Source organism: Enterobacter cloacae complex sp. 2022EL-00981, from assembly GCF_028737495.1.
GTDB lineage: Bacteria > Pseudomonadota > Gammaproteobacteria > Enterobacterales > Enterobacteriaceae > Enterobacter > Enterobacter cloacae.
On record NZ_JAQZRK010000036.1, the window covers coordinates 1 to 49,343 of the forward strand.

Annotated in this window: 49 protein-coding genes, 3 tRNA genes and 1 pseudogene; 22 read left to right on the forward strand and 31 right to left on the reverse strand. The window is 55.7% G+C overall.

Annotation, left to right across the window (positions count from 1 at the left end; translation table 11 throughout):
• Window positions 1-101: 101 nt before the first annotated feature.
• The 8 genes from hpaA to hpaG form a co-directional block, all read right to left on the reverse strand.
• Complete coding sequence (gene hpaA / locus PUZ33_RS21845; protein WP_058681492.1) at window positions 102-1,046, reverse strand: 4-hydroxyphenylacetate catabolism regulatory protein HpaA; 945 nt, start codon at window positions 1,044-1,046, stop codon at window positions 102-104.
• A 9-nt stretch (window positions 1,047-1,055) separates the two neighbouring features.
• Window positions 1,056-2,402 carry a 4-hydroxyphenylacetate permease gene (gene hpaX / locus PUZ33_RS21850; RefSeq protein ID WP_058681493.1) on the reverse strand — a complete coding sequence of 449 codons (1,347 nt, stop codon included), beginning with the start codon at window positions 2,400-2,402 and terminating at the stop codon, window positions 1,056-1,058.
• A gap of 21 nt (window positions 2,403-2,423) precedes the next feature.
• Window positions 2,424-3,221, reverse strand: a complete 798-nt coding sequence (hpaI, locus tag PUZ33_RS21855; protein WP_058681494.1) for a 4-hydroxy-2-oxoheptanedioate aldolase — start codon at window positions 3,219-3,221, stop codon at window positions 2,424-2,426.
• 9 nt (window positions 3,222-3,230) lie between these two features.
• The gene (hpaH, locus tag PUZ33_RS21860; RefSeq protein WP_038981112.1) at window positions 3,231-4,034 is read right to left on the reverse strand and encodes a 2-oxo-hept-4-ene-1,7-dioate hydratase; all 804 of its coding nucleotides are present in this window, start codon (window positions 4,032-4,034) and stop codon (window positions 3,231-3,233) included.
• 122 nt (window positions 4,035-4,156) lie between these two features.
• Complete coding sequence (locus tag PUZ33_RS21865) at window positions 4,157-4,537, reverse strand: 5-carboxymethyl-2-hydroxymuconate Delta-isomerase (protein ID WP_058681496.1); 381 nt, start codon at window positions 4,535-4,537, stop codon at window positions 4,157-4,159.
• Window positions 4,538-4,546: 9 nt separating this feature from the next.
• Window positions 4,547-5,398, reverse strand: a complete 852-nt coding sequence (hpaD, locus tag PUZ33_RS21870) for a 3,4-dihydroxyphenylacetate 2,3-dioxygenase (protein ID WP_013095453.1) — start codon at window positions 5,396-5,398, stop codon at window positions 4,547-4,549.
• Between the two features lies 1 nt (window position 5,399).
• The gene (gene hpaE / locus PUZ33_RS21875) at window positions 5,400-6,866 is read right to left on the reverse strand and encodes a 5-carboxymethyl-2-hydroxymuconate semialdehyde dehydrogenase (RefSeq protein WP_013095454.1); all 1,467 of its coding nucleotides are present in this window, start codon (window positions 6,864-6,866) and stop codon (window positions 5,400-5,402) included.
• Window positions 6,863-8,140 carry a 4-hydroxyphenylacetate degradation bifunctional isomerase/decarboxylase gene (gene hpaG, locus PUZ33_RS21880; RefSeq protein ID WP_058681497.1) on the reverse strand — a complete coding sequence of 426 codons (1,278 nt, stop codon included), beginning with the start codon at window positions 8,138-8,140 and terminating at the stop codon, window positions 6,863-6,865. Before hpaG ends, hpaE begins: the two co-directional genes overlap by 4 nt.
• A 268-nt stretch (window positions 8,141-8,408) precedes the next feature.
• Between hpaG and hpaR the strand changes: the two genes are divergently transcribed.
• Together hpaR and tsr are read left to right on the forward strand one after the other, a co-directional pair.
• Window positions 8,409-8,849 carry a homoprotocatechuate degradation operon regulator HpaR gene (hpaR, locus tag PUZ33_RS21885; RefSeq protein WP_013095456.1) on the forward strand — a complete coding sequence of 147 codons (441 nt, stop codon included), beginning with the start codon at window positions 8,409-8,411 and terminating at the stop codon, window positions 8,847-8,849.
• A gap of 83 nt (window positions 8,850-8,932) precedes the next feature.
• Window positions 8,933-10,597 (forward strand): methyl-accepting chemotaxis protein, encoded by a 1,665-nt coding sequence (tsr, locus tag PUZ33_RS21890; RefSeq protein ID WP_029882181.1) that lies wholly within the window; start codon window positions 8,933-8,935, stop codon window positions 10,595-10,597.
• 72 nt (window positions 10,598-10,669) lie between these two features.
• Here the strand turns inward: tsr and PUZ33_RS21895 are convergent, their stop codons facing one another.
• From PUZ33_RS21895 to PUZ33_RS21940, 10 genes are all read right to left on the reverse strand, one after another.
• Window positions 10,670-11,188 (reverse strand): GNAT family N-acetyltransferase, encoded by a 519-nt coding sequence (locus PUZ33_RS21895; protein WP_062676864.1) that lies wholly within the window; start codon window positions 11,186-11,188, stop codon window positions 10,670-10,672.
• Window positions 11,188-13,479, reverse strand: a complete 2,292-nt coding sequence (gene opgB / locus PUZ33_RS21900) for a phosphatidylglycerol--membrane-oligosaccharide glycerophosphotransferase (RefSeq protein ID WP_058681552.1) — start codon at window positions 13,477-13,479, stop codon at window positions 11,188-11,190. The genes PUZ33_RS21895 and opgB overlap by 1 nt, the downstream gene beginning before the upstream one ends.
• 270 nt (window positions 13,480-13,749) lie before the next feature.
• Entirely contained in the window at window positions 13,750-14,232 is a 483-nt protein-coding gene (locus PUZ33_RS21905) for a DUF2501 domain-containing protein (protein WP_013095460.1), read from the reverse strand.
• Between the two features lie 83 nt (window positions 14,233-14,315).
• Window positions 14,316-15,053, reverse strand: coding sequence for a DNA replication protein DnaC (gene dnaC, locus PUZ33_RS21910; protein WP_013095461.1), 738 nt, complete (start codon window positions 15,051-15,053; stop codon window positions 14,316-14,318).
• On the reverse strand, window positions 15,050-15,595 hold the full coding sequence (gene dnaT / locus PUZ33_RS21915) for a primosomal protein DnaT (RefSeq protein ID WP_045902511.1): 546 nt from the start codon (window positions 15,593-15,595) through the stop codon (window positions 15,050-15,052). The genes dnaC and dnaT overlap by 4 nt, the downstream gene beginning before the upstream one ends.
• Before the next feature lie 148 nt (window positions 15,596-15,743).
• Complete coding sequence (locus PUZ33_RS21920) at window positions 15,744-16,172, reverse strand: organic hydroperoxide resistance protein (RefSeq protein WP_013095463.1); 429 nt, start codon at window positions 16,170-16,172, stop codon at window positions 15,744-15,746.
• An 84-nt stretch (window positions 16,173-16,256) separates the two neighbouring features.
• The gene (locus PUZ33_RS21925; RefSeq protein ID WP_013095464.1) at window positions 16,257-16,709 is read right to left on the reverse strand and encodes a MarR family winged helix-turn-helix transcriptional regulator; all 453 of its coding nucleotides are present in this window, start codon (window positions 16,707-16,709) and stop codon (window positions 16,257-16,259) included.
• Between the two features lie 41 nt (window positions 16,710-16,750).
• Window positions 16,751-17,392: a TetR family transcriptional regulator gene (locus tag PUZ33_RS21930; RefSeq protein WP_013095465.1), complete on the reverse strand. Its 642-nt coding sequence runs from the start codon at window positions 17,390-17,392 to the stop codon at window positions 16,751-16,753.
• Between the two features lie 67 nt (window positions 17,393-17,459).
• On the reverse strand, window positions 17,460-17,933 hold the full coding sequence (locus tag PUZ33_RS21935) for a threonine/serine exporter (protein WP_013095466.1): 474 nt from the start codon (window positions 17,931-17,933) through the stop codon (window positions 17,460-17,462).
• Window positions 17,924-18,700, reverse strand: coding sequence for a threonine/serine ThrE exporter family protein (locus PUZ33_RS21940; RefSeq protein WP_029882175.1), 777 nt, complete (start codon window positions 18,698-18,700; stop codon window positions 17,924-17,926). The genes PUZ33_RS21935 and PUZ33_RS21940 overlap by 10 nt, the downstream gene beginning before the upstream one ends.
• Before the next feature lie 412 nt (window positions 18,701-19,112).
• Between PUZ33_RS21940 and PUZ33_RS21945 the strand changes: the two genes are divergently transcribed.
• Complete coding sequence (locus PUZ33_RS21945) at window positions 19,113-19,850, forward strand: helix-turn-helix transcriptional regulator (protein ID WP_020688833.1); 738 nt, start codon at window positions 19,113-19,115, stop codon at window positions 19,848-19,850.
• Window positions 19,847-20,482: a DNA-binding transcriptional activator BglJ gene (bglJ, locus tag PUZ33_RS21950; RefSeq protein ID WP_058681499.1), complete on the forward strand. Its 636-nt coding sequence runs from the start codon at window positions 19,847-19,849 to the stop codon at window positions 20,480-20,482. The genes PUZ33_RS21945 and bglJ overlap by 4 nt, the downstream gene beginning before the upstream one ends.
• Before the next feature lie 42 nt (window positions 20,483-20,524).
• Here the strand turns inward: bglJ and PUZ33_RS21955 are convergent, their stop codons facing one another.
• Window positions 20,525-20,983, reverse strand: coding sequence for a YbaK/EbsC family protein (locus PUZ33_RS21955; RefSeq protein WP_013095474.1), 459 nt, complete (start codon window positions 20,981-20,983; stop codon window positions 20,525-20,527).
• A 328-nt stretch (window positions 20,984-21,311) separates the two neighbouring features.
• Between PUZ33_RS21955 and PUZ33_RS21960 the strand changes: the two genes are divergently transcribed.
• Entirely contained in the window at window positions 21,312-22,658 is a 1,347-nt protein-coding gene (locus tag PUZ33_RS21960; RefSeq protein WP_013095475.1) for a PTS cellobiose transporter subunit IIC, read from the forward strand.
• 528 nt (window positions 22,659-23,186) lie between these two features.
• Here the strand turns inward: PUZ33_RS21960 and fhuF are convergent.
• Both fhuF and PUZ33_RS21970 read right to left on the reverse strand, forming a co-directional pair.
• Window positions 23,187-23,975, reverse strand: a complete 789-nt coding sequence (fhuF, locus tag PUZ33_RS21965; protein WP_058681500.1) for a siderophore-iron reductase FhuF — start codon at window positions 23,973-23,975, stop codon at window positions 23,187-23,189.
• A 92-nt stretch (window positions 23,976-24,067) separates the two neighbouring features.
• Window positions 24,068-25,132, reverse strand: coding sequence for a GGDEF domain-containing protein (locus PUZ33_RS21970; RefSeq protein ID WP_058681501.1), 1,065 nt, complete (start codon window positions 25,130-25,132; stop codon window positions 24,068-24,070).
• 215 nt (window positions 25,133-25,347) lie between these two features.
• Here PUZ33_RS21970 and PUZ33_RS21975 point away from each other — a divergent pair, with 215 nt between their 5' ends.
• Window positions 25,348-25,617, forward strand: coding sequence for a DUF1435 domain-containing protein (locus tag PUZ33_RS21975; RefSeq protein ID WP_058681502.1), 270 nt, complete (start codon window positions 25,348-25,350; stop codon window positions 25,615-25,617).
• 42 nt (window positions 25,618-25,659) lie between these two features.
• Here the strand turns inward: PUZ33_RS21975 and PUZ33_RS21980 are convergent.
• From PUZ33_RS21980 to rsmC, 4 genes are all read right to left on the reverse strand, one after another.
• Window positions 25,660-25,746 (reverse strand) — tRNA-Leu (locus tag PUZ33_RS21980).
• 31 nt (window positions 25,747-25,777) lie between these two features.
• Window positions 25,778-25,864, reverse strand: a tRNA-Leu gene (locus tag PUZ33_RS21985).
• Window positions 25,865-25,892: 28 nt separating this feature from the next.
• A tRNA-Leu gene (locus PUZ33_RS21990) sits at window positions 25,893-25,979 on the reverse strand.
• A 151-nt stretch (window positions 25,980-26,130) separates the two neighbouring features.
• Window positions 26,131-27,159 carry a 16S rRNA (guanine(1207)-N(2))-methyltransferase RsmC gene (rsmC, locus tag PUZ33_RS21995; RefSeq protein WP_058681503.1) on the reverse strand — a complete coding sequence of 343 codons (1,029 nt, stop codon included), beginning with the start codon at window positions 27,157-27,159 and terminating at the stop codon, window positions 26,131-26,133.
• 102 nt (window positions 27,160-27,261) lie between these two features.
• Here rsmC and PUZ33_RS22000 point away from each other — a divergent pair, with 102 nt between their 5' ends.
• From PUZ33_RS22000 to PUZ33_RS22035, 8 genes are all read left to right on the forward strand, one after another.
• Window positions 27,262-27,675: a DNA polymerase III subunit psi gene (locus tag PUZ33_RS22000; protein WP_062676633.1), complete on the forward strand. Its 414-nt coding sequence runs from the start codon at window positions 27,262-27,264 to the stop codon at window positions 27,673-27,675.
• On the forward strand, window positions 27,644-28,087 hold the full coding sequence (gene rimI / locus PUZ33_RS22005; protein WP_013095481.1) for a ribosomal protein S18-alanine N-acetyltransferase: 444 nt from the start codon (window positions 27,644-27,646) through the stop codon (window positions 28,085-28,087). Before PUZ33_RS22000 ends, rimI begins: the two co-directional genes overlap by 32 nt.
• A gap of 20 nt (window positions 28,088-28,107) precedes the next feature.
• Window positions 28,108-28,785 carry a pyrimidine 5'-nucleotidase gene (gene yjjG, locus PUZ33_RS22010; RefSeq protein WP_020684451.1) on the forward strand — a complete coding sequence of 226 codons (678 nt, stop codon included), beginning with the start codon at window positions 28,108-28,110 and terminating at the stop codon, window positions 28,783-28,785.
• A 92-nt stretch (window positions 28,786-28,877) separates the two neighbouring features.
• Window positions 28,878-30,467 carry a peptide chain release factor 3 gene (gene prfC, locus PUZ33_RS22015; protein ID WP_023621922.1) on the forward strand — a complete coding sequence of 530 codons (1,590 nt, stop codon included), beginning with the start codon at window positions 28,878-28,880 and terminating at the stop codon, window positions 30,465-30,467.
• A 300-nt stretch (window positions 30,468-30,767) separates the two neighbouring features.
• Window positions 30,768-31,385: a molecular chaperone OsmY gene (gene osmY / locus PUZ33_RS22020; RefSeq protein WP_013095484.1), complete on the forward strand. Its 618-nt coding sequence runs from the start codon at window positions 30,768-30,770 to the stop codon at window positions 31,383-31,385.
• Window positions 31,386-31,511: 126 nt separating this feature from the next.
• On the forward strand, window positions 31,512-31,673 hold the full coding sequence (locus tag PUZ33_RS22025; protein WP_003856556.1) for a DUF1328 domain-containing protein: 162 nt from the start codon (window positions 31,512-31,514) through the stop codon (window positions 31,671-31,673).
• Between the two features lie 120 nt (window positions 31,674-31,793).
• Window positions 31,794-32,846 carry a patatin-like phospholipase family protein gene (locus tag PUZ33_RS22030; protein WP_013095485.1) on the forward strand — a complete coding sequence of 351 codons (1,053 nt, stop codon included), beginning with the start codon at window positions 31,794-31,796 and terminating at the stop codon, window positions 32,844-32,846.
• On the forward strand, window positions 32,843-33,625 hold the full coding sequence (locus PUZ33_RS22035) for a TatD family hydrolase (RefSeq protein WP_058681505.1): 783 nt from the start codon (window positions 32,843-32,845) through the stop codon (window positions 33,623-33,625). Before PUZ33_RS22030 ends, PUZ33_RS22035 begins: the two co-directional genes overlap by 4 nt.
• Here the strand turns inward: PUZ33_RS22035 and PUZ33_RS22040 are convergent.
• Window positions 33,620-34,480 (reverse strand): annotated as a pseudogene (locus tag PUZ33_RS22040) (YjjW family glycine radical enzyme activase). The gene PUZ33_RS22035 and the pseudogene PUZ33_RS22040 overlap by 6 nt on opposite strands.
• Window positions 34,455-36,002, reverse strand: coding sequence for a YjjI family glycine radical enzyme (locus tag PUZ33_RS22045; RefSeq protein ID WP_058681506.1), 1,548 nt, complete (start codon window positions 36,000-36,002; stop codon window positions 34,455-34,457). The pseudogene PUZ33_RS22040 and the gene PUZ33_RS22045 overlap by 26 nt, the downstream one beginning before the upstream one ends.
• 262 nt (window positions 36,003-36,264) lie before the next feature.
• Here PUZ33_RS22045 and deoC point away from each other — a divergent pair, with 262 nt between their 5' ends.
• The 4 genes from deoC (at window position 36,265) to deoD (ending at window position 40,641) form a co-directional block, all read left to right on the forward strand.
• Window positions 36,265-37,044, forward strand: coding sequence for a deoxyribose-phosphate aldolase (deoC, locus tag PUZ33_RS22050; RefSeq protein WP_013095489.1), 780 nt, complete (start codon window positions 36,265-36,267; stop codon window positions 37,042-37,044).
• A 100-nt stretch (window positions 37,045-37,144) separates the two neighbouring features.
• On the forward strand, window positions 37,145-38,467 hold the full coding sequence (gene deoA, locus PUZ33_RS22055) for a thymidine phosphorylase (RefSeq protein ID WP_058681553.1): 1,323 nt from the start codon (window positions 37,145-37,147) through the stop codon (window positions 38,465-38,467).
• Between the two features lie 51 nt (window positions 38,468-38,518).
• A complete protein-coding gene (gene deoB, locus PUZ33_RS22060) occupies window positions 38,519-39,742 on the forward strand; it encodes a phosphopentomutase (RefSeq protein ID WP_013095491.1) in 1,224 nt (407 codons plus the stop codon).
• Between the two features lie 176 nt (window positions 39,743-39,918).
• Window positions 39,919-40,641 (forward strand): purine-nucleoside phosphorylase, encoded by a 723-nt coding sequence (deoD, locus tag PUZ33_RS22065; RefSeq protein ID WP_013095492.1) that lies wholly within the window; start codon window positions 39,919-39,921, stop codon window positions 40,639-40,641.
• Between the two features lie 52 nt (window positions 40,642-40,693).
• On the opposite strand, the gene PUZ33_RS22070 is transcribed toward deoD, so the two are convergent.
• From PUZ33_RS22070 to PUZ33_RS22080, 3 genes are all read right to left on the reverse strand, one after another.
• A complete protein-coding gene (locus PUZ33_RS22070) occupies window positions 40,694-41,383 on the reverse strand; it encodes a DUF1120 domain-containing protein (RefSeq protein WP_058681507.1) in 690 nt (229 codons plus the stop codon).
• Between the two features lie 150 nt (window positions 41,384-41,533).
• Window positions 41,534-42,550 (reverse strand): lipoate--protein ligase LplA, encoded by a 1,017-nt coding sequence (lplA, locus tag PUZ33_RS22075; RefSeq protein ID WP_058681508.1) that lies wholly within the window; start codon window positions 42,548-42,550, stop codon window positions 41,534-41,536.
• A 39-nt stretch (window positions 42,551-42,589) separates the two neighbouring features.
• Window positions 42,590-43,234, reverse strand: a complete 645-nt coding sequence (locus PUZ33_RS22080) for a YtjB family periplasmic protein (protein ID WP_058681509.1) — start codon at window positions 43,232-43,234, stop codon at window positions 42,590-42,592.
• Window positions 43,235-43,351: 117 nt separating this feature from the next.
• Here PUZ33_RS22080 and serB point away from each other — a divergent pair, with 117 nt between their 5' ends.
• The 3 genes from serB to nadR all read left to right on the forward strand — a co-directional run bounded on the left by serB (window position 43,352) and on the right by nadR (window position 47,049).
• Window positions 43,352-44,320: a phosphoserine phosphatase gene (gene serB, locus PUZ33_RS22085; protein WP_013095495.1), complete on the forward strand. Its 969-nt coding sequence runs from the start codon at window positions 43,352-43,354 to the stop codon at window positions 44,318-44,320.
• Window positions 44,321-44,395: 75 nt separating this feature from the next.
• On the forward strand, window positions 44,396-45,781 hold the full coding sequence (radA, locus tag PUZ33_RS22090; RefSeq protein ID WP_013095496.1) for a DNA repair protein RadA: 1,386 nt from the start codon (window positions 44,396-44,398) through the stop codon (window positions 45,779-45,781).
• Window positions 45,782-45,816: 35 nt separating this feature from the next.
• Window positions 45,817-47,049 (forward strand): multifunctional transcriptional regulator/nicotinamide-nucleotide adenylyltransferase/ribosylnicotinamide kinase NadR, encoded by a 1,233-nt coding sequence (gene nadR, locus PUZ33_RS22095; RefSeq protein WP_014830583.1) that lies wholly within the window; start codon window positions 45,817-45,819, stop codon window positions 47,047-47,049.
• A gap of 116 nt (window positions 47,050-47,165) precedes the next feature.
• Here nadR and PUZ33_RS22100 read toward each other — a convergent pair whose 3' ends face one another.
• Entirely contained in the window at window positions 47,166-48,167 is a 1,002-nt protein-coding gene (locus PUZ33_RS22100) for a zinc-binding alcohol dehydrogenase family protein (protein WP_058681510.1), read from the reverse strand.
• A gap of 108 nt (window positions 48,168-48,275) precedes the next feature.
• Between PUZ33_RS22100 and PUZ33_RS22105 the strand changes: the two genes are divergently transcribed.
• Window positions 48,276-49,175: a LysR family transcriptional regulator gene (locus PUZ33_RS22105; protein WP_058681511.1), complete on the forward strand. Its 900-nt coding sequence runs from the start codon at window positions 48,276-48,278 to the stop codon at window positions 49,173-49,175.
• Window positions 49,176-49,343 lie beyond the last annotated feature (168 nt).

The window sequence follows — 49,343 nt, forward strand, 5'->3', positions numbered from 1 at the left end:
AAAGACGCGGAGAAAAATTTCTGGCAGACTGTTTGTAAAGGCACGATGAGGTCTCTTCTGATTTGTTAGCGCAACCAGTAGATCACACTTCATCGTGCTTTTCATTTTTCTGGGGAACCCTCAGCCCGTTGGGAGAGGGCAGGGGTGAGGGGAACAGGGGAAACCGGTACTTTCTGCGCCCGATACGCGCTGGGCGAGCAGCCCGTCAGGCGATTGAAAAAGCGGGCAAAATAGGCCGGATCCTTAAAGCCCAACTGCCACGCAATCTCGCTGACCGTACTGTCGGAAAAGAGCAACAGCCGTCTGGCTTCGCGCAGCTGGCGGTCGAAGATCAGCCGCTTCGGCGGACGGTTGGCGAAGCGGCGGCAGATATCGGTCAGGCGGGATTCGGTCAGGTGGAGTTCACAGGCGTAGTCCGGCACCGTCCAGTGCTGGTGATAGTGGGTGTCAATCAACTGGGTAAAGCGCTGGAACAGTTTTAACTCACCGCGCATGCCGCCTGAAGCGTGGTCGTCGAGCCTGGCGTTACGCAGCAGCAGTGTAAAGACCGCCTGCGCGAGCAGCACCAGGGTATGCTCGCGCCCAGGAAGTTGCCCGGTGGATTCCCTGGCAATCAGCTGCCAGTAGTGCCTGAGCGCCGCCAGCTCGTCGGGCTTATCGGCCAGCGACAGGCAGATACCCGGCAGGCCAAACGCTTCTCGCGTGCCGGGGTAGAGCACCTCCAGCAGCGGCCAGATGAGATCCTCGCGTACCGTCAGAACGTGACCATCGCTGTCGGATTCGGTGATAAACGCGTGCGGGACCGACGGCGGGGTAATGACGAACAGCGGAGCCTGCACCGAGTAGCGATGATCGTCGAGCTGGAGTTCTATCTGCCCGGTATCAAGAAAGTGCATCTGAAAATACTGGTCGTGACGATGCGCCTGCATGTCGCGGCCAAAAAAGGCCGCCATGCGGGCGAACGACTGATAGTGCACATCGTCGGTGCCCAGACTTTCGTCGTACTCTTTGCTGATATCGATATTGGCGACGGGGCTTTGGCACATAGCTCCTCCTCAGTGGATCTTCTGTGCCGCCATCCCCGGATCGCGCCCGAGGCTCTCCTGGCGGGTCATTGGGATCCGCGTCAGCACCAGCGCGCCCACCACCAGCAGCCCGGCGACAAACCACAGCCCGGAGCTGAAGCTGCCGGTGGCATCACGCAGAATGCCGATCAGCAGCGGGCTGACAGCGGATCCGACGTTGCCGATAGCGTTGATCACCGCCAGCGCCACCGCACGGGACTGCAGGCTAATAACCTGATCCGGCGTGGTCCAGAATATCGCCATGGCGGTAAACGATCCGGTTGAGGCCATGATGATGCCAAGCAGCTGGATCAGGCTGTGATCGGTGGCCGAGGCCAGCATCCATCCCGCCGCCGCGAAGAGATACGGCAGGATGGTGTGCTTTTTTCGCTCTTTCAGCCTGTCGGAGCGACGGCTCCACCAGATCATGCCGAGGATGGTGCAAAACTGCGGGATCGCCGCCAGCAGGCCGATCACAATGTTGCTGCTGCCGGTGTTGAAGCTTTGCAGGATCTGCGGCGTCCAGATGTTGATCGCACTCAGCGTGTTCGTCAGGCAGAAATAGGCCAGCGTATAGAGCAGTACCGCCGGAGTCAGGACTTCACGCAGCGTTGAACGCGGCGTGGCGGCATGCGTCACCGCCAGCTCTTGCTCACGGGCGATCATGGTTTTCAGCGTTTGCTTTTCTTCATCATCCAGCCAGCTGGCCTGATCCGGGGTGTCGTTAAGGTAGAACCAGGTCACCACGCCGAGCACCACCGACGGCAACCCTTCCAGCAGAAACAGCCACTGCCAGCCTTTCAGATTCCACAGCCCGTCCATCGCCAGGATGTAGCCGGAAAGAATAGAGCCGAGCATCATGGTTACCGGCATGGCAATCATAAACAGTGCGTTGGCGCGGGCGCGGTGATAGGCCGGGAACCACCAGGTGAGATAGACCAAAATCCCCGGCAGGAAGCCAGCCTCGGCAATGCCTACCAGCATGCGCAGCACATAGAGCGTTTCCGGGCTGGTGGCGAACATGGTGCAGGTGGACGCGATCCCCCACACCACCATGATCCCGGCGATCCAGCGCCGGGCGCCGATCTTCGCCAGCATGATGTTGCTTGGGATCCCGCAGAGCACGTAGGTGACGTAAAAGAGCGTCGCCGCCAGGCCAAACATGGTGGAGGTGAGGCCCAGATCTTTGCCCATCGTCAGCCCGGCAAAGCCGATGTTGATGCGATCGAGAAACGAAAAGACAAACAGGATAAAGAGAAACACGATCAAACGACGGAACAGCTTATTTATAACGCGATGTTCAACAGCTTTATTATCTTGCAGGGTAGAGGTCGTCATGGTGCGCTCCAGATCTTACGTTTAGTAGACGGATTTATTGTTATTAACTGACGTAACCGGGTGATCGATAAAACGTGCCGCCAGCGCTTCGGCGCTGCGGGCGAGCAGGGTGGTGTCGACGCCGACAGCGACAAACAACGCACCGAGTTCGAGATAGCGTTTTGCCAGCGGCTCGTTGGCCATCAGGATGCCGGGCGCTTTGCCGGCGCTCAGGATCTGCGCGATCGCCTGTTCAATGGCCGCCTGCACTTCCGGGTGCTGAGGATTACCGGCAAAGCCCATGTCGGCGCTCAGATCCGCCGGGCCGATAAACACCCCGTCGACGCCGTCCACATCCAGGATCTGCGGCAGGTTTTTTAGCGCCTCACGGGTTTCGATTTGCACCAGCACGCACATGGCGTCGTTGGCCTGGTGCAGGTAGTCCGGGATGCGGTTCCAGCGTGAGGCCCGCGCCAGGGCGCTGCCCACGCCGCGAATACCCGCAGGCGGATAGCGCGTGGAACGGACCGCCAGACGGGCTTCTTCGGCGTTTTGTACCATCGGTACCAGCAGGGTTTGCGCGCCCACATCCAGCAGCTGTTTGATCTGCACCGGATCGTTCCACGACGGGCGGACGACCGGCTGGCTCGGATAAGGGGCAATGGCCTGCAGCTGGGTTAAGACGGTCTGCACGGTGTTCGGCGCATGTTCGGCGTCGATCAGTAGCCAGTCGAAGCCAGCCCCCGCCAGCAGTTCAGCGCTGTAGCTGCTGGTCAGCCCCAGCCATAAACCAATCTGTGGTTTTCCGGCTTTCAGCGCCGTTTTGAATGCGTTTTGCATGGTTATCTCCTAGACAAAGCGGCAGCTGATGGAGCCCATGTTGCCGTAGTCCACGTGGAAGGTATCGCCTCTGCTGGCCGCGACCGGACGGGTAAACGAACCGCCAAGGATGATCTGCCCTGGCTCAAGCTGCACGTCGTAGGGGGCAAGTTTGTTGGCCAGCCACGCCACACCGTTAGCCGGGTGGTTGAGTACGCCCGCGGCGACGCCGGTCTCTTCGATCACGCCGTTGCGATAGAGCAGGGCGGAGATCCAGCGCAGATCCAGCTCGTCGGGCTTAATCGGACGGCCGCCGAGGATCACGCCCGCGTTGGCGGCGTTATCGGAGATGGTGTCGAACACCTTGCGCGGGCGCTGGGTTTCCGGGTCAACGTTGTGGCAGCGGGCGTCGATCAGCTCCAGCGCGGGGATCACGTAATCTGTGGCGTTGTAGACGTCGAAGATCGTGCAGTTCGGTCCGCGCAGCGGTTTTGCCAGCACGAAGGCCAGCTCCACCTCAATGCGCGGGACGATAAAGCGATCGACGGGGATGTCGCTGCCGTCATGGAAGAACATATCGTCCAGCAGCGCACCGTAGTCCGGCTCGCTGATCTGCGAGCTGGCCTGCATTGCTTTTGAGGTGAGGCCGATCTTGTGGCCTTTCAGCACGCGGCCTTCGGCGATTTTCAGGTTCACCCATTCGCGCTGTACGGCGTAGGCGTCTTCAATCGTGATCTCCGGGTACTCCAGCGAGATCGCGCGGATCTGCTCCCGGGACTGCTCCGCCTGATGCAGGCGGTGGGCGATCAGGGTATGGGTGTGTTTGTCGAGCATGGCGATATCCTGTTTTATGTTTGTTTTCTCCCTCTCCCAGTGGGAGAGGGACGGGGTGGAGGCATCGGGCCGCAGAGATTTCCCCTCACCCTAACCCTCTCCCAAAGGGAGAGGGGACGGTATTACGTAAACAACGCGTGTACGTTGTTTTGTTTGTAATTGAGCGTCGGGTGCAGTTCGTCGAGCTCAAACGACAGCGCCAGATAGCGGGCGGCCATGAGGTTGGCAAAATGCGCTTTGATCAGCGCAAACAGCATCTCCCCCACGGCCTCGCGGCTTTCCAGGCTGCGCCCGGCGCCAATCTTCAGCGTCATATGTACAAAGGCGTAATCCTGCTTGCCGTCCGCCATCTGCCAGGTATCCAGCCAGTGGGCGCGGCTGCGGATACCGCCGATGGGGAAAATGCCGGTGGCGGCCAGCGCCTCGTTCACTTTGGCGAACAGCCCCGGCAGGTCGGCCTGCTCGCGGATGTTGTCGGTACATTCAGCGATAAAATGCGGCATGGTGGCTCCTTACGCGGGCAGCGGGAAAACGGCGTTAACCTGGCCGGTACCGGAGCTGGCGAACAGCTCGGTGAGGAATTCAACCTTGCCGTCGTATTTGTCCCAGCCGAGCATGCCCAGCAGCATCACCGTGTCGTGCATGTTGCCCTCGCCATAGCAGTAATCGGCGTACTCCGGCAGCATGCTGCAGAACTCTTTGAACTGGCCTTCGCGCCATAGCTTCACCACCCGTTCGTCCATCTGGCGGTCGAACTCGCGGGTGTAGCTGTTCATCCCTTCTTCCGCACGCTGGTCGTCGATAAAGCGGTGCGACAGCGAGCCGCTGGCGAGCACCGCCACGGTGCCGTCATACTTTTCGATGGCGCTGACGATGGCCTCGCCCAGCCTGCGGCTGTCGGCGAAGTCGTGAACCGTGCAGAACGCCGAGATGGAGACCACTTTGAAGTGCTTATCCGCGTTCATGTAGCGCATCGGCACCAGCGTGCCGTACTCCAGCTTCAGGCTCGGGATGTTGTGCGCTTTGGCGCGCACGCCAAGCTTGACCGCCTCGTCGGCGATCAGCTGCCCGAGCTCCGGGTTGCCGTCGTAGTCGTAGGTCATGTCGCGGATAAAGTGCGGCAGCTCGTTACTGGTGTAGATGCCTGAAAAATGGTCCGCACAGTTGATGTGATAGGCGCTGTTCACCAGCCAGTGGGTGTCGAAGACGATGATGGTATCGACGCCCAGCTCGCGGCAGCGCTTGCCGATCTCTTTATGCCCGTCGATGGCCCCCTGACGGCAGCCGTGGTTTTTACCCGGCAGCTCAGAGAGATACATTGACGGTACGTGCGTGATTTTTGCCGCTAACGCTAACTTTCCCATTTTAGATCCCCCATTTTGGAATCGGATGGTCGCCCATGGAGATGCAGACGTTCTTCATCTCCGCGAACACCTCAAAGCTGTACTCGCCGCCTTCGCGCCCGGTGCCGGAGGCCTTCACGCCGCCAAACGGCTGGCGCAGGTCGCGCACGTTCTGGGTATTCACGAACACCATGCCCGCTTCGATATTGCGCGCCAGACGCAGCACTTTGCTGACGTCCTGGGTCCAGATGTACGACGCCAGGCCGTACTCCACGTCGTTGGCCAGGCGTAGCCCTTCCGCTTCATCCTTGAACGGCAGCAGGCATGCTACCGGGCCGAAGATCTCCTCCTGCGCCACGCGCATGCGGTTGTCGACATCCGCCAGCACCGTCGGGCGCAGGAAGTTACCGCCTTTCAGGTGCGCAGGCAGGTCGGCCGGTTTGTCCGGGCCGCCCGCCAGCAGGGTCGCGCCCTCCTCAATGCCCAGGCGGATATAGCCGGAGACTTTCTCCCAGTGCTGTTGGCTAATCAGCGCGCCAATCTGGGTGTTCGGATCGGTCGGATCGCCCACGCGCAGGCGGTTGGCGCGCTCGGCGAAGCGTTTAACGAATTCCGGGTAGATGCTCTGCTGGATGAAAATGCGCGAGCCCGCGGTGCAGCGCTCGCCGTTGATGGAGAAGATGGTGAACAGGGCGGCGTCCAGCGCGCGCTCAATGTCGGCATCTTCAAAAATCAGCACCGGGGATTTGCCGCCCAGCTCCATGGAGTATTTCTTCAGCCCGGCGTTTTTCATGATATTGCGCCCGGTGGCGGTGCCGCCGGTGAAGGAGACGGCCCGCACGTCGTGATGGCGCACCAGCGCATCGCCTGCCGTGGCGCCATAGCCCTGCACCACGTTCAGCACGCCCGCCGGAATACCCGCCTCCAGCGCCAGTTCGCCCAGACGGTCGGCGGTCAGCGGCGAGAGTTCAGACATCTTCAGCACGGCGGTATTCCCCAACGCCAGGCATGGGGCGACCTTCCAGGTAGCGGTCATAAACGGCACGTTCCACGGCGACACCAGCGCGCAGACGCCCACCGGCTGCACCAGGGTGTAGTTCAGCATCTTGTCGTCAACCGGGTAGGTTTTGCCGTTCATCTGCTGGCACACTTCGGCGAAGAACTCAAAGTTGTGCGAGGCGCGCGGGATAAGCACGTTTTTGGTCTGGTGGATGGGCAGGCCGGTGTCGGCGGTTTCCATCGCGGCAATGTCCGGCACGTTCTGGTCAATCAGATCGCCCAGGCGACGCATCAGACGCGCACGCTCTTTCATCGGCAGGTTGGCCCACTTTGGGAAAGCCTCTTTTGCTGCCGCCACGGCCTGATGGATTTCCGCTTCCCCGCCGGCGGCGACTTCTGCCAGCACCTCGCCGGAGGCCGGATTGGTGGTGTGGAAGTAGTCGCTTCCCGCCACGTTTTTGCCGTTGATCCAGTGGTTAATCTTTTTCATTTTACCGTCTCCTCACTCACAATCCGGTTTACCAGGCGACCCACGCCTTCTACTTCCACCACCACTTCATCCCCCGGTACCACGTCGGACAGTCCTTTTGGCGTGCCGGTGGCGATCATGTCGCCCGGCTGCAGAGTCATGAATTCGCTCAGGTATGCAATCAGGTATGGAATGCTGAAGATCAGATCCGCCGTGGTCCCTTCCTGACGTAATTCACCGTTGACGAAGGTGCGCAGGGTTAAGTTATGCGGATCGGGAATGGCTGCTTTTGGCACGATGTTGGGGCTGATGGGGGTTAACCCGTCGCGGCTTTTGACCCGCAGATTCGGGCGGTAGTAATTTTCGAGATAGTCGCGAATGGCGTAGTCGTTACAGACCGTGTAGCCCGCAACAAAATCCATCGCCTCGGCTTCACTGACCTTACGCGCGGTTTTGCCGATGACCACCACCAGCTCCGCCTCGTAGTGCATGTACTCAACGTTGTCCGGGCGTACCGAGGTCTGGTTGTCGCCGTTGAAGGTATTGGGCGCTTTGATAAATACCAGCGGCTCGGTCGGTGGCGTGAATGCCAGCTCGCTGGCGTGATCGGCGTAGTTCAGGCCGAGGGCGAACAGCGTAGGGTGAGGGTGCGCGCCCTGAGCCATCGCAACGTCGCGTTCATCCACCACCTGGTTTTCCAGTGCAGGGAACCCTTCCGCCAGAATGCGTACCCGATCGCCCGGGCGGATCTCGACGCGGCTTTGCGGCGTGCCGAGCAAGATCGCATCGCCCGGATTCAGGGTCGCGAACTCGCTCAGGGCGCTCAGCAGTTCGGCGGCGTTGCGCTGTAGCCCGGCGGTGTTCCAGTGGTCCGCTTCGCGGCCGTTGATTTCGGTGATGATAGTCAGGTTATCCACGTTGTCGACGGCGACCAGCTCACCCAGCGGACAAAACCCGTCCCGGCATTTGGCTTTGATTGCCGGGCGATAAAAGCTCTCTTCCGGCAGGCTTACCTCGTTGGCCAGCGCGTACCCGGCGATGTAGGCCGCTGCGTCCTCCACGCGAACTTTGCTGGCCGTTTTGCCCACCACCAGCGCGACGGTTGCGCCGCTCAGCACCGTCTCACCCTGCGGGAACGGGATGGGTTCACCTGCGCGGATCACCGTGTTGTGTGGCTTGATAAACCACACCGCGGTTTTTGGCGGGGTGTTGTAGGGGGCTTTTTCAAACGCCTCAGCCCAGGCGTCGCGCTGGCTTTGGTGGTTCAGCGCCACGGCAAAAACGGTACCTTTCATTGACATACTCCTCAGGCCGGAACGCCGGCGTTGATTTTGTTAATATGTTAATGATTTGGTTTTATGCTTTTGCTGATTATTTCGCAATCAGAAGTGAAATATTTGTGATATGAATAACAATAAATTTACATTTTCGTTTAAAATGATATATTTATCATCGTGTTAATAAAGTGCTGTTGTTTCTGTTAGACTTTTCGATGGTCAAAAAGCAGTTGATTAAAACAGCGATTTTGAATTGTTTACTTGTTAACAATAAGCGGGAGTGGCTATGCATGATTCTTTAACTATCGCCCTGTTGCAGGCGCGGGAAGCGGCGATGTCTTACTTCCGACCGATTGTGAAGCGGCATAACCTGACCGAGCAGCAGTGGCGCATTGTGCGAGTGCTGGCTGAACATCCCTCGATGGATTTTCACGATCTGGCGTTTCGGACCTGCATATTGCGCCCGAGCCTGACGGGCATTCTGACGCGCATGGAGCGCGACGGTCTGGTGCTGCGCTTAAAACCGGTCAATGACCAGCGCAAGCTGTACGTGTCGCTGACCAAAGAGGGCAACGCGCTGTATGAGCACGCCCAGGCGCAGGTGGAAGAGGCGTACCAGCAAATAGAGGCGGAATATACGCCGGAGAAGATGAAACAGCTGACGGCGCTGCTTGAGGAGTTTATCGCGCTGGGAAACCGCCATAACGCAGCGCGTGACGAAGAGTAAAAACCACAAATTAAAGGATGATTTTCGTAAAGTTTTCCCTTTCCAGGCCGAAAATTCTGTATCTGTCTGAAGGAAGAGAAAACATGTTAAACCGTATCAAGATTGTCACCAGCTTAATGCTGGTTCTAGCGATATTTGGCCTTTTACAACTGACCTCCGGTGGTCTTTTCTTCAATGCCCTGAAGCATGACAAAGAGAATTTCACCGTCCTGCAAACCATTCGCCAGCAACAATCCACGCTGAACGCCAGCTGGGTGGCGTTGCTGCAAACCCGTAACACCCTGAACCGCGCGGGCATCCGCTACATGATGGATCAGAACAATATCGGCAGCGGCGCGACCGTGAACGATCTGATGCAAATTGCCTCTGTGTCACTGAAACAGGCGGAAAAAAACTGGGCTGCCTACGAAGCCCTGCCGCGCGATCCGCGTCAGAGCGACGCTGAAGCGATGGAAATTAAGCGTAACTACGATATTTATCACGGCGCGCTGGCGGAGCTGATTCAACTGCTGGGGGCAGGCAAAATTAACGCTTTCTTCGATCAGCCTACCCAGAGCTATCAGGATGGTTTTGAGAAGCAGTATGTGAACTACCTGCTGCAGAACGACAAGCTGTATCAGATGGCGGTGGAAAACAGCAACAGCTCTTACAGCCAGGCGATCTGGGTGCTGATCAGCGTGCTGATCGTTGTGCTGGTGGTCATCGTGGGCGTGTGGCTGGGTATCAAGCAGGCGCTGATCTCTCCGCTGACCCGTCTCATCGACAACATCCGCCATATCGCCAGCGGCGATCTGGTGAAGCGCATTGAAGTGGAAGGCGCTAACGAGATGGGTGAACTGGCCGACTCGCTGCGTCATATGCAGAGCGAACTGGTACGTACCGTTGGTGACGTGCGTAACGGCGCAAACGCCATCTACAGCGGCGCGAGCGAAATCGCGATGGGCAATAACGATCTCTCTTCCCGTACTGAACAGCAGGCCGCTTCCCTGGAAGAGACCGCAGCCAGCATGGAGCAGCTGACGGCGACCGTGAAGCAGAACGCCGAAAATGCCCGCCAGGCGAGCAACCTGGCGCTGAGCGCGTCTGAAACCGCACAGAAGGGCGGGAAAGTGGTGGATAACGTGGTGCAAACCATGCGCGACATCGCGGGCAGTTCGCAGAAAATTGCCGATATTATCAGCGTGATTGACGGTATTGCCTTCCAGACCAATATTCTGGCACTGAACGCGGCGGTTGAAGCTGCACGTGCGGGTGAGCAGGGGCGCGGATTCGCGGTCGTGGCAGGTGAAGTACGTAACCTGGCCCAGCGCAGTGCCCAGGCTGCCCGTGAGATCAAGAGCCTGATTGAAGACTCCGTCGGTCGTGTGGAAGTGGGCTCAACGCTGGTGGAAAGCGCCGGTGAAACGATGGGTGAAATCGTTAATGCGGTGACCCGCGTGACCGATATCATGGGCGAAATCGCCTCTGCCTCTGATGAGCAGAGCCGCGGTATCGATCAGGTTGGTCTGGCGGTGGCGGAGATGGATCGCGTGACTCAGCAGAACGCCTCGCTGGTGGAAGAGTCTGCTGCTGCCGCTGCGGCGCTGGAAGAGCAGGCGAGCCGCCTGACGCAGGCCGTCGCGGTGTTCCGTATTCAGCAGGAGCAGATGAAAGCACGTGAGTTTGCCGCTGCCAAAAGCGTTGCTGCACCGGTGGTGATGCGTAAACCGGCGACCGCGGATGCGGGCGATAACTGGGAAACCTTCTAACGCCGTGCGTGGTGCCGGGTGGCGGCTACGCCTTACCCGGCCTACGCAATGACGGTGCGCCGTCGGGCGATATTACAGAGGCAGGCGCATGGCACAGCGAGCGTCATACGCTAAACCGTGCGCCGTCTCTTCTTCGCGTTTTTCACGCAGTTCAGGTGTCAGCGTCGTTATCATTTCAAACCCCAGCCGCGCATAGAACGGCGCATTCCACGGCACGTCCCGGAAGGTTGTCAGCGTCAGCGATGCCAGCCCCCTTTTGCGGGCCTGGTCAGCGACACAGGCGATGAGCCGTCGGCCGATCCCTTTTCCCTGCCAGTCCAGATGCACCGAAAGCTCCACGATGAACAGCGACGAAGCATGCAATTCTGCGAGGATAAAACCGACCGGCTGGTCGTTGGCCAGCGCCAGCCAGCTCAGTCCGCGTTCGGCGTAGTCGAGATGCTGCTCAGCGGAAATGACCTCGCCCTCTGCAAGCCAGGCGAGTTCCGGGTAATCCCGGAAACGCTCGCCCGCCGCGCGTTCTATGGCGGGCAGGGCGGTGACGTCACCGGGGCGTGTTGGGCGAACGGTGATGTTAAGGCCGACACGCATTAGCCTGCGTTACCCACGATTTTAATTTCGACCATGCCAATCCCGAGCTCGCGCGGTGAGTGACCGAGAATATTGCCTTCATTGGTAGATTGCGGCTCTGGCGGCACAATCACCAGGGTATTACTCCGTGAAGGATTATCGAAATGCAGCGTGGTGGTGCTGACTTCGTTGCCAAGGGTCAGCGTCTGCTCGCTGTCGCCCACCCGTACCGGAACAGGGCGGTTAGCATTAGCGCCATACGCTTTGGCGGTGATCACCAGATCGAATTTCTGCGGCAAGGGGTGGGCATACTCAATTTTTACCTCATTGCCCAGCTGTGCGTTGGACCAGCGACCCCAGGACTCCGGACGAGAGATACCGCTGAACTGTTTAACTTCTTCCGGCGCACCGGCGACGTTGAAGATAAAGCTGTCGGCTTTATAACGAATATCGTTGTCGACGATTTTCAGCATATCAATGTTGCGCTGATAGCGGGCGGTATCGATAACCGTATCCCTGAAGGCGGTTTTGCCCTTCCATACTGGCTTATCTACGTGCTGCACGGTTTGCTCCCCGCCAAGCTGCCCCTGAGAGACGCACCAGTCCGTCGACAGCGCCAGCGGCGGCGACCAGAGCTGGCCCATTTTGTAGCACTTATCGACCCAGACAAAGTTATCACGCGGGGCAAACTCCGCCAGCTGGAAGCGCAGCGGCGCCGAGTATTCGCTTTCAGGCAGCGGCTCAACGCGGTTATCCGACACGCGCAGTAGCAGCGGCAGCCGGAAGTGGCTGCCTGAGAAGGCGATCGTTTTTTTATCCTGATCGATAGTGAAGTCTTTCATCTCTTTCGGGAAGTTCCACAGACGTATGATATCCGGCTTCCAGGCGAGGATTTTTTCCTTCATGTTGAGGAACACTTCGGACAGCGATTGTCCCGACAGCGTGCTGCGGCCCAGGCCAATAAAGTTGTCACCGCCAAGAATATCCAGCACCGTGGCGCCGTTATCCATCGAATTACGCTTGGTGGCGATTACCTCCTGCTGCGGTTTGTCGCCGCGCAGAACGAAGAACAGGTTGCTGCGATCCTGTTTGTTCAGCTGATCCCAGGCGCTGTTTTTCATCGCCAGATGGTCTGAAGAGACCACGATCACCGTGTTTTTGAACCAGGGTGAGGTTTTGATTTTCTGAACAAGGGCGGCGATATGCTCCTGGCTACAGGTGACGGCGCTGAAGGATTTATTATCTTTTCCGTCAATGTCGTAGCGTTTGCGCTTGCAGGTGCGCGAGACGAAACCGTCAGGATGGTGAGTATCTACCGTCAGGGCAAAGAGGGAGAAGCGTTTCCCGGCGCGGGACAGTTCTTCGAATTTTTTCCAGGTCTCCTCCAGCACGGTATCGTCGTAGAAGCCCCAGTCGTTGCGGTAAGTGGGGTCGGCGACGGTCGTTTTTAACTCTTCTGAGCCGTACAGATGATCAAACCCGTGTGATTTCAGGAACACATCTTTCCCGGCAAAGCGCAGGTTGGCCCCCTGGACAAAATAGTTCTCGTAACCGGAGTTTTTCAGGATGTCGCCCAGGCAAATATTCTGCGGGAAGAAGCTCGACATTGAAGCTGAGGCGTTGCCTTCAAAGGGGGCAAACAGAGGAATGCCGCACTGGGAGGCGACCATTCCGGCAATGGTGTAGTCGGTGCCGGGCAGCTGCATGGTGTGACTGAAGTCGAGGCCTTCGTTTTTCAGCGCGCCCAGATCCGGCGTCAGGTTCGGGAAGGCGTCGTTATCGAAATAGGTCCTCTCCAGACTCTCGCCGTAGATGTACACCAGATTAAGCTTCGGGTTGGCTATCGTTTTCGATGGCTCTTTATAGTACGCCACGAAATCCGGGTCACCGTCGCGCGACTGGGATTTCACCAGCTCGGTGATCTGATGAAATGCCGGGCTGGCATCCACGGAGGCCAGCGCAAGGAAAAGCGCCAGCAGGCTGTAGCCATGGTGGTGCGGAAGATGACGGCGGCGGCGCAGCACCCAGGCGAGCGCGCCAAAAATGGTCACCAGCGCCAGCACCAGGCCCAGACCGGGGAGGACATATTTACCCACGCCCGCGCCCGTCAGGCTATTGGTCAGGGTGTAGAGCACCGCATCGTTTATCCCGTCTCCGGTAAAGTAATCGCTGGCGTAGAGCGTAATGTTTAAAACAATAAAAATGCCGAGCACCACCAGCGTGGCGATAAACCACCAGGTGTTACGGCCAGCTTTCCAGGCGTAAACGCCGATGGAGGCCAGAAAAAGGGCAAGGGACATTAACTCTGACAACAGCATATCCTCATGACGCCAGGTGCTTCGCTGGCTAATTGATTATTTTTTGGGTAATACAATGTAATGGCGATGTCGCTAAGCTGCAATTTTAGTGTCACGAAAGTGTGCCGTTGTTAGGAATTGGTTTAGAAAATCGTTTTTTTGAAGGCGGTCGCATCCTGCTGTACGGATGCTGAGACGAGGGCAGAAGGGGAAAATGCCGGTTTCACGCCGCGTTGCAAGACTAACGTATTAAACGCGGCGTGTTGTGGCAGGAAATGGGGCCGATCAGGAGATGAAATTAACGCCTTGTTTCAGCACCAGATCGCAGGCTTTGGTTTTCACCTGTTTCGCCAGAGATGAGTTGCCAAGGGTGCTCAGATTCAGCTGCTGACCATTTTGCGCGTTCAGCAGACCCTGAATGCCGTCCATGTAGTTGGTGTCGGCTTTCTGCTCCTGGGTGTCCAGACCCAGCTTACCGAGCACCTGATTTTTCACATTTTGCGCATCGGTCACGGAAGCCAGCTTTTGCTTCGCACAGTATTCCAGGATGCCTGCTGCGTTGTTCATGGTGCCGGCACTCAGACTCTGGGAGCTATTGCCCAGCAGGCTGGTGAGGGAAGAGGCTGACAGCCCGCCCTGAGTGCTGCCGCTCTCTTTGGTGAGTTCGCTGGCGGCGCTGGAGAGGGACTCTTGCCATGACGCGGCATGGGCCATGCCGGTGACCAGCAGGGCGCCTAAAAGTGTGCTGAAAAGAATCTGTTTTTTCATAATGGCTTTCTCAAAAAGGTCCGTTTTGGGCCGGAAGGGGTCCAGTATATACCTCCGCTCCGGCGGCGATTCCTGGAACTGTCTTAATACTCTTTACCGGTGACGCGGCTGCGATAGCTTTCCCAGTCAAAGATGACGTAGAGGCTGTTGCCCAGCTTCATGCGATCCATCACGCGCTCGCCCAGTAAGCGGGTCATCTCGTCGATATTGTGGTTGGTCAGCATGCCGGTGGGACGCTTGGAAGAAGAGCGGCGATCGACAATCTGGTTAATGATCACCTTTTCATAGCGGGATTCGGTTTGAACACCGATCTCGTCAATAACCAGCAAATCCACATTGCTCAGATCGTTAAGCAACTGCTCTTCGCTGGTTTCACGGTTGCTGAAGGTATCTTTCATGGCAGACATGATATCGGCCACGGTAATGATTAACACCGATTTCCCGCGCAGAAGCAGTTCGTTGCAGATGGCGGCGGCCAGGTGATTTTTACCGGTTCCGGGCTTACCGCTGAAGATAAAGCTGGCGATGTTGCCGTCGAATTCGTCCACGTACTGCCGGGCGGCGGCCAGGGCGTTCATCTGCCCGTTGGTCTCAATTTTATAGTTATCGAATGAGCAGTTCTGATGCAGGGGGCGAATACCGGAGCGGTTAAAGGTACGCTGCATTTTCATCGCCCGGTTTTCACGGGCGAGGGCGGCAGCGCGGATCTCACCCTGTTCTTTTTGCCACGCCAGAAGTTCTTCACCCGTTGTGAAGGCAGGCTTCACATTGGCTGGCATCATCTTTTGCAGTCGTTTCATCAGGTCGCCGACGTTTTTCATTTCGCACCTCGGAATCCATTAGGGATCTGTTTATCCGGTTCTGAAAAAGCGTTGATATCGCGTTTTGGCTGGCCATTATTGCTGGCGCGGTTAATTTGCAGATGGCGGGCGAGCTTTTGCTGCCACTGAATGTGGGTGAAGACTTTGCCTTCTGCCTGCCACCAGGCAATAAAGGCGGCAAGCTCCTCAGGGGTAGCCGGTTGCGTCAGCGCAATGCCCCACAATGCCGCCTGCCGCTGGAAATCCACATCCGGATGCCAGCCCGCGTACAGGGCAAATTTCCCCATCGGCACCGTGACGGGAGCGTTACCCGGCTCTTCAAAGAACTGGTTATCGAGCGTGACGTCACTTGCCGGGCGCGACAACCGCGCTTCTATCTCCAGAAGCTGCGCCAGACGCTCCGGGGTGATGGCGTAAAACGCCGGGGCGTTGTCGGCCAACACTGCTAGCGTTCCGCCTTCGGCGTGCGTCAACACACCGCGGGGATCGCGCATAAAGGCATCAATACCAGCAATGCTGGTGGTCAGAATTCTGGAGGACATAACGCTTTCTCTACTGATTACTACGGGCGTGATATGGGCTTATGGTAGCACAGAGAGGATGAGGGAATGGAGGGGATTTCCCCGGTGGCGCTGCGCTTACCGGGGCTACAGTCGTAGGCCTGATAAGCGCAGCGCCATCAGGCATTTATCACGCGATGATATTCAGGGTCACGTCGATATTGCCGCGGGTCGCGTTAGAGTACGGGCACACAATGTGCGCGGCATCCACCAGTTTTTTGGCTTCTGCAGGATCCATACCTTCAACGTGAATGTTCAGTTTGGCTTCGATACCAAAACCGGTTGGCAGTGGACCAATTCCCACTTCACCTTCAATGAAGGCCTCTTTTGGCAGCGTAAATTTGTCGCGCGCAGCCACAAATTTCATCGCCCCCAGGAAACAGGCAGAGTAGCCGGCAGCAAACAGCTGTTCAGGGTTGGTCACTTCGCCACCCATGCCGCCCATCTCTTTTGGCACACCCAGTTTGACGTCCAGGACGCCATCGGAAGAGGTTGCGCGGCCGTCACGGCCTCCGGTCGCTTTTGCTTTGGCAGTGTAGACAACTTTTTCTAAAGACATGGCAGGTTCCTCATCTTACGTTAGTGTGTGCTATTAAATAGCGCACGATGTATTTGGATAAATAAATACGCGTAAAGTATAGCCTTACGCGTGATGTAACTGATGTCGCAAAAGTTCAAGCTGCTGCTTGAGTGCCAGCATGGTGTCAGTGTCACATTGCGCTGCGCATCCCACCGCGTGAGGGATCCCGGAGGCCTGCTGCTGCAGCTCACGTCCCGCATCGCTCAGCGTGACGGCAACCTGGCGTTCGTCTTTACGCGAACGCTGACGGTTGATCAGCCCGGCGCTTTCCAGACGCTTCAACAGCGGCGTCAGGGTAGCAGAGTCAAGAAACAGCCGCTCACCGATGTCCGACACCGTAATGTCATCCTGCTCCCACAGTACCAGCATCACCAGGTATTGCGGGTAGGTCAGGTTAAGCGGCGCCAGCAGTTGCCGGTACAGCTTGTTAAGCGCCAGGTTTGCCGAATAGAGGGCAAAACAGAGCTGGTTATCCAGCAGAAGCGCGTTGGTGGTGTCGTTCGTTTTTGCGTTCATGAGTTGAATATAGATAGTGCGCGATATAATTGCAAGCAATTTTATGGGCAGGTATAACGAAGCGCCACCTGAACGGCCATTTTCCGGTAGTGCTGGCGCTGAGCTTGCTCGTCTGCTCCCTCTTCAAACAGCAGCGTAAAGGTGTAGCTGTTGGCAACATAGTGGAAGCTGAAGCTGCTGATCAGGCGGTGAAGATCCCGCGGGTCAACCGACTGGCTGAACAGCTGCTTTTCTTTTCCGCGCCGCAGGATATCGTCGAGCAGGTCGAGCGCGCTGCGGTTGACCTGGCGCAGGTAGCTGGATTGCTGCATAAAGCGACCACGCTGCATGTTCTCCATGCAGATAATACGAATGTAATCCGGGTGGTCTGCGTGGTAGTCAAAGGTGGCTTCCACCAGGTGCACCAGCGCTTCAACCGGCGGTATGTCTGCAAGGCTGAGCGCTTTTTCACTGGCGCGGATCCGGGTGTAGACGTACTCAAGAACGAGAAGGTAAAGATTTTCTTTGTTCTTAAAATGGTAAACCACCATCCGTTTAGTGGTGCCTGCTTTCTCTGCGATCTGCTCCATGCGGGCGCCGTTCAACCCATATTCGGCAAAAAGGGCGATAGCGCTCTGAAAGATTTTTTCCTTCAGGCTGGATTCTTCACTGTGCTCAGGGAGTTCGCTGCCAGGGTTTGCCACATCCTTTCCTTATCGTCACTAAACGGAATAGAAAGATTATCCCCATGGCAGCGAAATAACACAAACATCAAACGCGCGGGCGTTTGCGGTAAAGCCACAGCCCCGGGATCGACAACCCGATAGAGAGTGCGCCAACAATAGATGAGGCCTTAAGAAAGTTGCTCAGAAGCAGGATCATTTGTGGCTCGGTGTAGCCAAAGTGGCTGATTTTTACCGCTGAAATCATGGCCGTATAGGCTGAAATGCCGGGGAACATCGGGATGACGGCCGCGACGGTGAACACCTTAGGGTGCGCCAGATACCAGCGCGACCACTGAATACCAATGCTGCCGACCAGCATGGAGGCCATAAAAGTTGACCACTCGATGTTAAAACCAGCGGTCATCATGATCATTCTCGAGCCATGACCGATGGCGCCCAGCAGCGCACACCATGGCAAAGCGCGCTGCGGGACGTTGAAGACCATCGCAAAGCCGACGGCGGGAATGGCGGCCAGGATCATGTCCTGCATCAGTGCCAGCAGAAACGTTATCACGCCCATCCGCGTAACCCCCACAGCGTCATGGCCATCACTACGCCGATACAGGTTGCCAGCGTAAGCAGGCTGGCAATCGCCCAGCGCGCCAGACCGGTATTGATGTGCCCTTTAAACATATCGGCAACGGCGTTAATCAGCGGGAAGCCCGGAACCAGCAGAAGCACGCTGGCGGCCATGGCGATGGTGGGCGTGTTGGCAAACTGCGGCAGGCGCAGCAGCAGCCCCGACACCGTGGTGGCAACAAACGCGGTGATGCAGAAGTTAATTTGTGGGTGCAACTGCCGGTGCGTCAGTACCTGGCGCACATACATGGCGATGCTGCTGGCGCAGAAGGTCACGAACGCGCCGTCCCAGCCCCCTTTATTGAGCTTACAAAAACAGGCGCACGATAACCCCACCATCAACACCACCAGCCAGCGAGGATAACGTAGGGGTTTGATTTGGTTGAACCGTTTTTCTATCTCTTTCAGGTCGAGCAGCTTATGTTCAGCCAGAATGACGATGTGCTGCACTTCGGTTACCACATGCATATTAATGCCGCGGTCGTGGTTTTTACGGGTAGAGGTGAGGCACTGGCCATCTTTGATGGTGGTCAGCACGATAGCGTTCGATGAAATCGCGCTTTCGACGCTATCCATCCCCAATGCCAGCCCCAGACGCGTCGAAAGCTCCTCGACCAGGGCGCTTTCCGCCCCGTGCTGGAGCAGGAAAAGTCCGCACTGAATACACAGCCGCGTGGTGGCACGCTGCATCGATATTTCTGCCTGCATGTAGTGTCCCGAAGTGTTGGTGAGTCGCTTGCCTGTTGGCCCCTGATGCTTACTTTTAGCACAGAGTGCGGTATCCCTTGCTCTGGGTCAGATCAAGATTCCTGCAAACAGTTGCAGCCCGGTTCGCGAAAGAGAATGAGGTTTAAATATAAATGCGATGAATTTATATGATTCGAAATATAGAATATTTATATTAAGTTATTCTTATTTTATATTTTCATTATTTTAATGCTCTTGCAATTAAATTTAATTGCGCTTTGTGAGATATTAGCGTTGTTTTAGGCCTTTCTTAAGCTAAGAACATATCTCATCTTCTGCTTGTATTAATCAGTCTACACTCAGGGACGAAAAAACATAAATCTTGATGCGTTTAGACGCTACTCATCAAATGAAAAATGGACACGGAGGGTCTATGTTGTCATTGAATGGTAAACATGGCGTAGTTATTAGCAGGGTACCCGTTATGCAAAACGGGTTAGGCAGCGTTATGGCAAACCATTTCCCAGAATTTGAATTGACTTATTGTCGTTCGCTGCAGGAGTTAACGTTACTTCAGCTTCGCCGGGCTAATGTCATTATTGCTGATATTTCAGGTGAATACAGGAAACCCCGGGGAACGTTAGAAGAATATTACAACTTACTGAACCAATACCGGGATATTCACTGGATTTTTATGGTCTCTCGTCCCCTTTATCCCATTGCAGTGGAACTGCTTATGCGCCCGGAAAGCACGTTGCTTTCAGAAATGGAACCGATTGAAGGCGTGATTAATGCTATTCGTGCAGGTAGCGAGCGGGCGGAGCGGATAAGCCAGACGTTATTGTCTCCTGAACCCGCCGAGGCGGAAACCGAAGACGAACCGTTTGTTGCGCTGACCCACTCTGAACGCAAAGTGTTACGCCTGCTAGGTAAGGGCTGGGGAATTAACCAAATTGCTACCTTGCTCAAGAAAAGCAACAAAACAATCAGTGCGCAGAAAAACAGTGCGATGCGACGGTTGTCGCTGCGCAGCAATGCCGATATGTACGCCTGGATTAACAGTGCACAGGGAATGAGAGAGCTGAGTTTAATGTCAGCCTATGGAGAGTATGAGGAATGGAAAAAACCGATACACCAGGACATATCGCTGTCATCGAAAATTGCACAATGAGTGCCATTGGGCTGCAGCATCTTTTTGCGATGCCGATGCTCAGCCATTATCGACTGCACCTCTTCAGTCAGTTCGAAAGCTTTAAAAAGGCGCTGACCAATATCTCTTTTTTCTCGGTGATCTATTCGCTCTCGGATGCGCGTGAAGAGCGTCGTAACTGCCTGGCTTCCCTGCGGGATCTCGCTTTCACCCATAGCGATATTCAGCGAATTGTACTTGCGTCTGATGACATGGAAGCGCGCCTGATAAGCCATCTGTCGCCTTCTCGTCTGCATGGCATTGTGAGTAAATCGGTACCGCTGAGCCACCTGCAGGAGGAGCTGGTGGTGCTATTGAGAGAGACGCATCATATCAATGACAATATGCTGAACCACTGGTATGTCAATCAAAACAGATTGTTAAGCCCAACGGAGCGGGCGATATTGCGGTATATGTCTTTCGGGTTTTCCATTCCTGAAATCGCGACACAACTTGAACGCAATATTAAAACCATCCGCGCGCACAAGTTTAATGCGATGGTGAAACTGGGGGTGAATTCTGACGTAGGGTTGCTTGATGCGGCGGATATTCTTACTCATCTTCCGGCAAGAGACATGCGCTGTTCGGTGTCGGGCTCGCCGGCATTTTTATAATCGGTGATTTTTTGATGCGCCAGATACATTCTGGCACATCAATTAAATGCATACATCGACCCACTTTGCGGACGTCAGCTCAGCCATCCGGTCTGGAGAAATGCGCACGGCGCTGTGGATGGCACCTGCGGCGGGCAGCACTTCCGCGTACTGTTTTAACGAAATATCGCAGTAAACAGAAAGTGGGTTTTCCAGCCCGAACGGACAGACTCCCCCGACGGGATGGCCTGTAATCGTCACCACTTCATCACTACTGAGCATGCGCGCTTTTGCACCAAAGGTATCTTTCAGTTTTTTGTTGTCCAGACGCGCATCGCCTTTCGCCACTACCAGAATCACCTCATTTTTTACTTTTAGCGATAACGTCTTGGCGATTTGTCCCGGCTCAACGCGATGAGCGGCAGCAGCCAGCGCAACGGTCGCGGTACTCTGACTCAGTTCAATGATTTCTATATCCGGCGCGTTGTCGGCAAAAAACTGCTGTACAGACTGCAAACTCATTGTTTCCTCCTGACAAATATCCTGCGTAATCTGTCATAAGAATTTATCTGCTGTAAATATCTCTTAAGTAACAAATATCCTACATGGCCGATTTCTGGATCGCCTTCACATTCACGGAAACCGGTTACAGTAACCGGTTGCAGAGCGTGAATCAGAGATTAATACTGAGGACGTAACGTCCCCTGTATCCAATAATAAGAGCACATTATGAAGCCATTCCGTCTGAGCAGTACCGCTGGTACACGAGCCAGCAAGGTTGTGAAGCTGATTTATGGAACAACGTGTGGCGTGAAAACGCCCGTATCGAACGTCTGACAGGAGATCTGCTATGTCTGCCAACCATGCTGCGTTTAATCTGATATTCCGTTTCGTTGAAAATTACGTCAGTCCCATTGCCGGGCGGATCTCTTCCCAGCGTCATGTTATGGCTATCCGCGACGGGTTTATCTCCGCGATGCCCTTCATGATTGTCGGTTCATTTTTGTTAGTGTTTGCTTACCCACCGTTTTCGCCAGACACCACCTGGGGCTTCGCGCGCGCCTGGCTGGACATGGCAAAGCAATTTGAAGGCCAGATCCTGACGCCGTTCGATATGACGATGGGCATTATGTCCATCTATATTTGTGCGGCCATTGCCTATAACCTCGGCAAACACTATGTGAAATCGCATCAGTTAGATCCGTTCATGTGCGCCATGCTGTCGCTGATGGCGTTTCTGTTGGTGGCTGCACCTAAGACCAAAGGCACGCTGCCCGTAGACAGCCTGGGAGGCACGGGGATCTTTACTGCGATTTTGGTAGCAATCTACTGCGTTGAGATGATGCGTTTCCTCAAAGCGCACAATATCGGTATCCGTCTGCCGGACCAGGTTCCTCCGATGATCAAAAACTCCTTTGATCTGCTGATCCCGGTGCTGGTGGTTGTACTGACGCTCTATCCGCTGAGTTTGTTGATTCAGTCTCAGTTTGGCATGCTGATCCCGCAGGCCATTATGTCAATCTTCAAACCGCTGGTTTCCGCTGCGGATTCTCTGCCTGCCATCCTGCTGGCGGTGTTGATTGGTCATTTATTGTGGTTCGCAGGGATCCACGGGGCGGCAATTGTCTCCGGGATGCTGCAGATGTTCTGGCTGACCAATCTCGGGGCTAACCAGACCGCCCTGGCGGCAAGCCAGCCTCTTCCCCATATCTTTATGGAGGCGTTCTGGACGTTCTTTATCGTGATTGGGGGCTCGGGCGCGACAATGGGGCTGGTGTTCTGCTACCTGCGCAGCCGTTCAGCGCATCTGCGCTCAATCGGACGTCTGAGCGTGGTGCCGAGCATCTTTAACATCAACGAACCGGTCATCTTTGGTACGCCGATCGTCATGAACCCGGTGTTCTTTATTCCGTTCCTGCTGGCGCCGATGGTCAACGCCGTGCTGGCCTGGGCGGCAATGAAGTTTGATTTGATAAGCCGCGTGATCTCTGTTGTGCCATGGACAGCACCCGCACCTGTGGGCGCCGCATGGGCGCTGGGCTGGGATTTCCGCGCGGCCATTCTGGTAGTGGTGCTTGCGTGTGTCTCAGCCATCATCTACTTCCCGTTCTTTAAAGTGTACGAGAAGCAGCTGCTGGAGCAGGAAGCGGAAGAAGCGCAGCGTAATGCGGAAGCGGAAAATCAGCAGGTGGCCTAGGTAAAAGCAAAACGGCAACATAAGTTGCCGTTTTTAGTGTTTGTTCCCTCTCCCTGTGGGCTGAGGGTTTCCCAGTAATTTTTTAACCATAAGCGATAACGCTGCTCTCAGAATGACTGAGAACATTCAGCGATGCCCTGGTCCGGCTGTAAATCGCTGAGGCGTTTCCTGCAGGCCGGGGCGAGGCGCAGGGATGCGCCGAGAGGGCGGCTTTACAGGGACGTTACATCCGCCCGTCCCCGATAAGCCGGAAGGAATAAGCCGAAGGCACCGCGAAGCGGCGATTTACCGCCGGGAGCCCGGGTCGCCAGGGTGGTGGCGACTGAGCCACCCTGGCACGTTCACAAGTCATGCCGTTACAGAGTAGCAAGGAACATAAAGTGAACGGAATGACCTCCACAGCCGTATGTTCCCCCTCACCCCCGCCCTCTCCCAAAGGGAGAGGGGGCCGTCTGTGCAGGCATTATTTATGGGGATCCCTCAACCCTGTGGGAGAGGGCCAGGGTGAGGGCATCAGGCCGGTCCTGACTACTTCAGCGTACAATCCCCGCACTGCTGAACGTCCGGCAGGCGATAGCGCTGGCAGCAGGTGCGGCGCACCAGAAGCCCGTCACGCGGCACCACGGTACGGAATAATGGGTTATCGCGGCCATCCGCAAGCTGTTTCGTAAAGAACAAGGACTGACGCAGGGCATCCACCTTCTCATCACCGAGCAGGGGCTTCATTTCCGTCAAATACCAGTGGATTAAATAGCCGGTATTACTCCAGATAAGCTTCCCATTGATCTCACCTGTCTCTTCCAGAGCATTCACTACCGGCATCAGGGCGCGGGTCACGAGCCGCTCCATCCGCTGCGTGGCAGAAAGATGCATGGCCGTTGGGTCTTCGTGAAGATCGATCCAGAAGCAGGCCGCACGCCCCGTCTCGTGGAACTCAACGTGAAAATACTCGGGGGAGAGATCCAGCATGGTCTCCTGGGTGAGCAATGCCAGCATAAGCGGAGGCGCCATCAGGCCGATATACCATTGCGCCCAGAGAGAGAGCAGGGGCTTATTTTCCCGCGTAAGGGTGGGTTGATTGCGATAGATATGGTCAGAATAGGTTGCCAGCAGCGACTGGCGTTTTGCCGGCTGCTGCCACTGTGCCAGTGTCATGGCGTGGTGCGGATGCGGCTCATCCAGTTTGATAAAGTCCAGCAGATGGGCACGGGTTGCCGCTATCTTTTCGCGTATGGCTTCCGCAAGCGAAGAGTCTCCCGTGGTGAGACGGGCTCGCCAGAGGAGGGGGTCAACAGTCTGTACGGTATGAGTGGCCATAATAGATAGAAATCTAAATGATAATGATTGCCAATCCTAACTATTGCTCATACCGATGGCAAGACTTTTGTCCTGGAGAGAGAATGCTGTGCTTAAACCGCCTGTAGCTCTTCGCTGAGCAGAATGTTATTCCGCCCAAGATGCTTTGCTTCGTAGAGGGCTTTATCTGCTTTTTCCAGCGCGCCTTCTGCGTCTTCATTCTCAAAAATGGCAATACCAATGCTGATGGTGACGTTAGTCGCGACGCGCTCATTGAACATGTGGGGGATTTTTAAGTCGTACACTTTCTGACGAATGCGCTCTGCCGTCTGGCGGGCATGTTCCAGCGAGATGTTCGTCAGCAGTACCATAAACTCTTCCCCGCCAAACCGCGCCACAATATCCCGCGAGCGTACGGCATCACGAATGGCTGCCGAGACACGGATTAACGCCTGGTCACCCATCATATGGCCGTAGTGGTCGTTATAGGCTTTGAAGTGATCGATATCCATTAGCAGGACAAAGTGTTCGCCGTTCTCTACCGCAGGCAGATTCTCCAGTCGGCTTTGCAAGCCGCGACGGTTATACAGGCCGGTAAGTGGATCCATCATGCTGAGATCGGTCAGGGTTTCTCGTTCTTCCAGTAACCGGGAGAGGAGCTCCTGAGCGAAGCGATCGTTACGTCTTTGTAGTACGTGGTGAACGCCGATAGCCACGACCGGAAGAATGAAAGAGTAGATCATTCTCAACCAGTGTTCAGAGGGGCTTAACCACAGGCAGACAATAAATGCGGGTAATGAGTGGAGCGTAAACGCTTTGATATTAATGGCGAATGCCAGCGAACCGATAAAAAGCACCGTTAATAGCGCCATGATCAAATATGTCGCCCGATCCTGCGTAATTAACGAAAATTTTAAGGCGATTTGCCAGGCCCATAAAATACCGAATATCGCTGAAACCACAGGAATATTTATCTTGCGGGTACACTTTTGCCAGTGCCAGAGCAGCAATCCGGTGCTGAGCGTAAAAATAGCCAGCAGGGGGAAAGATAACAGCTGAACAGAATAGAGCGGATTTGTTACCGAGAACACCGCTGAGGTTGCGTTCAAAAATAAAAATAAACGTAACGATAATTGATATTTGCTGTTGACCAAAGACCGCCAGGATTGTGATGTCATAGTAGTGCGTTTTTATTAAAATTTAATTAAAACAGATAAATGGGTGTTGTTTCGCAATAATGGAAGCAAAAAAATCAACGAGTAATTATCAGAGAAACTTTATGAGTAGTTAACAGGTGGGCAATTTATCACCTTAAACAATGCCTGTCATTACGGGAAAGGTAAACGGCCACGGTTTTTAATTATCGGTGCTGACAAATGATAATGCTTGTCATATGATATTGGTTATCATTATCGATTCGAAAGGGCAAACCATGTTGAACCGGGTGTTAGGAAGTGGTTGGGGGGTATTACTGCCGGGTGCCATCCTCGGCGGTCTGATGTTTGCCGATCTCTCCATTGATCTCTGGAAAGCCATCATTGTGTCAGGGCTGCTGATGACCTCAGCGATGATCTGGCATAAGCAATTACGGCACTTTGTTTTGTTGCCATCATGCGTCGCGCTGGTCAGTGGAATTCTGGTGATACTGATGAGTTTGAAATAACAGGGAATAGCAAGAAGGACTTCAGAGGGGATGCAAGATAATTGGTGCGAGGGGGGGGACTTGAACCCCCACGTCCGTAAGGACACTAACACCTGAAGCTAGCGCGTCTACCAATTCCGCCACCTTCGCACAGTTATCTTACTTTTTGATATCGCCTCGTTGGTGCGAGGGGGGGGACTTGAACCCCCACGTCCGTAAGAACACTAACACCTGAAGCTAGCGCGTCTACCAATTCCGCCACCTTCGCCCAGTGCGAGCAATATCAACGTGATTTATGGTGCGAGGGGGGGGACTTGAACCCCCACGTCCGTAAGGACACTAACACCTGAAGCTAGCGCGTCTACCAATTCCGCCACCTTCGCATACCATCGATACTGTAAAAGTATCGTAACCACGGAGGCGCATTCTAGATGTTTTGAGCTTTACGTCAATAGAAAAATGCGCGCGTTGTTTTGATTGCTGCAAAAATGGCCGGAGGGGGATGGCACTTCTCCGGCAAACAATACCCGTGGATTACTTTTTAGCCTGGCGCGTCATCACGGTACGGTAGATCTTAAAACGGCCTGTTTGCGCGATAACTTCATGGAAGCCGAAGGTTTCATCCAGCACTTTTGGGTACGGCAGAAACGCGTTGGCGACGATCCTCAGTTCCCCCCCGCTGTTCAGGTGACGTACAGCGCCACGGATCAGCGTTTGCGCTGCTTCAAGGCTGGTTTCGATGCCATCGTGGAACGGCGGATTTGAAATAATCATGTCGAACCGACCGGTAACGTCCGAGAAGACGTTGCTGGCGAAGACATCCCCTTCGAAGCCGTTTGCGGCAAGCGTCGCACGGCTGGCTTCAACTGCGGGCGCGCTGACGTCACAGAGCGTCAGGCGGACTTTTGGTGAGTGGCTTGCCAGCACCGTGGCCAGTACCCCTGCACCGCAGCCTACGTCCAGCACTTTGCCTTTGGTGTGCGGCGTCAGCGTGGAGAGCAGCAGCTTACTGCCCACGTCCAGCCCGTCACGGCTGAAAACGCCCGGAAGGGTTTTAATGGTCAGGCCATCAAGCTGATACGCATCCCAGTATGTCCCGGCATCAAAGGAAGGCTGGTTTTCCAGACGACCATGATACAGGCCGCAGCGACGGGCGCTGTCGACTTTATTGAGCGGGGCGTACGCTTCCAGCATCTGCTCTGCGCTTCGCACGCCGCTGCGGTTCTCACCGACCACGAAAATATCGCACCCGACCGGCAGCAGAGAGAGCAGATTCATCAGCTGGAACTGCGCTTCCGGTTTGTTCTTCGGCCAGTAGTAGATCAGCGTGTCGCAGTCAGCGACATCACTCTGTTCCGCCACCAGGCTAAAGCGTGCGCGCTCGCCCATCTGGCGGCTCAGCACCTGCCAGTGGTGGTAGTATTGGGTGTGGGCACGGCTTTCAGCACAGTCGAAACGCGCGGGCAGGTCATCCTGCATATCTCCGGCAAACAGAATACGGCTTTCTTCGAAATCATCACTGTGACGCAGCAAGACTTCACTTGCCGGGGTAAATGCAGACATGAATTGTTCCTCAATAAACTCAGGCGGGGATTATAGTAGGTAGATGGCGCACTTTCGACACATTTGCTATATTTGCGCGCCTGAGAGACAGGAGTTTTCGCTATGACATCCCGACGTGACTGGCAGTTGCAGCAGCTGGGTATCACCCAGTGGGCCTTGCGTCGCCCGACGGCGTTGCAGGGTGAAATCGCCATCGCCATCCCTGCGCATGTGCGTCTGGTGATGGTGGCGGAAGAACTGCCTGCCCTGAATGATGCCCTGATTGGTGATGTCCTTCGCAGCCTGAAGCTGATGGCCGACCAGGTTTTACAACTGACGCCGGACAGGGTCGCCATGCTTCCTCCTGACAGCCATTGCAACTGCTGGCGAATGGGCGAGACAAACGACATATCCCTTTCCGGGAGCCAGATCAGCTCCCCCGTGCTGGAAGAGCTGAAAGCCAACCCAAAAGCGCGAAGCGCGCTATGGCAACAAATCTGCGAATATGAACACGATTTCTTCCCTCACGACGCCTGATCTGCCTGCGGCGTATGCGATTGAAACACGCGCCCATGCGTTTCCGTGGAGCGAAAAGACACTCGCCAGCAATCAGGGCGAACGGTATCTGAACTACCGCCTGGACGTTGACGGCACCCTGGCCGCATTTGCGATAACCCAGGTCGTTCTGGATGAGGCCACGCTGTTTAATATCGCGGTGGATCCCGCGTTTCAACGCCGTGGGCTGGGAAGAGAACTGCTTACGCATCTCATTCGTGAGCTCGAAACCCGTGACGTTTTCACTCTGTGGCTGGAGGTGCGCGCGTCAAATGTCGCCGCCATCGCGCTCTATGAAAGCTTAGGCTTTAACGAGGCGACAATTCGCCGTAACTACTACCCGACCGCAGAGGGACGTGAAGACGCCATTATTATGGCTCTGCCGATTGGATAACGAAAAATAAGGTTGTAACGATGAAATGGGACTGGATTTTCTTTGACGCCGACGAAACGCTCTTTACGTTCGATTCGTTCGGTGGTCTACAGCGGATGTTTTTGGACTATAGCGTGACCTTCACCGCTGAAGATTTTCAGGACTATCAGGCGGTGAATAAACCGCTGTGGGTGGACTACCAGAACGGTGCCATCACCGCGTTACAACTGCAGCACCAGCGTTTCGATGTCTGGGCCGAACGGTTAAATGTAAGTCCAGGCGCGTTAAACGAGGCATTCCTCAATGCGATGGCCGATATCTGCGCCCCGCTGCCGGGGGCGGTTTCCCTGCTTGATTCGCTGAAAGGCAAGGTCAAACTGGGGATCATCACCAACGGTTTTACCGCGCTGCAGCAGATTCGCCTTGAGCGCACGGGCCTGCGCGATCATTTCGACGCGCTGGTGATCTCAGAAGAGGTGGGCGTGCCGAAGCCGGATCCGCGTATTTTTGATTATGCACTGGCGCAAGCCGGCAACCCCGATCGCGACCGTGTGCTGATGGTGGGTGATACCGCGGAGTCGGATATTCTGGGCGGCATGAATTCTGGTCTGTCCACCGTCTGGTTGAATGCGCATGGCCGCGTGAAGCCAGAAGGTATTGAGCCAACCTGGACCGTAACGTCGTTGAACGAACTGGAGCAGCTCCTGTGTAAACAATGATTGCCTGCCCCCCATTGATGGGTAAAATAGCCGCATTTTTCGTATTCCATGATGCGCGGCCTGCTGTCGCGCTTATATAAGAAGATTTGATTATGACGTTGTCTCCTTATCTGCAAGAGGTGGCCAAACGCCGCACTTTTGCCATTATCTCGCACCCGGATGCCGGTAAAACCACCATCACCGAGAAGGTGCTGCTGTTCGGACAGGCCATCCAGACCGCCGGTACCGTTAAGGGCCGTGGCTCCAGCCAGCACGCAAAATCTGACTGGATGGAGATGGAAAAACAGCGTGGTATTTCGATTACCACCTCCGTGATGCAGTTCCCGTATCACGACTGCCTGGTGAACCTGCTGGACACCCCAGGCCACGAAGACTTCTCCGAAGATACCTACCGTACGCTGACGGCGGTGGACTGCTGCCTGATGGTGATCGACGCCGCAAAAGGTGTAGAAGACCGTACCCGTAAGCTGATGGAAGTGACCCGTCTGCGCGATACGCCAATCCTCACCTTTATGAACAAACTCGACCGTGACATCCGTGATCCGATGGAGCTGATGGATGAAGTGGAAAACGAGCTGAAGATTGCCTGTGCGCCCATCACCTGGCCAATTGGCTGCGGTAAGCTGTTTAAAGGTGTTTACCACCTTTATAAAGACGAAACCTATCTGTATCAGACAGGTAAAGGCCACACCATTCAGGAAGTGCGCATCGTGAAAGGTCTGGATAACCCGGATCTGGACGCCGCGGTGGGTGACGAGCTGGCTGCACAGCTGCGTGACGAGCTGGAGCTGGTGAAAGGCGCATCTCATGAGTTCGATAAAGAGCTGTTCCTGAGCGGCGAAATTACCCCGGTCTTCTTTGGTACTGCTCTGGGTAACTTCGGCGTCGACCATATGCTCGACGGTCTGGTAGAGTGGGCGCCGCAGCCGATGCCACGTAAAACCGACACCCGTGAAGTGGAAGCGAAAGAAGAGAAGTTCACCGGCTTCGTCTTTAAAATTCAGGCCAATATGGACCCGAAACACCGCGACCGCGTGGCCTTTATGCGCGTGGTGTCCGGCAAGTATGAAAAGGGCATGAAGCTGCGTCAGGTGCGTATCGGTAAAGATGTGGTGATCTCCGACGCGCTGACCTTCATGGCGGGCGACCGTTCGCACGTGGAAGAAGCGTATCCGGGTGACATTATCGGTCTGCATAACCATGGCACCATCCAGATCGGTGATACCTTCACGCAGGGCGAAATGATGAAGTTCACCGGGATTCCGAACTTCGCGCCAGAGCTGTTCCGCCGCATTCGCCTGAAAGATCCGCTGAAGCAGAAACAGCTGCTGAAAGGGCTGGTGCAGCTTTCCGAAGAGGGTGCTGTGCAGGTCTTCCGTCCAATCGCGAACAACGACCTGATCGTGGGTGCGGTGGGTGTGCTGCAGTTCGACGTGGTGGTTGCGCGTCTGAAGAGCGAATACAACGTGGAAGCGATTTACGAATCGGTCAACGTGGCGACCGCGCGCTGGGTTGAATGTGCTGACGTGAAGAAATTCGAGGAGTTCAAGCGTAAGAACGAAGTTCAGCTGGCGCTGGATGGCGGTGATAATCTGACCTATATCGCCCCAACCATGGTTAACCTGAATCTGACGCAGGAACGTTATCCTGACGTACAGTTCCGCAAAACGCGCGAACACTAATCCCCTCTCAGAGCACGGCAGCCGCCGTGCTTTTCTTTATTTCCTGTCTTATTAGTCCCTTGCGGAATGTTCTTAATTCATCGCATTTTCGCGCTTTTTGCTCGTTTTTTGCCCGAAACTGAAAGCACCTCTGTGAGAGTGATCTATATTTAACTCAGTGTTTAGCTCCGGGCGTGGATGAATAAACTGTTCAATGCATGACTTTAGGTTCTCCATTTTGCCCGTGTATCTATTCGCAATATATAAAACTACTAAGGAAGTATGTAGCCCGAATAACGGGCAAAACACAGGAATACATCGATGAATATGACAAGACTGAAGATTTCTAAAACTCTGCTGGCGGTGACATTGGGTAGCGTTCTGGTAAGCGGCTCCGCTCTGGCGGAATCCAGCACCATGGATAAAGCGCAAAACACCGCTAATACCGCAGGGGAAAAAATCGATAGCTCTATGAATAAAGTCGGTAATTTCATGGATGACAGCTCGATCACAGCAAAAGTGAAAGCCGCGCTGGTAGATGATGAAGCTATCAAGAGCACCGATATTTCCGTAAAAACCGAGCAAAAAGTTGTCACCCTGAGTGGCTTTGTTGAAAGCCAGGCCCAGGCCGAACAGGCCGTCAAAGTGGCGAAGGGTGTTGAGGGCGTTGCGTCTGTAAGTGACAAACTGCACGTCCGTGACAGCAAAAACGCGTCGGTGAAAGGCTATGCAGGCGATGCCGCTACGACCAGCGAAATCAAAGCTAAACTTTTAGCAGATGACATCGTGCCATCGCGTAAAGTCAAAGTGGAAACCACCGACGGTGTGGTTCAGCTTTCCGGTACGGTAGATTCTCAGGCGCAAATTGACCGCGCCGAATCCATTGCGAAAGCAATTGATGGTGTGAAAAGCGTTAAAAACGATCTGAAAACGAAGTAAACCTGCACGATTCGCCCGACAGGCCAGCCCTGCGGGCGAAATAAAAATGACTCTGGAAAAACGCCGGTGAGTGACCTGAGCGCTCATATTTAGCGGCCGACATTAACTATGGTAAAGGAGAGGCTTATGTTTCGTTGGGGCATTATATTTCTGGTTATCGCGTTAATTGCCGCCGCTTTGGGCTTTGGCGGACTGGCGGGTACAGCGGCCTGGGCAGCTAAAATTGTCTTCGTTGTCGGTATCATCCTGTTCCTGGTGAGCCTGTTTACGGGACGCAGACGTCCGTAGCAAACGCAATATTCCTTAAACAAAAAAAAGCCAGTCGTGATGACTGGCTTTTTCTTATTTGCGTTGCTGGTCGGGTGCGTTACTGTGGAGAGAGAAAATAATCAAAACAGGAAAGCAGAGGTGGGGCAACGAATTCCCGTTACGCTCGGCAATATTGCGCCGCTGACGTTAAAACCGTTTCGTGCTGGTCAACTTGCGCTGGTTTGCGAGGGGGGCGGGCAGCGCGGCATTTTTACCGCCGGCGTGCTGGATGAATTTATGCGCGCGCAATTCAACCCGTTTGACCTTTACTTCGGCACGTCTGCCGGGGCGCAGAACCTGTCTGCCTATGTCTGTAACCAGCCTGGCTACGCGCGAAAAGTCATTATGCGCTACACCACGGCGAAAGAATTTTTTAACCCGGTGCGCTTCGTGCGCGGCGGCAACCTGATCGATCTCGACTGGCTGCTGGAATCCACCTCCAGCCAGATGCCGCTGGCGATGGATACCGCCGCACGCCTGTTTGATAGCGGCAAAGCGTTCTGGATGTGCGCCAGCCGGGGCGATGATTATTCCCCGGGCTATTTCTCTCCGCAAAAAGAGAACTGGCTGGATATCATCCGTGCCTCCAGCGCCATTCCCGGCTTTTATCGGACCGGCGCGCTGCTGGACGGCATCAGCTATCTCGACGGCGGCATCAGTGACGCGGTGCCGGTGCAGGAAGCGGCCCGGCGGGGGGCAAAAACCATTGTGGTGATCCGCACTGTGCCGTCGCAAATGTACTACACGCCGCAGTGGTTTAAACGGATGGAGCGCTGGTTGGGCGACAGCAGTCTGCAGCCGCTGGTGAATATCGCGAAGCAGCATGAAACCACCTACGGCGCGATGCAACGCTTTATCGAAAAACCGCCGGGTAAGCTGCGTATTTTTGAAATTTATCCGCCGAAACCGCTGGTCAGTATGGCGCTCGGCAGCCGTGTCCCTGCGTTGCGTGCAGATTATAAAACGGGACGGCTGTGCGGTCGCTACTTCCTGGCGACGGTCGGAAAAATGCTGGCAGAGCAACCGCCGCTGCATCGGCACAAACACATTATTACGCCGCCTGCGATTGTGGCTAACGATCCGCTGACCGTGCCGCTGGTGGATGTCCCGCAGGCGAATGACGCTTTACTGGATAACGAGGATCTGGCGTGACGCACCGCTTTGTTGATACCCACTGCCACTTTGATTTTCCGCCGTTTACGGGGGACGAGACGCAGAGCATTGAGCGCGCCGCTCAGGCGGGTATCCACGCGATGATTGTGCCTGCAATCGAAGTGGACAGATTCGAGCGCGTGCTCGATCTCGCCCGCCGCCATGATGCGCTGTACGCCGCGCTGGGTCTGCATCCTATAGTGATAGAACACCATCTGGACGAACATCTCGACGTACTGGATGCGGCGCTGCAAACCCGCGAAAACAAACTGGTCGCGATGGGTGAGATCGGCCTCGATCTCTATCGCGATAATCCGCAGTTTGAACGCCAGCAGACGATCTTTGATGCCCAGCTCAGGCTGGCAAAGCGTCACGATCTGCCGGTGATCCTCCACTCACGACGTACGCACGACAAACTGGCGATGCACCTGAAACGCATCGATCTGCCGCGAAAAGGAGTGGTGCACGGTTTCTCCGGTAGCCTGCAGCAGGCGCAGCGTTTTATTGAACTGGGCTATAAGATTGGCGTGGGCGGTACCATTACCTATCCCCGGGCCAGCAAAACGCGCAACGTAATGGCACAGCTACCGCTGTCTGCTCTGTTACTGGAAACGGATGCTCCTGATATGCCGTTAAACGGTTTTCAGGGGCAGCCGAACCGCCCGGAACAGGCGGCACGCGTGTTTACCACGCTGTGTGAACTGCGTGAGGAGCCGGAAACGGAGATTGCAGATGCGCTGCTGGAAAATACCCGCGCGCTGTTTGGCATCACGCTATAGGTAAAGTGCCGGGCGGATCACCGTGATGTGCTGTTTTTCGAGCGCCAGCGCCAGCGGCTCGATGTCCTCCGGTGTAGCGCTGCGCCATGACGCCGCCTCGCCGTAAACCCCGTGCGCGTGAAACGCGTTAATGCGTACCGGCACATTCCCCAGCCCGAGGATAAATGTTGTCAGGGGCTTAAGATGCTCCAGATAATCGCACTGCTCAGGGATCACCAGTAAACGCAGTTCCGTCAGCCGCTGATGCTGCGCCAGCCAGCGAATGCTTTGCTTAATCTGCGGGTTTTCGCGTCCGGTCAGCACGCGGTGATGTTCGTTTCCCCAGGCCTTGAGATCCACCATCGCGCCATCCAGTACCGGCAGCAGCCTTTGCCAGCCGGTTTACCCCAGCAGACCGTTGCTGTCCACCAGACACGTCAGGTGGCGCAGGGCGGGATCCGTTTTGATCGCCGTGAACAGGGCGATCAAAAACGGCAACTGGGTGGTGGCTTCGCCGCCGCTCACGGTAACCCCTTCAATAAAAGGGGCGGCTTTACGGACCTGCGCGAGGATCTCTTCCACGCTCAGGCGCTGCGCCATTGGCGTTGCCTGCTGCTGGCACAGATGCAGGCAGGTATCGCACTGCTGGCACTGACTCTCCTGCCACCAGACGCGCCCGGCCTGAATGTTCAGTGCATCGTGCGGGCAGTGGGGCACGCAGTCGCCGCAGTCGTTGCAGCGCCCGATGGTCCACGGGTTGTGGCAGGTTTTACAGCGCAGGTTACAGCCCTGCAGGAAGAGGGCCAGGCGGCTGCCCGGCCCGTCCACGCAGGAGAAGGGGATAACCTGACTAACTAAAGCGCATCTGCTGTTCATGGCTAATCACGCGCGGCTGACGATCCAGAATGCGGGTATTGCGTGCGGCTTCTTCGCCAAGCCAGGTGGTATTGGTGCGCGATCCGGCTTCGCGATACTGTGCCAGATCCGACAGCCGCACCATATAGCCGGTCACGCGCACCAGATCGTTACCGGTTACGTTGGCGGTAAATTCCCGCATACCGGCCTTAAACGCCCCCAGGCACAGCTGCACGACCGCCTGCGGATTGCGTTTTACTGTCTCATCCAGCGTCAGAATGTCGCTGATCCCGGCGGAGTAGTGCGGGTGATGCGGCGCCACGGCCAGCAGATGAGTGATGGGATCCGGCTCGTCGCCGTACGGCAGACGCGCACCCGGAGTGGTACCGACATCTGAACTTATTCCCGACTGTGCATGGAGCATCGCACGTTGTTTCCAGCCGTATTTAACCGGCGTGTTTTCCACAAACGCCGCCAGCTGCTCGCTGATGCGATAGCTCAGCGCGTTAGCCTGCTCGCTCTTACCGTAACGGCCGTCGATACCCGCTTTTTCGCAAAGCGTATTCACCGCCTCTGCCATGCCGTACATGCCAAACATCGGTACAAAGCGATCGGCATCAATCAGCCCCTCTTTCACCAGGAAGCTATTCTCAAAGAAGCCGGACTGTTGATAGAGAAACGCGCAGCGGGCATCAATGATGGCCATTTGTTGCTGGCAGTAGTGCGGCAACATACGCGTGAAGAAATCGTCGGGTGACGCGCTGTGTTCAGCAATCGCCCGCAGATTGAGGCGGACCAGCGTGCTGCCGCCGCCCGCCAGCGGCAGCGAGTTGTAACAGCTCACGATGCCATAGCGGCCTTTTGTGAAAATTTTATCATTCACCGGGCCATGGGAAATATGCGGTTTGCTGCATTCACAGATATTTTTTGCCACCTCAAGCAGGAGATCGTCCGGCGTCACGTCCGGGTCATAAATAAACGTCAGATTCGGTGCAGCCTGCTTCAATTCTGCATCGGCACGCAAAATGGCGCGGGTGATGGGGGTATCTGCCGGACCGATGTTGACGTGCGTAAAGGCGTCCGGCAACGTTCTGTCGAGATAGCGCCAGAAACGTTTTATTCGGCTATCGATCGCTTCTTGTGTTAGAATTCTAACATAGGGTTGCAGTAAGGCATCAAGGTGACCGAGATAGACCGGCATTGATGTTACTGACGGCACATGATGGTAGAGAATGGTTAACAGCGAGAGCGCGTCATCCAGATCTTTCGCCCCCTCCAGCTCCAGCCATTCTGAACCTTTAGCCAGAAACGTTGCGTAATCCGGCAGAACATAACGGGGTTTATAGGGCGCGTGGCCTTCAAACATGTCGCAGATAAATCCCTTGTCCAGCGCGGCACGAGCCGCCTCAGGAAGTGCCGGATAAGGCAGATTGTTTTCCGCTTCCAGCGCCAGAAAATGACGCTTCTGTTCCGGGGTTAATACCGGGCTTGTCACAATGTGCTGGCAACGTTGTTGCAGGGCGTCGGGGCTGGCGTGGGGCATGTTCGCTTCCTTGATTGTTCTGCGGATGATGAACGGATTGTAGGAAGCCATCCCGTCAGGGCTTTTGATCTGACGAGGGGAATCGCTGCATTCGTCAGCAGTTCACGCATTAAAATTTGAAGCAGATCTCATTACAGTAATGCAAATTTGTACGTAGTTTTCATTAACTGTGATGAATGTCGAAGTGTGAATGCGGGTGGATGTTAGAATATTCACAGACCCGCAAGGTAAAATTGATACGGCACCGCCGTTGGAGAATGTTATGACCGATTTAACTGCAAGCAGCCTGCGCGCGTTGAAACTGATGGACCTGACCACCCTGAACGATGACGACACCAATGAAAAAGTCATCGCCCTGTGTCATCAGGCGAAAACGCCAGTGGGCAACACTGCCGCTGTCTGCATCTATCCGCGCTTTATCCCGATTGCCCGCAAAACGCTGAAAGAGCAGGGTACCCCGGACGTGCGCATTGCAACCGTAACTAACTTCCCGCACGGCAACGACGATATCGAGATCGCGCTGGCGGAAACCCGCGCGGCGATTGCCTACGGCGCAGACGAAGTTGACGTGGTATTCCCGTACCGTGCGCTGATCGCGGGCAACGAGCAGGTGGGCTTTGACCTGGTGAAAGCCTGTAAAGACGCCTGCGCGGCGGCAAACGTGCTGCTGAAAGTGATCATCGAAACTGGCGAACTGAAAGAAGAAGCGCTGATTCGTAAAGCGTCCGAAATCTCCATCAAAGCCGGTGCGGATTTCATTAAAACCTCTACCGGTAAAGTGCCGGTGAATGCGACCCCGGAAAGCGCACGCATCATGATGGAAGTGATCCGCGATATGGGCGTGTCCAAAACCGTGGGCTTTAAACCGGCGGGCGGCGTGCGTACTGCGGAAGACGCGCAGCAGTTCCTGGCGATTGCCGACGAGCTGTTCGGCGAAGAGTGGGCGGACTCACGTCACTACCGCTTCGGCGCGTCCAGCCTGCTGGCAAGCCTGCTGAAAGCGCTGGGTCATGGCGACGGTAAGAGCGCCAGCAGCTACTAAGTTTGAATTGCCGGGTGGCGCTACGCTTACCCGGCCTACAGGATCGTGGTCGGGTATATCGTACCCGCCATCATTCACCCGATTCCTCATGGGGGTTACCGTGTTTCTCGCACAAGAAATTATTCGTAAAAAACGTGATGGTCATGCATTAAGCGACGAAGAGATCCGCTTCTTTATCAACGGCATTCGAGATAACACCATCTCAGAAGGGCAGATTGCAGCCCTGGCGATGACCATCTTCTTCCACGATATGTCGATGCCTGAGCGTGTCTCGTTGACCATGGCGATGCGAGATTCAGGAACCGTACTGGACTGGAAGAGCCTCAACCTCAACGGTCCGATTGTTGATAAACACTCCACCGGCGGCGTAGGCGATGTAACGTCTCTGATGCTCGGCCCCATGGTGGCGGCCTGCGGCGGTTATATCCCGATGATCTCCGGGCGCGGCCTGGGACACACCGGCGGTACGCTCGACAAACTGGAAGCCATTCCGGGCTTCGATATCTTCCCGGATGACAACCGCTTCCGCGAAATTATTAAAGACGTTGGCGTGGCGATCATCGGCCAGACCAGCTCGCTTGCCCCGGCAGACAAGCGCTTCTACGCAACCCGCGATATCACCGCAACCGTTGACTCCATCCCGCTGATCACCGCCTCTATTCTGGCGAAGAAACTGGCAGAAGGGCTGGACGCGCTGGTAATGGACGTAAAAGTGGGCAGCGGCGCGTTTATGCCAACCTATGAACTCTCTGCTCAGCTTGCTGAAGCGATCGTTGGCGTTGCCAACGGCGCAGGCGTGCGCACCACCGCACTGCTGACGGACATGAATCAGGTGCTGGCCTCCAGCGCCGGTAACGCCGTCGAAGTGCGCGAAGCCGTTCAGTTCCTGACAGGCGAATACCGTAACCCACGACTGTTCGACGTGACCATGGCGCTGTGCGTCGAGATGCTGATTTCAGGCAAACTGGCGAAAGACGACGCTGACGCGCGTGCGAAGCTGCAGGCGGTGCTGGATAACGGCAAAGCGGCAGAGATCTTTGGCCGCATGGTTTCGGCGCAAAAAGGCCCGACCGACTTCGTGGAAAACTACGCGAAATACCTGCCGACCGCGACGCTCAGCAAAGCCGTTTATGCCGATAGCGAAGGTTTCGTCTCTGCTATGGACACCCGTGCACTGGGTATGGCGGTGGTCTCGATGGGCGGCGGCCGTCGTCAGGCATCGGACACCATTGATTACAGCGTTGGCTTTACCGATATGGCCCGTCTGGGTGACAGCGTTGACGGAGAACGTCCGCTGGCGGTGATCCACGCCAAAGACGAAGCCAGCTGGCAGGAGGCGGCGAAGGCGGTGAAAGCGGCTATTACGCTTGCTGATAAAGCACCAGAAAGCTCGCCTTCGGTCTATCGTCGTATCACCGAATAGCGGTATACTGATCTGATCAATCATTTTTAGCACTACGTACGGAGAACAATTATGAAACGTGCATTTATTATGGTGCTGGACTCATTCGGCATCGGCGCAACCGAAGATGCAGAACGTTTTGGTGACGTGGGTTCCGATACCATGGGTCACATCGCGGAAGCCTGTGCGAAAGGCGAAGCGGACAACGGTCGTAAAGGCCCTCTGACTCTGCCCAATCTGACCCGCCTCGGTCTGGTGAAAGCGCATGAAGGTTCTACCGGTAAAATCGCTGCCGGTATGGACGGCAACGCGGAAGTGGTGGGCGCTTACGCCTGGGCGCATGAGCTCTCTTCCGGTAAAGACACCCCGTCTGGACACTGGGAAATCGCCGGTGTGCCGGTTCTGTTTGACTGGGGCTACTTCTCCGATCACGAGAACAGCTTCCCGCAGGAGCTGCTCGATAAGCTGGTGAAACGCGCCAACCTGCCGGGCTACCTCGGTAACTGCCACTCTTCCGGTACCGTGATTCTGGATCAGCTCGGCGAAGAGCACATGAAAACCGGTAAGCCGATTTTCTACACCTCTGCTGACTCCGTATTCCAGATTGCCTGCCACGAAGAGACGTTTGGCCTGGATAAACTGTACGAGCTGTGCGAAATCGCCCGTGAAGAGCTGACCGAAGGCGGCTACAACATTGGTCGTGTTATCGCGCGTCCGTTTATCGGCGACAAAGCGGGTAACTTCCAGCGTACCGGTAACCGTCACGACCTGGCCGTTGAGCCACCGGCACCTACCGTGCTGCAGAAACTGGTTGATGAGAAAGGCGGTCACGTGGTTTCCGTGGGTAAAATCGCCGATATCTACGCCAACTGCGGTATTACCAAAAAGGTGAAAGCCACCGGCCTGGATGCGCTGTTTGACGCGACCGTCAAAGAGATGAAAGAAGCGGGTGATAACACCATCGTCTTCACCAACTTCGTCGACTTCGACTCCTCCTGGGGCCACCGTCGCGACGTGGCTGGTTATGCGGCCGGTCTGGAGCTGTTCGACCGTCGTCTGCCAGAGCTGATGGAACTGGTGGGTGAAGATGACATTCTAATCCTGACCGCTGACCATGGCTGTGACCCAACCTGGACCGGTACTGACCACACCCGTGAGCACATTCCGGTGCTGGTGTACGGCCCGAAAGTGAAACCGGGCTCGCTGGGTCACCGTGAAACCTTCGCTGACATCGGCCAGACGATTGCGAAATATTTTGGCACGTCTGACATGGAATATGGCAAGGCGATGTTCTGAGTTATGTTGGGTGCGGCCTGATGCCCTCACCCCAACCCTCTCCCACGGGAGATACGGGTGCGGCCTGATGCCCTCACCCCAACCCTCTCCCACGGGAGATACGGGTGCGGCCTGATGCCCTCACCCCAACCCTCTCCCACAGGGAGAGGGAGATACTAAATGAAAAGGAACTGAAGATGGCAACTCCTCACATTAACGCAGAAATGGGTGATTTCGCTGACGTCGTATTGATGCCGGGCGACCCGCTGCGCGCGAAACACATTGCAGAAACTTTCCTGGAAGACGTGCGTGAAGTGAACAACGTTCGCGGCATGCTGGGCTTCACCGGAACGTACAAAGGCCGCAAAATCTCCGTGATGGGCCACGGTATGGGTATCCCATCCTGCTCCATCTACACCAAAGAGCTGATCACCGATTTCGGCGTGAAGAAAATCATCCGTGTTGGCTCCTGCGGCGCGGTGCGCATGGACGTTAAACTGCGTGACGTGGTGATTGGTATGGGTGCCTGCACCGATTCCAAAGTCAACCGTATGCGTTTCAAAGATCACGACTTCGCGGCGATTGCTGACTTCGGCATGGTGCGTAACGCGGTTGACGCGGCTAAAGCGCTGGGCGTTGATGCTCGCGTGGGTAACCTGTTCTCTGCGGATCTGTTCTATGCGCCGGACGGCGGCGAGATGTTCGACGTGATGGAAAAATACGGCATCCTGGGCGTGGAAATGGAAGCGGCGGGCATCTACGGCGTCGCGGCTGAGTTCGGTGCGAAAGCGCTGACCATCTGCACCGTGTCTGACCACATCCGTACCCACGAGCAGACCACGGCTGCTGAGCGTCAGACCACCTTCAACGACATGATCAAAATCGCGCTGGAATCCGTTCTGCTGGGCGATAAAGAGTAATACAGAATGAAAGAGTGTAGCCCTGGCTACACTCTTTTTTGTTCTTCACACCTTAAAGATAAACAAGGCTGATTGTTGCCTGCCCGTCAATTGTGGTGTCATCGGTCAGGGCGAGCGATGTTGTATCCTGAACGGCCAGCGCGACGCGCAGCGGGAATACCGCATTGGTAAAGGCCACTGGATCGACGCCTGAGCTACCTGCTACCGTGTAAACCATGCCGTCATGTCGAACCGGCGCACTGTCGCCCACCATCTGGCCCCATGCATAACTTCCGGTGGAGTTGGCACCTGAAATCATCCCCGTGGTATTTCCGTCCGCAGTGACGTTGCTCAGTTGCATCGTAACGGAATATGCCCCCAGATTTACACCCTTCGAGGTTTTACCCGCGCCGAAAAGGCTATTACTGCTCCACACCGAACCAGAACCACTCCAGTCGGTATTTTCGACAATCAAATTCTGTCTGGAATCCGCACGATCGTCGATAATACTCCAGCCTACTTTTGTCGGGGCAACGCAGTTAATAGAGAACGACAGATCTTTATTGCCAAGTTGGTTAGTCTGCGTGGCAGACATATTACCGATATTCGTCGTGCCGAAATCCACAATACCGCCGCCACTCAGGGAGGGGGTACATGCTGAGTTAGTTAAAACACCCGAGACTTTTAATACTGCAGTTTCCGCAGCATGGGCGGCAGACGACATAATCACAGCAACAGACGCTGCTAAAAGAAGTTTTTTCATGTTTAATCCTTAACATTAATTATGAGGAACATCACTTGTTCCTCTGTGTCGGGATTTTCTTATGCGCTGTGCTATTTCGTCTATTTAATCTATTTACATTAGAAATGTGATTTTTTTAAAAAACACTTTTTTGAATATTATTACTCTTAATTATTTTACTTCCCGAGCGATCCATTCCGATAACTCTCTTAATTCCCTTTCCTGTTGAGGAAAATCCCCCAGCAGCGCATCGCATTCCTGCTGCAGCATATCCGACCGATACAAACAGCCCTGCAAACGAGCCGCCAGCGCCTCTAACGGCGCCGGGTTAAGGCTGTCCGTAAATACCTGCGTGCGGGTGATATGACCTTTCTCTACGTCAAAGTGCAGCTCCACGCCGCCCCAGGTAAAGCGTTCGTCCAGCAGATGCGAAAAGGCAGGCGCCTGACCAAAGTTCCACTCCCAGCTGCTCTGGCGGGCAAAGGTCTCGGCGAAATTGGGCAGATCCGGGGTTTTATCCGGGGAGATCACCTCTGCCTCTACGCGCTCACCGTAATGGGCAAAGAAGGCTTCCTGGATCGCCTCGCAGATTTGCGCGTGAGTGATGTCCGGCAGAAGCTCAACCAGGTTGGCCACGCGCCCCCGCACGGAAGTGATCCCTTTGGCTTGCAGTTTTTTCTTGTCGGGATTCAGGTAGTTCGCCAGACGGCTGAGATCGGCGTTAAGAAGAAGGGTGCCGTGGTGGAAGCCGCGATCCAGTGTTTCGCGATAGGCTGAGCCTGACACTTTGCGATCTCCATCGGGCGTTTTGACCACCAGATCGTTACGCCCGGAGGCTTCTGCCGTCACGCCGAGCGAATTGAGTGCGTTGAGGACAATGGACGTTGAAATGGTCTTGTCGTATTCCGGCTTACCCGCCATAAAGGTAAAGCAGGTATTGCCCAGATCGTGGAATACCGCACCACCGCCGCTGCTGCGGCGCGCCAGACGGACGTTGTCCTCTTCCATACGCCGGGTGTTACACTCTTTCCACGGATTCTGCGCGCGGCCAATGACCACCGTGTCGGCATTGCGCCAGAGAAACAGCACGCGTTGGGTGGCGGGCATCTGGCGGAAGATGCACTCTTCCACCGCAAGATTAAACCACGGATCGTAAGAGTCAGAGAGCAGCAGGCGTAACGTCGTCATGGCAGAGTTCCTTTTCCGAATCATCAGCCTACTTTATCACTAATCTTTCTTTTCGCTCTCTTCGTCTTCAGGAACAGATTTGCTGGCGGTCAGCAGGAAGGGCGACTGCTGCCAGCGGGTGCGCTTGCCCTGCAGCAAGGTGCGGGCCAGTACCACGCCAATGGCGAGGGAGAGCAGGAGCATCAGACGGAGTATATTGGTGGTGTTATCCACCTGTTTGGCTTCCGTGGGCAGGGTATGGGTGTCGAGCGTCAGGCGCAGATACCCCAGCGGACCATTTTTGCCCTGAATAGGTTCGACGATCTGTTGGTTAAAGTAGCCCCCGGCTTTTTTACCGTCCAGCGCCAGCCTGTCGCGTACGTCAACATGCTCGCCCGCGCGGGCAATCAGATCGCCTTTTTCATCGTAGACACCGGCATCCAGGATACGGCTGTTCTCGGTTAACTGACGCAAAACCTGGCTGATGCGTTTGTCATCCGGCGTTTCGGTACGCATAGCGGGCGCGACGTTAAGCGTAACCTCACGCGCCAGCGTGCGGGCCAGCTCCTCAAACTGCGGATTCCGTTGCCGTTGATGATTCTGGCTAAACCACGACGCCCCTTGCATCAGCACCACTAACAGGGCGAGACAGAAAAGGACGATCACGGCGCGATGAAGCCGGAATTTCAGTTTTGCGCGAGCCATATTCCACCTGCTGAAAATTTACGGCTTAATGTTGCCAGAAGTGATGGTTACAGGGTAGCCTCATGCGTTATTTTCCCTCTGGAACCTTCCGGCGCGAACGAAATTACAGGAGCTTCAATGCCGAACATTACCTGGTGCGACCTGCCAACGGATGTCTCTTTATGGCCAGGATTGCCGCTCTCTTTAAGTGGCGATGAGGTGATGCCTCTGGATTACCACGCTGGCCGTAGCGGCTGGCTGCTGTACGGACGCGGCCTGGATAAGCAACGCCTTACCCAATATCAAACTAAACTGGGTGCGGCGATGGTGATTGTCGCCGCCTGGTGTGTGGAAGATTATCAGGTCATTCGCCTGGCCGGTTCCCTGACGCAGCGCGCGACGCGTCTGGCGCACGACGCCGGGCTGGACGTTGCCCCGCTGGGTAAAATCCCGCATCTGAAAACGCCGGGTCTGCTGGTGATGGATATGGACTCTACCGCCATCCAGATTGAGTGTATCGATGAGATTGCCAAACTGGCGGGCAGCGGCGAACTGGTGGCGGAAGTGACCGAGCGCGCGATGCGCGGCGAGCTGGATTTTACTGCCAGTTTGAGACAGCGCGTGGCGACCCTCAAAGGGGCCGATGCCAATATCCTGCGTCAGGTGCGCGATGAACTGCCGCTGATGCCCGGGCTGACGCAACTGGTGCTGAAGCTCCAGTCGCTGGGCTGGAAAGTGGCGATCGCTTCCGGTGGCTTTACCTTCTTCGCGGATTACCTGCGGGAAAAACTGCATCTGACCACCGTGGTCGCCAACGAGCTGGAGATCATGGACGGTAAGCTGACCGGGCAGGTGCTTGGCGATATCGTGGATGCGCAATACAAAGCCAATACGCTGAGCCGACTGGCCGAGAAATATGAAATTCCGGTTGCCCAGACCGTTGCCATTGGCGATGGCGCAAACGATCTGCCGATGATCAAAGTTGCCGGTCTTGGCATTGCCTACCATGCCAAGCCAAAAGTGAATGAAAAGACGGAAGTGACAATCCGTCACGCTGACCTGATGGGTGTATTCTGCATCCTCTCCGGCAGCCTGAATCAGAAATAACGGTATGCGATTGTAGGCCGGGTAAGCGTTAGCGTCACCCGGCGCGCAGGCCGCACTGAAATAACGAGGTAAACCGTGGCTAAAGCCCCAAAACGCGCATTTGTCTGTAATGAATGTGGTGCGGATTATCCGCGCTGGCAGGGGCAATGCAGCGCCTGTCATGCCTGGAACACCATCACCGAAGTGCGTGGTGTGGCGGCTTCGCCGAGTGTGGCCCGCAATGAACGCCTGAGCGGCTATGCGGGTAATGCCGGTGTGGCAAAAGTCCAAAAACTGTCAGAAATCAGTCTGGAAGCGTTGCCGCGCTTCTCCACCGGCTTCAAAGAATTTGACCGCGTGCTTGGCGGCGGCGTGGTGCCGGGCAGTGCGATCCTGATCGGCGGTAACCCGGGAGCGGGTAAATCGACCCTGCTGCTGCAAACGCTCTGCAAGCTCGCCGAGCAGATGAAAACCCTGTACGTCACTGGCGAAGAGTCCCTGCAGCAGGTGGCGATGCGAGCACACCGTCTGGGTCTGCCTACCGGCAATCTGAATATGCTGTCGGAAACCAGCATTGAGCAGATCTGCATGATTGCCGAAGAAGAGCAGCCGAAGCTGATGGTGATTGACTCCATCCAGGTGATGCACATGGCGGATATTCAATCCTCGCCGGGCAGCGTGGCGCAGGTGCGTGAGACCGCCGCGTATCTGACGCGTTTTGCCAAAACCCGCGGCGTGGCGATTGTGATGGTCGGCCACGTTACCAAAGACGGCTCCCTGGCGGGGCCAAAAGTGCTTGAGCACTGTATCGACTGCTCCGTGATGCTCGACGGCGACGCAGACTCCCGCTTCCGTACCCTGCGCAGCCACAAAAACCGCTTTGGTGCGGTGAATGAACTGGGCGTATTTGCCATGACCGAGCAGGGGCTGCGCGAAGTCAGCAACCCGTCGGCCATCTTCCTGAGCCGGGGAGATGAAGTCACCTCCGGCAGTTCGGTGATGGTGCTGTGGGAGGGGACGCGCCCGCTGCTCGTTGAAATTCAGGCGCTGGTGGATCACTCGATGATGGGTAACCCGCGGCGCGTGGCGGTCGGTCTGGAACAGAACCGTCTGGCGATCCTGCTGGCGGTGCTACACCGTCATGGTGGCCTGCAAATGGCCGATCAGGATGTCTTCGTCAACGTGGTCGGGGGCGTGAAAGTTTCAGAGACCAGTGCCGATCTGGCGCTGCTGCTGGCGATGGTCTCCAGTCTGCGCGACAGACCGCTGCCGCAGGATTTGGTGGTCTTCGGCGAAGTGGGGCTGGCCGGGGAGATCCGCCCGGTGCCCAGCGGCCAGGAGCGCATCTCCGAGGCGGCGAAACATGGCTTCCGCCGGGCGATTGTGCCGGCGGCCAACGTGCCGAAGAAGATCCCCGAAGGGATGCAGGTCTTTGGCGTTAAAAAACTCGCAGATGCGTTAAATGTCTTTGACGACTTATAATTACGTATTCGATTTTGCAGGAGGCACCGTAATTTATGTCATCATTTGACTACATCAAGACCGCAATCCGTCAGAAAGGCTGCACGCTACAGCAGGTGGCTGACGCCAGCGGCATGACGAAAGGCTATCTTAGCCAGTTGCTGAACGCCAAAATCAAAAGCCCCAGCGCGCAAAAGCTGGAAGCGTTACATCGCTTTCTGGGGCTTGAATTCCCGCGTATGCAAAAGAACATCGGCGTGGTGTTTGGTAAGTTTTACCCGCTGCATACCGGCCATATCTACCTGATCCAGCGCGCCTGTAGCCAGGTCGACGAGCTGCACATCATCATGGGTTACGATGAAACCCGGGACCGTCAGCTGTTTGAAGACAGCGCCATGTCGCAGCAGCCGACGGTGCCGGATCGCCTGCGCTGGCTGCTTCAGACCTTCAAATATCAGAAAAACATTCGCATTCATGCCTTTAACGAAGAGGGCATGGAGCCGTATCCACACGGCTGGGACGTGTGGAGCAACGGCATTAAAGCGTTTATGGAAGAGAAGGGCATTGCGCCCAACTGGATCTACACCTCTGAAGAGTCCGACGCACCGCAGTTCCGCGAGCATCTGGGCATTGAAACGGTGCTGATCGATCCGAAGCGTACATTCATGAATATCAGCGGGGCGCAGATCCGCGAAAACCCGTTCCGCTACTGGGATTACATCCCGACCGAAGTGAAGCCGTTCTTTGTGCGCACAGTTGCGATTTTGGGCGGTGAATCCAGCGGGAAATCGACGCTGGTTAACAAGCTGGCAAATATCTTCAATACCACCAGCGCGTGGGAATACGGACGTGATTATGTCTTTTCCCATCTGGGGGGAGACGAGATGGCGCTGCAGTATTCTGATTACGACAAAATCGCGCTAGGCCATGCTCAGTATATTGATTTCGCGGTGAAATACGCCAACAAAGTGGCCTTCATCGACACCGATTTTGTCACCACACAAGCTTTCTGTAAGAAGTATGAAGGACGCGAGCACCCGTTCGTACAGGCGCTGATCGATGAATATCGCTTCGACCTGGTGATCCTGCTGGAAAACAACACGCCGTGGGTCGCCGACGGGATGCGCAGCCTCGGTAGCTCAGTGGACAGAAAAGAGTTCCAGACGATGCTGGTGGAGATGCTTCACGAGAACAACGTGGAGTTTGTCCACGTTGAAGCGTCGGATTACGACACCCGTTTCCTGCGCTGCGTCGAGCTGGTGAAGGAGATGATGGGGGAGCAGGGGTAAAGTCACAGGCTTGCCCCTCTCCCTAACCCTCTCCCCATGGGGGAGAGGGGATCGTACGGAGCTGTCTTTACCCTCTCCCCCGTGGGGAGAGGGCAGGGTGAGGGGGAATTATCCACTCAGAACGCAACCACCACCTTCCCGCGCATATGCCCGTCCAGCACTTTGCGGTGGGCCTCGGTAATGCTTTCCACGCTCAGCCCGTGCAGCGTTTCGCTGAGCGAGCTCTCCACTACGCCGTTATCCACCAGCTTTGCCACCTCGTTTAAGATCTCACCCTGACGCGCCATATCGGCAGTCTGGTACATGCTGCGGGTGTACATGAATTCCCAGTGCAGGGCGGCGGATTTGGATTTCAGCTTGTCCTGGTTCAGCGGGTGCGCATTTTCGACGATGGAGCAGATGTGCCCCTGCGGCGCAATCAGTTCGCTGGCCGCATCCCAGTGGCCATCGGTATCATTGAGGATGAAAATGTAATCCACAAAGGTGATGCCCTGTTTGGCCAGTTCACCTTGCAGATCGCGATAATTCACCACCAGATCCGCGCCGCGATCGCGACACCACCGGGCAGAATCTTCCCGCGATGCGGTGGCGATCACTCTGACTTTGCTGTTGTGTTTTGCAAACGGGATCGCCAGGGAGCCCACGCCGCCGGCACCGCCGATGATCAGCAGCGTTTTGTCCGATCCGGCATCCTGAATGTTCAGGCGCTCAAACAACCCTTCCCAGGCGGTGAGCGCGGTCAGCGGCAATGCGGCGGCAGCATCCCAGCCAAGGCTTGTCGGTTTGTGTCCGACAATGCGTGCATCAATCAGCTGGTGCGTGGCATTACTGCCCGGACGGGTAATGTCGCCCGCGTACCATACTTCGTCGCCCGGTTTGAAGCCGGTGACGCTTGCCCCAACCGCTTTGACGATCCCGCTGGCATCCCAGCCGAGAATGCGCGGATCCTTGAGGCCATTTTTAGCAATACTCGCGTGGACTTTAGTATCAACCGGGTTAATTGAGACGGCCTTCACTTCCACCAACAGATCGTGCTCGCCAGGCTGCGGCATGGGTTGGGAAATTTCAATGAAAGCAGCGGGATTTTCTGGGTTAACGGCAATGGCTTTAACAGACATGATCAACTCCTCAATGGAATGCGTTTTGTTGAGGCTAGTCTATTAAGTGGTCATGCGCATGATAAGATGGACAATCAAGAACGGAGTGTTCGTATGGGGTGAACAATCATGTTTAAACAGCTTCAGGATATGGCGCTGTTTGCGCTGGTGGCGGAGATGGGGAGTTTTACCGCCGCAGCGCAGAAAGCAGACCTGCCGAAATCCAGCGTTAGCCAGCGGATTAGCCAGCTTGAGCAGCAGGTGGGGATCCGCCTGCTAAACCGCACCACGCGCAGGTTGAATTTGACCTTTGCGGGGGAGCACTATCTGGTGCATTGTCGCGAGATGCTGGCGGCCAGCGAAAGGGCGGAGTATGCCATTCAGCGGCTGCGTGAAAACCCCAGCGGGCGGCTTCGTATCACTTGCCCGGCGGGCATTGGCGCGACATTACTGGCACACCTGAATGCCGAGTTTCAGCTCCGCTATCCTGACGTTTCGCTGGATGTCTCTATTTCTGACGATGTGCTCGATCTGGTGGAGTCTGGTTTTGACGTGGCGCTGCGTACCGGTAAACCGCAGGACTCCTCGCTGATTGGCCGCATGATTGGCCACTGTCCGCGCTATATGCTGGCATCACCGGAATATCTGGCACGCCGGGAGCCGCTGCACCATCCCCGCCAGCTGGTGGATCACCGTTGTATTACCCACAAGGCCTGGTCTGAATGGCTCCTGCAAAGCGAGAGTGAGGATTACCGCTATCTGCCGGACAATGCGCATATGACGGATAATCTTGTGTATGCTCGTGAGTGCGCGGTAGCTGGTGCGGGGATCACACTCTTACCCGCTTTTTTGCTGGAAGATAAAATTGAAAAAGGGGCGCTGGTGCAGGTGCTACCGGAGTGGAACGTTGAAGGAAACGATCTCTGGCTCGCCTATCCGAGCCGTAAGCTCAATTCGCCCGCGCTGATGAGCTATATCGAGTTTGCAATGCAGTGTGATGAGGTGAGGCGGTTTTACGTGGGTGGGTGATTATGTGCGGCCTGTTGCCCTCACCCTGACCCTCTCCCACCGGGCTGAGGGATCCCCAGTAATATGGTCATGCCACCATGACCATATTACTGTACTCTTTTCCCAGCTTTTTCATCTCGTTAACTATATTCAGCCGTCTCACTTTCCCGGGCTCATGCCGGATGACTT

Coding starts and splice junctions, on each gene's coding strand:
- hpaA (WP_058681492.1), bottom strand. CDS start 1,046: ATGTGCCAAAGCCCCGTCGCCAATATCGATATCAGCAAAGAGTACGAC.
- hpaX (WP_058681493.1), bottom strand. CDS start 2,402: ATGACGACCTCTACCCTGCAAGATAATAAAGCTGTTGAACATCGCGTT.
- hpaI (WP_058681494.1), bottom strand. CDS start 3,221: ATGCAAAACGCATTCAAAACGGCGCTGAAAGCCGGAAAACCACAGATT.
- hpaH (WP_038981112.1), bottom strand. CDS start 4,034: ATGCTCGACAAACACACCCATACCCTGATCGCCCACCGCCTGCATCAG.
- PUZ33_RS21865 (WP_058681496.1), bottom strand. CDS start 4,537: ATGCCGCATTTTATCGCTGAATGTACCGACAACATCCGCGAGCAGGCC.
- hpaD (WP_013095453.1), bottom strand. CDS start 5,398: ATGGGAAAGTTAGCGTTAGCGGCAAAAATCACGCACGTACCGTCAATG.
- hpaE (WP_013095454.1), bottom strand. CDS start 6,866: ATGAAAAAGATTAACCACTGGATCAACGGCAAAAACGTGGCGGGAAGC.
- hpaG (WP_058681497.1), bottom strand. CDS start 8,140: ATGAAAGGTACCGTTTTTGCCGTGGCGCTGAACCACCAAAGCCAGCGC.
- hpaR (WP_013095456.1), top strand. CDS start 8,409: ATGCATGATTCTTTAACTATCGCCCTGTTGCAGGCGCGGGAAGCGGCG.
- tsr (WP_029882181.1), top strand. CDS start 8,933: ATGTTAAACCGTATCAAGATTGTCACCAGCTTAATGCTGGTTCTAGCG.
- PUZ33_RS21895 (WP_062676864.1), bottom strand. CDS start 11,188: ATGCGTGTCGGCCTTAACATCACCGTTCGCCCAACACGCCCCGGTGAC.
- PUZ33_RS21905 (WP_013095460.1), bottom strand. CDS start 14,232: ATGAAAAAACAGATTCTTTTCAGCACACTTTTAGGCGCCCTGCTGGTC.
- dnaC (WP_013095461.1), bottom strand. CDS start 15,053: ATGAAAAACGTCGGCGACCTGATGAAACGACTGCAAAAGATGATGCCA.
- dnaT (WP_045902511.1), bottom strand. CDS start 15,595: ATGTCCTCCAGAATTCTGACCACCAGCATTGCTGGTATTGATGCCTTT.
- PUZ33_RS21920 (WP_013095463.1), bottom strand. CDS start 16,172: ATGTCTTTAGAAAAAGTTGTCTACACTGCCAAAGCAAAAGCGACCGGA.
- PUZ33_RS21925 (WP_013095464.1), bottom strand. CDS start 16,709: ATGAACGCAAAAACGAACGACACCACCAACGCGCTTCTGCTGGATAAC.
- PUZ33_RS21935 (WP_013095466.1), bottom strand. CDS start 17,933: ATGGGCGTGATAACGTTTCTGCTGGCACTGATGCAGGACATGATCCTG.
- PUZ33_RS21940 (WP_029882175.1), bottom strand. CDS start 18,700: ATGCAGGCAGAAATATCGATGCAGCGTGCCACCACGCGGCTGTGTATT.
- PUZ33_RS21945 (WP_020688833.1), top strand. CDS start 19,113: ATGTTGTCATTGAATGGTAAACATGGCGTAGTTATTAGCAGGGTACCC.
- bglJ (WP_058681499.1), top strand. CDS start 19,847: ATGAGTGCCATTGGGCTGCAGCATCTTTTTGCGATGCCGATGCTCAGC.
- PUZ33_RS21955 (WP_013095474.1), bottom strand. CDS start 20,983: ATGAGTTTGCAGTCTGTACAGCAGTTTTTTGCCGACAACGCGCCGGAT.
- PUZ33_RS21960 (WP_013095475.1), top strand. CDS start 21,312: ATGTCTGCCAACCATGCTGCGTTTAATCTGATATTCCGTTTCGTTGAA.
- fhuF (WP_058681500.1), bottom strand. CDS start 23,975: ATGGCCACTCATACCGTACAGACTGTTGACCCCCTCCTCTGGCGAGCC.
- PUZ33_RS21970 (WP_058681501.1), bottom strand. CDS start 25,132: ATGACATCACAATCCTGGCGGTCTTTGGTCAACAGCAAATATCAATTA.
- PUZ33_RS21975 (WP_058681502.1), top strand. CDS start 25,348: ATGATATTGGTTATCATTATCGATTCGAAAGGGCAAACCATGTTGAAC.
- rsmC (WP_058681503.1), bottom strand. CDS start 27,159: ATGTCTGCATTTACCCCGGCAAGTGAAGTCTTGCTGCGTCACAGTGAT.
- PUZ33_RS22000 (WP_062676633.1), top strand. CDS start 27,262: ATGACATCCCGACGTGACTGGCAGTTGCAGCAGCTGGGTATCACCCAG.
- rimI (WP_013095481.1), top strand. CDS start 27,644: ATGAACACGATTTCTTCCCTCACGACGCCTGATCTGCCTGCGGCGTAT.
- yjjG (WP_020684451.1), top strand. CDS start 28,108: ATGAAATGGGACTGGATTTTCTTTGACGCCGACGAAACGCTCTTTACG.
- prfC (WP_023621922.1), top strand. CDS start 28,878: ATGACGTTGTCTCCTTATCTGCAAGAGGTGGCCAAACGCCGCACTTTT.
- osmY (WP_013095484.1), top strand. CDS start 30,768: ATGAATATGACAAGACTGAAGATTTCTAAAACTCTGCTGGCGGTGACA.
- PUZ33_RS22025 (WP_003856556.1), top strand. CDS start 31,512: ATGTTTCGTTGGGGCATTATATTTCTGGTTATCGCGTTAATTGCCGCC.
- PUZ33_RS22045 (WP_058681506.1), bottom strand. CDS start 36,002: ATGCCCCACGCCAGCCCCGACGCCCTGCAACAACGTTGCCAGCACATT.
- deoC (WP_013095489.1), top strand. CDS start 36,265: ATGACCGATTTAACTGCAAGCAGCCTGCGCGCGTTGAAACTGATGGAC.
- deoB (WP_013095491.1), top strand. CDS start 38,519: ATGAAACGTGCATTTATTATGGTGCTGGACTCATTCGGCATCGGCGCA.
- deoD (WP_013095492.1), top strand. CDS start 39,919: ATGGCAACTCCTCACATTAACGCAGAAATGGGTGATTTCGCTGACGTC.
- PUZ33_RS22070 (WP_058681507.1), bottom strand. CDS start 41,383: ATGAAAAAACTTCTTTTAGCAGCGTCTGTTGCTGTGATTATGTCGTCT.
- lplA (WP_058681508.1), bottom strand. CDS start 42,550: ATGACGACGTTACGCCTGCTGCTCTCTGACTCTTACGATCCGTGGTTT.
- PUZ33_RS22080 (WP_058681509.1), bottom strand. CDS start 43,234: ATGGCTCGCGCAAAACTGAAATTCCGGCTTCATCGCGCCGTGATCGTC.
- serB (WP_013095495.1), top strand. CDS start 43,352: ATGCCGAACATTACCTGGTGCGACCTGCCAACGGATGTCTCTTTATGG.
- nadR (WP_014830583.1), top strand. CDS start 45,817: ATGTCATCATTTGACTACATCAAGACCGCAATCCGTCAGAAAGGCTGC.
- PUZ33_RS22100 (WP_058681510.1), bottom strand. CDS start 48,167: ATGTCTGTTAAAGCCATTGCCGTTAACCCAGAAAATCCCGCTGCTTTC.
- PUZ33_RS22105 (WP_058681511.1), top strand. CDS start 48,276: ATGTTTAAACAGCTTCAGGATATGGCGCTGTTTGCGCTGGTGGCGGAG.